The following is a 57,671-nucleotide window of genomic DNA, read 5'->3' on the forward strand; positions in this document are numbered from 1 at the left end:
CGGTTGAGCGACACGGTCCGCCATGTACAAACCCACAACTTCAACTTCCGCGATATCGCCCGCGGCGACGGCATCCTGCCGGGCGACATCGTGGTCAACCCACCCAAGCCGTGGGACACCGGTGCGATCAGCGCCCACGCCAATGCCGAGGAGGTCGTCGACTTCCTGTTCCAAGAGCTGCACCGCAACGGCCTGGACAATCTCGGTAGCCCAGTGGTGTCCAGCATCAACTGCACCTTCCGAAACGCGAACCCGGCCAACAAGGAATGGCGGAACGCGGCCTGGATCGGCACCCAGATGGTTTACGGCCAACGCATGGTCAACGGCAAGCTCCGCTCCTATGCCGTGGCAAAGGACGTGGTCGCGCACGAGATCATCCACGGGCTCACCGACCACACAGCCCGACTGGAGTACCGGCGCGAGTCTGGGGCCCTGAACGAGTCGTACTCTGACATCCTCGGAATCATCATCTCCAACCGACACCTGCCCGACATCGGCGACTGGAACTGGGAGTTGGGTGAGGATCTCGACGGGACCGGTGTGCCCATTCGCGATCTAAGCGATCCCACCCTGCATGGCCAACCAGCGCACATGGACGACTTCCGCCAGCTGAATCCTGGCGAGGTGCCCAGCGACGCCAACGACCATGGCTTCGTCCACGTCAACAGCGGCATCCACAACAAGGCCGCGCACAACCTCATCACTTCGAAGGCGTCCACCGGGAAGTTTCTCTTCACACCGCACGAGGTGGCGGCGTTGTTCTACCTCGCCTTGTCCCAGCGCCTGACTCGCACTTCGGGTTTCAGCGCGAGCCGCCGGGGTGTTGTCCTGTCCGCCCTGACGCTGTTTCGCAATGATCCGCAGGCGACCAGGACCAAGAAACTCGCCGCCATCGCCAAGGCCTTCGACGACGTAGGAATCACCGCCTAGCACGGCTGGGAGCCCGTTGCCGGACGCACGGGAGAAGCGCGAAGGCGCCCCTGGAGACCCACGCCGCGGGCAACTACAACCGGACGGCCACGGGCCTGCTCCAAGCCGTCCCGGGCACCAGCTCCGCGGGCCACATGACGTTCGGGCCGAACCACACCTTCGCTCCCGGTTCGTACAACGTGGAGTTCGTGATGCGGTCGAACAACGGTCACCGGATCCAGTGTGAGGTCGATGTCCGGCAGGTGCGCGTCGTACTGCTTTTGCACGCCCTGGGCATCGCGCACTTGAGGTTGACACTGTGACAAGGTCTTCACTGGGTGCAGGAGGTGGTCCCCATCAGCTCGACCCACAGGAATTCACAGGTCACGCGCTTGCTCGACGCGTTGGGCGCCGGAAACCCGTCGACGCGGCTCCAGGCGGCCCTGGCGGCTGGTAGGCACGCCGACCCTGGTCTCGTTGGTGAGCTTGTGGCGCGGTGCGCGATCGAGCCCGACTTCTTCGTGCGGGACATGCTTACCTGGGCGTTGACCCGCCTCCCGTCGGAGGTCACGGTGCCCAGGCTCCGCACGGAGCTTGGCTCCGAGTGCGCTCAGGCCCGAAGCCAGGCGTTGCATACGCTGTCAAAGATCGGCGATGGCGAGGCGTGGCCCGCGATCACGCGGTCGTTGTTGCACGACGCCGACGACGAGGTCGCGCGGAGCGCATGGCGTGCTGCCGTCGTCCTCGTGCCCGCTGGCGAAGAGAAGGGACTGGCTGAGGAGCTAGCCGCACAACTCAGTCGCGGCGACCGGAAGGTGCAACTGAGTCTCAGCCGAGCACTCGTCGCACTCGGAGACGTGATCGAGCCGGTCCTGCAGACCGCACTGGCCGGTGACGACCCGGCAGTGCGTGCGCATGCCCGCGCCACCCAGCGGCTCCTGCTCGACCCGGATGCCGGGTTCGACTCATCCGTCGACGAGGCGAAACGGATCGTCGCGCTCGGTCCGGAACGCATCGAGGGTGCCGCGTGCTGATCGGCGAGGTGGCACGCCGCTCGGGCGTGAGTACCCGGATGCTCAGGCACTACGACTCCCTCGGGCTGGTGCGACCGACAGGCCGCACGGTGGGTGGCTACCGCGAGTACTCCGCCGAGGACATTCGCCGGATTTTCCATGTAGAGAGTCTGCGGTCGCTGGGATTGTCGCTGCGACAAATCGCGCGCGCTCTGGCCGATCCCGCCTTCGCACCGTCGGCACTGGTCGGTGACCTCATCCGACGAACCGAAGACCGACTGAAGCGGGAGCAGGAGTTACTCGAGCGACTCCGTACTGTCGATGCCTTGGCGCCCTGCGGCTGGCAGGACGTCCTGCACATCGTCGAGCTCCTGCAGGGGCTCAACTCGCCCAGTGCCGCGCGCCGGCAGCAAAGCGTCCTGGCCTCGGCCGAGGACGTGCCGGTTCCCGCCGAGTTGCTGGCTGGGGCGGTCCTCGCCGAATCCGATCCGAACGTCGCCGGCGCGCTGCGGTGGGCCCTCGCGCGAGCGGGCGGTGACGGGTTGGCGAGCGTGGCATCCGGCCTGTATTCAGAGAACGTCGACATCCGGCGGCGCGCGGTCCTGGCGATCGCCGAGATGCCCGGTGACGAGGCGACCGCGGTGCTCGCGGACGCACTCGAAGACTCGGACACCACGGTTCGCAGGCACGCTGCTCTGGCATTGGGTACGCGTGGCGCGACCGCGGCCGTGGCGACACTCGTCGCCATGGTGGTCGAGGGCACGAACGACGTCGAGGCGGCCGAGGTCCTGGGCGCATTGTCACTGGACCCAGGGTGCGCGGACCCGATCATGAGTGCACTGGTCGACGAGCTCGCCGCACACCCCGCAGACCCCGCGGTGCGGATACGCCTTGCCCAGGCATTCGCCGAGATGCCGGCGACCCTCGCGCAGGGCGTCCTGCGGCAACTGGCCCACGACGAGGATCGGGCGGTCGCCCTCATCGCCTCGACCCTCGTGGGAATGCTCGAAGAACGGTCCAACGGCTGAACCCCTGGCGGATTGTCTCAGCCCGTCCCGGTGGCTGCAGTCGTTTCCCGCGTACTCGCCACGATGGATCGCGCCGTGTTCACCATCGAGGCTATGAGCGATACGACGCGTTTGGCGGCACCCGCCGGACAGCATCGCGTGTCCAGTTGCGGTCGCCACAGAAGGTTTCATGGGTTCTTGGTGGGCCGGCGGCCGCGTCCGGTGTTGGTGGTCGGCCTCACCGTCGCGGTCGCGGTGGCGGTGGGAGCTACGGGCTTTGGCCCGGTGCCAGTGCGGTCGGTGCTTGCCTCCGGCGCGGTTGTCATGCCCACGGCGGATGGGTCCAACGCGCCCGCTTCCGGCACCATCCAGGAAGCGGTTGCCGCGCTCGCGGTTGCGGCGGAGGTGAATGAGGGCTATGACCGGGACCTGTTCCATTATGGCCTCGACGAGGACGGGAACGGCTGTGACACCCGCCGTGAGGTCCTTCTCGCGGAGGCGACCGTTACGCCAATCGTCACCGGTGACTGCGACATCGCCGGCGGCCAGTGGTACTCCTACTACGAGAACGAGACCTACGAGGACGCGAGTCTTGTCGAGGTCGATCATCTGGTGCCGCTGGCTGAGGCGTGGGGGTCCGGTGCATACCGATGGGCACCCGCGACGCGGCAGGCGTTCGCCAACGATCTCGGCGACCCCCGCACCCTGGCGGCGGTCGGTACGGCTGTCAACCAAGACAAGGGCGCGCAAGACGTCGCCGGTTGGCTGCCGCCGTTCGCCGATGCCCAGTGCCGCTACCTGCATGACTGGGTGGCGGTGAAGACGCGCTGGCGGTTGAGCGTCGACGAGGCGGAGAAGACCTCACTGCAGACCCTCGCCGCCCGCTGCGCCGACACACCATTTGCCGCCGTGGCCGTGGCCAACACTGGCAGCCCGGCGGGATCCGCTTCACAGCCGCTGGCGTTCGAGATGTTCGTTGGGGAGTGGGACGTCCACGGGAACGCGGTCGAGATCAGGTCGGACAAGACCGGAACCAGCATCTGGAACGCCGGACCGTGCCACCTCAACCTCGACCCGGCCGCGCCTGAGCCGTTGTGCATGGGCACCGCCACCTTCACGCTGACCGAACAAGCAACCGGTTTGATGGGTACCTACGACTCCGTTGTCTACACCGATCCGGACGGCGCGGTCGTCGCCGATTACGACGACCTCGGCGAAGGCCCCCGAGTCGGGCAGACCTTCACCGTCGAACAGGTCACCGATGGCGTCCTGTACCGCACCCACGACCCAGACATCGTGCTGGGAAACCCGTACCTGTGCGGCCCGACGGCGAGCGCCGAATGGCGTGCAAGGTGTTGACCAACCCGCACTGGACCACTCGCGAGAGCGCCGACACAGGCGGACTTGCTCTGCCAGGGACTACACGAGCGCGCCGCGCTGTGGACGTGCGGCGGGAAGTGAGCGACTTACGCGAGACCGATCAGCGGGGGCAGCGGGCATCGCAGCAGGGCGCAGATGGTTCGCAGCAGTTCGGCCTCGACTACGGTCGTCCGCCGGTCGTGGGCGATGACGTCCACGATCGCGGCGACCAACCGTTCCTTCGCGGGGAGCGAGAGCCCGTCGAGTACCGGCCAGCCGGACTCCAGCGCGAGCGGGCCGGCCGGTGTCGGCGCATACGGCACACGCTCGCCGGGCAGCAGCCGCTGGATGCCCGCGTCGAACGCCCGCTCGGCCGCGGCCGGGTCCGGGTTGCCGGCGTGCGCGAGCGTCGCCAGCAGCGTGGCGACCGCTGGTCCGATGGCCGGTGGCGGTGCCAGCCTGCCGCGCCCCTGTACGGAGGGCGCGAGGTCGGCGAGCAGGAGCCGGGACAGGCAGTATTCGAACATGGTGATCCGGTTGTCCGCATGGACCAGGGTGGTCACCGCGTCCACGAACACCGTCCGTTGTGGCTCGGACTGCTGGCGCAGCGCGGGCAGTGCGAGCTGAGCCACCGGCAGGCGGGAGAGCGGGTGCAGTGCGGCGAGCCGGCCGGCCTCCCGCACCGCCGCGTCTGCAAGGGCTGATCCGTGCCGCTGCGCCAGGAGCGCGTGCTGGTGCCCGCGGGCCGGCGGGTCGCCGGCCAGGAGCAGGCCGAGGACGGTCGCCGGTGCGGTGGCCGGATCTCGCAGGTTGGCCAGCACATCGTCCGGGATATCGGCGACCACGCTCGCCGCGTACCGGTGCGCCGCCTCGGTTGGCGCACCCAGGCTGGCCAGGACCTGCTTGGCGGTGGCGGCGACGGTACTCCCCGCATCGGGCAATGGTTGCGCCGTCCCACCCAGGCCGAGCGTGGCGTCCTCCCGCAGGCCGTCCGGTGGGGCGGCGGTCCACCGCCGGGCCAGCGTGTCCAGCTGCGCCTGGTCGAACGAGGGGTCGAGGACCCGGATACGGTCGGCCAATGGCGGGTGCGTGGCGAACCAGGAGACGACCCGGTTGCCGGTACCGAACAGCATGTGGCCCACCTCCTCCCGCTTCGCGCTGTCCAGATTCGACCCGTCGGGCAGCCCGCCGATCTTCTTCAGCGCGCCGGCGATCCCCGCGGTCTGCCGGGTGTACTGGACGGCTGAGGCGTCCGCGAGGTACTCCCGTTGCCGGGATACCGCCGCCTGGATGAGCCGACCGGCGAGGACGCCGACGTATCCGGCGACCACCAGCGCGATGCCGATCAGCAGCAGAGGATTGGCCGACCGACCGCGCCTTCGCCCTCCCGATACGAGGCCGAGCCGCAGCAGCGAACGCCCGGCGACGGCGAGGAACAGCAGGCCGAACAGCAGTCCGATGAGCCGGATGTTCAGCCGCATGTCGCCGTTGACCACGTGGCTGAACTCGTGCGCGATAACGCCCTGCAGCTCGTCGCGGTTGAGCCGTTCCAACGCGCCGCGGGTGACCGCGATCGCGGCGTCCGATGTGGACCAGCCGGCGGCGAAGGCGTTGATACCCACTTCGTCGGGCAGCAGGTACACCGCGGGGACCGGAGCGCCGGAAGCGATCGCCATCTCCTCGACCACATTGCGCAGCCGGCGCAGCTGGGGGTCGGTGGTGTCCGGCGGCACCGGTACACCGCCGAGGTCACGGGCGACCCGGCCACCGCCCGCCCTGCGCAGTCCAAGCGTGCGCAGCAGGGCTGCGCCGCCGATCGACACGACCGTTGCTCCGGTGGCGAGCCCGAGCAGCGCGGCAAGGTCGAGTGGCGCCATCGAGAGCCCGTCGAACGCGAGCACGGCGGCGAAGTCCACCACGACCACGATGCCGACCACGGCGATGGCGAAAAGGATCACGAGGCGGACCGACATCCGCCGGACCAGGCGCTGGCGCTGGAAGAAATCCATTTGAGTCTGTACCCGCGTCAGAACTGAATCTTCGGTGTCGTGCGCTCCTGCGGGTCCTCGGTGGCGAACATCGCGGCCGGCGCGAAGGAGAACGTGTTGGCCAGCACGATCGCCGGGAACGTGCTCCGCCGGTTGTTGTAGCCCATGACCGCGTCGTTGTACGCCTGACGGGAGAAGGCGATGCGGTTCTCCGTCGAGGTCAGCTCCTCGGACAGCTGCATCATGGTCTGGTTGGCCTTGAGGTCCGGGTACGCCTCGGCGAGCGCGAACAGCCGGCCCAACGACCGGCCGAGGCTCGCCTCGGCACCGGCGAGCTGCTGCATCGAGGCAGGGTCACCGGGGGCTGCCGACGCGGTGGCCTGCGCGGTGGCCGCCGAGCTGCGCGCGGCGACTACCGCTTCGAGCGTCTCCCGCTCGTGCTTCATGTACTCCTTGGCGACCTGGACCAGATTGGGCACCAGGTCGTGCCGCCGCTTGAGCTGGACGTCGATCTGCGCGAACGCGTTCTGCCAAGCGTTGCGCGCCCGAACCAGGCCGTTGTACAGCACAACGCCGTACCCGCCGACCACCAGGGCCAGCAGGACCGCACAGACCAACCCGATCACGAGCTCCATGACACTCCCCAGTCCGACGCCGCTTCCGTGCATCAGATCATGTCCACCGCTCGATGCGAAAAGCCGCGTGCCCTCAACGGGAAGCGCCCCAGCGTGGTATCGCCACCCGACGCCTGTTCAGATGGTGCCCAGCCGCCGCGCCGCGGGGATGGTGCGGGCCGGCGTGACCACCGACCCGACCGGCGATCAGCGCACCGGCTCGTGTGTCGAAGTGGCGAAGCCGTGATCAGGGCCATCTCCGGGTGATTCCCCCTACCGACTCGGGCCGTTGCTGGCCGACGCTCTGACAAGTCGACCGAAGGGAACACTATGACCCACCGCATCGCCGTCCGATGCCTGGCCGCCGCTACCACCGTCGCCGCCGCCGTCGCCGTATTTGCGCTCGCTCCTTCGGCATCCGGTACTGGTGGGCCAAGACCGACGCTTGCATGGACGGCGTGTCCGGACGATATACCCGACCTACCGGTCGCCCCTGACGACCCGGTGAAGTGCGCGACGCTGCGCCTGCCGGTCGACTGGGCGAAGCCGCGCGGTGCGACGTTTGAATTGTGGGTGGCGCGTCGTCCGGCCCGTAACGCCGATCAGCGCGTCGGCACACTCGTGTTCGGCCCTGGTGGTCCAGGTGATTCCGGCGTGGAGCGGATCCGCCGCGGCAACCGGTTCAGCGGCGAAATTCTCGACAAGTTCGACACGGTGAGCTTTGACCCGCGCGGGGTGGCCCGCAGCGGCGGCCCGCGCTGCTCCCCGGATCCGACGGTGCCCAAACCGCCGATGCTGCTGACCGGTCAAGGCGACTTCGACGCGACCATCGCCTACAACCGGGCTTTGTGGGACGCCTGCCGTCACACCAGCCCGGTCTTCGATCACGCCGACACGCTCAGCACTGTGCGTGACCTCGACGCGTTGCGCCGAGCCCTCGGCGAGTCGAAGCTGACCTTCCACGGCAGCTCGTATGGGACGCTGCTCGGCGTACAGTACGCCGAGCGGTACCCGGGCCGGGTCCGGGCCATCGTGCTGGAGAGCGTGTTCGATCACAGCCTCGATTTACGGACATTCGTCCGCGCCCAGGCGATCACGCTGCAGGATTCGTTCGACGAGTTCGTCGCCTGGTGCGACCGAAGCACCGACTGTGTGCTGCACGGCCAGAACGTCCGCGGGGTCTGGGCTGACGTGTTGGCCCGCGCGGACCGCGGCGAGTACGCGCCGTACACCAGCTTCGACGTCGCCGCTATCCCGATCGGAGTCCTGGCCCGCCCCGATTGGCCCAGATACGCCCGGGCCATCCAGTCGCTGTCCAACGGCACTGCGGTCCCGGCTGCCATTCCACCGTTGACCACTGCCGTCTTCTGCAACGACTGGCCGGTGCCCCTGCGCAGCTACGAGGAATACGCCGAACTCGTCGATACGGCCGCGGCCGTGGCACCCGACGTGCGCTATGGCGGGGGCCTGGTAGCCGTGGTGTCATGCCTCGGCTGGCCGGCGCCGGTGCGCAACCCGATCCGCGTCCCACGGGTCCGCACAAACACCCCGCTGCTGCTACTCAACGCCCTGCACGACCCGCGCACCGGCTACGAGTGGGCCACCCACGTCGCCGCTCAGCTGGGCAAACACGGTCGGCTGGTCACCTACGAGGGCTGGGGCCACGGAGCGTACGGATCCACGCCCTGCACCACGGCCGCCGTCGATCGGTACCTGATCAACCTCGCGATACCGGCCCCAGGCACCCGCTGCCCCGCACCCTGAAAGATCGCAGGAGACGGCAAGCCGCCCCTTCGTGGAGCCGCTGACGCCCGACCGGGCGCCTGAGAGCGACGTCGCGGCCCTTGATCAACGGGGGAAGGTCCGTCATGATCTATACCCGCTCAGCGTCTCTCAACAGGGTGAGTGCAAATGAGACTCCAGTTCGGACGGTCCGCCCGCAGGTTGTTGACGCTCGCCGCCGCGAGCATCGGCACGGTCCTGTTGCTGTCCAACCCGGCGTTCGCGTCGTACAACGACGGCTTCGCCGCGACCACTACCAACTCGTGCGGGTCGGCCATCTTTGTCGACTACGGTGAGGGGGCTGCTGGCGGCGGCAAGAACGACGACTACGTCCTGATCCGCGACAACTGTTCCGACAGCCACGGGGTCCGGGCCTGGGCCTGGGTCACCGAGCACACCTCGGCCGGCGACCTGACCTACAGCCTCGGGTCGAAGTACAACGGCAACGGGGTTGCGGGCGCGGACGTCGTCTGGGATCCGTTCATCGAGGGCAACGTGCGGCCGGGCGACACGGTGAAGCTGAGGGTCTGCTTGGTCGATGGCAGCGGCGACACCACCGGCTCGTACTGCGGCTCGGCCAGCCACACCAGCGTGGACGGCTGACCACCCGCACCAACACCTCGAACCGGCGGTGCGCCAGAGACCGCGTACCGGGCATATGGTGGGTCCAGCCGGCTAGGACGATGGGAGCTGCGCGCCGATGGACAAGCTGGGCCGGTTGGGTGAGGAGTACTTCCGCCTGCATTTTGCCGGCGATCCGTTCCAAGCCGGCGTGTTCGGCGTGCCCGGGTATGAGGCGGAGGTGCCCGACCCGAGCCGTGCCGCCGCCGCGCGGCGGCACGGCGAGCTGGCCCGACTCGCCGCGGAGCTCGCCACGGTCGACCGCGGCGCCCTCGACCAAGAGAACCAGATCAGCCACGCGATCCTGAGCCGGCTGCTGCGCGACGAGCAGCGGGCCCTGCGCGGCGGTGTCACCGATGTCGCTGTCACCGCCAGCATCGCCGGGCCGCTCGCACAGGTGGTGTCGACCGTGCCGGCGGGGACCGGTTCCGACGAAGCGTACTTGGCCCGGCTAGAGAAGCTGGGCGGCTTCTTCGATCGGCACGTGGAGCGGTACCGGCAGGCGGCCGCCGACGGGCGGTTCCCCACCGAGCTCGGCGTGCGCCAGGCGATAGCCCAGGTCGACGCGTACCTCGCCACGCCTATCGAACGCGACCCGCTGCTGCGACCGGATGCGCGTGTCGCCGACATCGTCGCTTCTGGGGTACGCCCGGCGCTGGTGCGTTTCCGGATGGCGCTCGCCGAGCATCTGTTGCCCGCCGGCCGGACCGGTGAGCGCGTCGGGCTGTGCCACGTGCCCGGCGGTACCGACGCATACCTCGACCTGGTCCGTGCCTACACCACGACCGAGCTCGGGCCCGAGGAGATTCACCAGATCGGGTTGGACGTGGTGGCGGGGTTGCGTGCGGAGTTCGCCGAGCGCGGCGGTCGGACGCTGGGGACCAGCGACGTCGACGAGGTTCTCGTGCGGCTCCGCGAGGATCCCGGGCTTCGGTTCGGCACCGCACAGGAGATCGTCGACACGGTCACGGGCGCCTTGCGGCGGGCCGAGGACGCGGTGCCAGACTGGTTCAACAGCTATGACATCGCGCCGTGTGTGGTGCGCGAGATGGACCCGGCCGAGGCGGAAAACTCGGTGCTCGGCTACTACATCGCTCCCACCGTGGACGGCTCGCGGCCCGGCGCGCACGTGGTGAACACCCACCGACCCGACCTGCGGCCGCGATTCGAGTACGAGGTGCTGGCATTCCACGAAAGCGTTCCCGGGCATCACCTGCAGATCGCGGTCGCCCAGTCGCGCGATGACCTGCCGCTGTTCCGGCGCTTCGCGTTCTTCGACGCGCACGGCGAGGGCTGGGGGCTGTACACCGAGCGGCTGAGCGACGAGATGGGTCTGTTCACCAGCGACCTGAGCCGGCTCGGCATGGTGTCGTTCGACGCCTGGCGGGCGTGCCGCCTGGTAGTCGACACCGGCATGCACCACCTTGGCTGGTCCCGCGAACGGGCCATCGCCTACATGCGGGCCAACACCGCACTGTCGGAGACCAACATCGCCAACGAGGTCGACCGGTACATCGCGATGCCAGGGCAGGCGCTGGCGTACATGATCGGGCGGCTGCGCATCCAGCAGCTACGTGATCGCGCACGCGTAGCGCGTGGCCCGGCGTTCGACATCCGCGCGTTCCACCACGAGGTGCTCGCCCACGGGCCACTGCCACTGGACACGCTGGAGGAGCTGATCGCCGCCCGCCGTACCTGCGCCAGGAACGTCGCACGCCGGCCGGCGTAGGTGAAACCGTGGCCCACAGCGCTTCCAGCGCCGCCTGCAGCGGATCTGGTTCGGTCGCGGCCGTCAGCGCCGGCAGCGCCATCGCGACCGGGTCCACCGGAGCGTCGAGGGCTGTGCGGAGCGCGTCAGCCTGACCCCGGCCCGCCGGGCGCAGCGAGACGATCGAGAACGTGACGGTCTCCTGACCCACGATCCGCGCCCGCAGCGCCATCAGGTCGGTGAACTCGGCGGGCAGTGGCTCGCCCCGCTCCAGCGCCGCCCACGCCGGTACTCCTCCTCGCGGCGCTCCTTCTCCAGCCGCATCAGCATCTCGGCTTCGACCTGCTCCCACAGCGTCGGTGGCGGCGGCAGTGTGGCGGCCCAATCGTGCAAATAGGCGATGCCTGCGGCGCAGTACCGCACCCGATAGACCGGCAACCGGCCGGCGTCCTGCCCCTCGGGAGTCAGCGGCAGCCGCGCGAGCGTCCCGTCACCCCACGGGACCAACCCGACCACCGCATCCCTGGGCAGGAACGACACCTCCACGATCTCCTCCCACTCCTGCACAGCGGTCGCCGGCTCATCGTCATGCAGCTCGATCGTGAAGTGAACCCGCCCGGAGTGGGTGCCGGTCATCAGGAACAGCGCACCCGGCTCACCGGCCCCGCAAAGGCCGTTCGCCTGCCCGGCGAACGCCCTGCTCATATCCGGCAGCTCGCGACTGGTCACATAGGTCTGGCCGTAGGCGACCGGTACCACACCATCGAAGAGGACCCGCACGGGTTCATCCTGCCACCGACCCACAGGCGTGCGCCGACCATGCAACGAGGCACGAGCGGACGTCGGCCCACCCGATCAATGCCCATCGTCCGCGGGCACCATGCTCTCGACTCATCCGAAAACGCTTGAGATCCAAAGCCCCGCCAACCGAACACCCGATGGAAATACAGCTAATTTCGAATGGCACAGCCTGCCTTAAGAAAATCACAAACTTAGGTCTACCGATCATTGGTAACGCTCCCATAGGCTGCCGACTGACGCTCAACGCAGACGATCACGGGGGTTTTCAAATGCGGCATTCGCGTCGGTTCATGCTGCTCTGCGCTGCCTTGGCGGTCCTGCTTACCGCCACTCTCCTCATCGCGATACCGGCCCGACCGGTCAGTGCGGCACCGCGAACACCGGTAGCGCCCGCGGGCGCCGGACCGGTCGAGCGGCCGTTGCCGGCCGCTGCCCTGCCCAACCATGGCCTGCCCAAGGGGCAGCGTTCGCCGGTCGTGCCGCCGGCAGCCAAGGCCGAGGGCGCAGCCCGTAAGCCGACCGCCGCGGACCGGGCACGGACGGCCGCCGCCCGGGCCGCCGCGGCCGACCCGGCGGCCACGGTGGCGCGCGATGTGCTGCTACGACCGGGATTCCTGCTCGGCGACACGTCGCTGGTGGTGTACTTCAACGGCGAGGTCGTCGAGGGCGATCCCACGTCGTTCGCGCAGTGGTGGGCGACCGTGACCGACGTGGAGTCGGGCGCTGAGCAGCGCTCGGTGACACTCGGCCAGAGCGACCTCAGCAAGTGCCAGGTGCCGCGCACGCTGTGCCGCAGCTTCGGCACCGCCGACGGCTGGACGCTCGACCCGGCGCGCCGCTACACCGCGACCATCACGGTGGTGCAGCCAGACGGTTCCGAGGCGATCTCGGTGCCGTCCGCGGCGGCCCAACCGCGCAAGACCGCGACGCCGCCGTCGTTGCCCGCGGCGCAGGCCGCGGGCTGCGGCTGTCCGACCGTGCTTGGTCCGACCACCTCGCCGCAGGGCATCCGCGGCGCCCAGGTCAACACGGCCACCGGCGCGTTCATCCGCACCGAACGCGACTTCGTCATGCCCTCGTACGGCATTCCGTTCCAGGCCACCCGGTTCTACTCCTCCGCCAACCCAACTGGTGGCATGTTCGGTCCAGGGTGGACCTGGACATATGACGCCAGGGTCGTCGCCGCCGAGGGCGGCGCGGTGCGGGTTCGCGCCGAGGACGGTTCGGAGGCGGTCTACACGCGGGCCGGAGACGGAAGCTACACCCGTCCGCCCGGCATCCGGTCCAAGCTCTCCGCGGTCGCGGACGGCTGGCGGCTCGTGACGCCGGACCAGCGCACGCTGCGTTTCAACGCCGAGGGTCAGCTGCTGTCGGTGGCGAACGCCCGCGGCCACGGCGTGACGCTGCGGTACACGTCGGGGCTGCTGACGTCGGTGATCGACGCGTCCGGCCGGGTGGTCCGCATCGAAAACCGCACCGACCTGCGGATGATCACGAAGATCACGTTGCCGGACGGGCGGTCGACCCAGTTCGACTACCAGGACGGCCGGCTGCTGAAGGTACAGGATCCGCGCGGCTACACCCACAGCTACGCGTACAACGCCGCGGGCCGCCTGACGCAGGTGACCGACGCGCGCGGCAATGCCCACGTCCGCAACACCTACGACGCGAACGGCCGCGTTGCCGAGCAGCGCGATCCACACGACGCGCTGACCAGATTCGAGTGGTTCGCGGACCGGCAAGAGGCCAAGACCACCGACCCGGACGGGGTCGTGGTCTACGACGGCTACCGCGACAACGTGCTGATCTACAGCCAGAACGGCAACAACGACGTCGTCAACCACCGGTATGACGAGCGGCTCCACAAGGGCCTGGTGGTCGATCCCAAGGGCAACCAGGAAGAAACCCATCACGACGGCGAGGGCAATCCGGTCTCGCGCAAGGCACCCGAGCCGTTCTCCTTCACCGAGGTCAACGTCTTCGACCCACGCAACAACCTCACCTCCCACCGGGACGGGCGAGGCAACACGTGGTCGTACACGTTCAACGAGAACAACGAGATGACCGGTCAGGCGAATCCCGCGCATGACCAGGGCTACCAATACGAGTACGACAACCGCGGGCTCGTCACGCGGCGCATCGACCCCCGCGACAAGGCCACCACCTACGAGTACGACACGCACGGCAACCGCGTCGCGGAGATCGCGCCGACGGGGCGGCGCACCGAGTTCACGTACGACGGCACCGGCCGGATGACATCGGTCGTCGACCCGCGCGGCACGGTGCCCGGCGGCAACAAGGACGCCTTCCGCACCCGGGTGGTCTACGACCAGGCCGGCAACGTCATCGAGCAGTGGCAGCCCGGCAAGCCCGCGCCGTTCCGCATCACCTACGACGAGCTGGGCAACCAGGTCGTGCAGACCGACCCGCTCAGCAATTCGGTGCGCTTCACGTTCGACAAGGCCAGCCGCCTGGTCGAGACGAAGAGCCCGCGCGGAGACGTCACCGCTACCACGTACACGGCAGGTGGGCGGCGCGCCTCGGTCACCGACGGCGAGGGCAACAAGACGACCTTCACGTACGACGCGGCCGGCCGGGTCGCCACCGAAACCTCGCCGCGCGGCAACGCCGATCCCGACCGCGCGGCCGAGTTCACCACGACGTACCACTACGACTTCAACGGCAACCTGGTCCGGATGGACCGGCCCTACGGGCCGGGCGGCGCCAGGGTCCAGGTCGACTCCGCCTTCGACGAGCTCGACCGGCCCGAGGTGCAGACCGACCAGCTCGGCAAGACCACCAGCGTGGAGTACGACAACGCCGGCAACGTCGTCGGGATGACCAACGAGAACGGCGAGAAGCTCGGCTACACGTACGACGCCGCCAACCGCCGCACCGACGGCACGAGCCCCGACGCGGCGCCGGGCGCCGAGATCGAGTACGACCAGGCCGGCAACCCGACGCGGCAGGTCACACCGACCGGCGGCGTGGTCACCTGGCAGTACGACGACGACGGCCGGCCGGTCGCCGTCACCGAGCCGCGCGGCAACGTGGCCGGCGCCACCCCGGACGACTTCACCACCCGGTACGCGTACGACCCGGCGGGCAACCTGGCGACGGTCACCGACCCGCTCGGCAGCGTCACCCGCTTCACGTACGACGCCAGCAACCGGCTGACCGCGAAGACCGACGCCAACGGTCACACCACGCGTTACACCTTCGACGACGCCGACCGGCTGACCTCGGTGGTGGGCCCGGACGCGCCCAACAATCAGGCGCTCACCTACACCTACGACGCGGACGGGCGGGTCATCAAGGCCACCGACCCGCTCAGCCACACCACGTCGATGGAGTACGACCGTGCCGGCCGGCTCACCGTCCACACCGACCCGATCGGTCGCCGCCGGGAATACGTGTACGACCCGGACGGCAACCTGACCCAACTGGTGACCGCCCGGATCGTCGAGGGTGACCCACGCGTCGACCCCAACCGGCCAGCACGCACCATCTTCTACGAGTACGACAACGTCGACCGCCTGATCCGCAAGCAATTCGGCGCCGGCGGGCAGGTCGACACCTTCGGGTATGACGCCAAGAACCGGCTGGCCAGCGCGGCCGACCCCGGCGGTGTCCAGATCCGCACGTACGACGACACCGACCGCCTGACCACGGTCACCCGTGGCGACGAGACGTTCCGCTACGAGTACGACAGCGACGACAACGTGACCGCGCGGATCTATCCGAACGGCACCCGCGTCGACGCCACCTACGACGCGGGCGATCGGGTCACCAGCCTGACCGCGTCCCGTGGCGGCTCGTCCGCCCGCTACGGGTTCGACTACGACGTCGCCGACCAGCTGATCCGCACGACGTACCCGGCCAGCACGGGTGTGGTCGAGGAGCGCTCGTACGACCGCGCCGCCCGCATGACCTCCGTGTCCGGCAAGCGCGGCGACCAGGTCCTGTCGCAGTTCGACCTGACGCTCGACCCGGTCGGCAACCCCACCAGGATCACGTCCACGCGTGGGGCGCCCGGCGAGGCGACGGTGGTCGAGGCGACGGCGTACCGCTACGACGCCGCCGACCGGCTCACCTCGGTGTGTTTCGGCGCGCAGAGCTGCGACGGCGCGGTCGCCGAGCGCACCGACTACACCTACGACCTGGTGGGCAACCGCACCACGCAGAAGGTGGTCGCACCCGGGCAGAACAAGATCACCACCTACACGTACGACGGCGCCGACCAGCTCATGCGGGAGACGACCACCGGGTCGGTGTCCAACGAGCGCACCTTCGAGTACGACCTGGAGGGCAACCAGACCCGCGCCGGCTCGGACCGGTTCACGTACCGGCTCGACCACACCCTGCTGTCCGCCACTGTGGACGGCCAGCAGACCACGTACTCGTACGATGCCACCGGGATGCGCGTCGGCTCGACGACGGGTACGGGTGACGCGGCGGTCCGCCGGCAGTGGTCGTGGGACGTCAACTCCGCGCTGCCGCTGCTCGCCGCCGAGAGCGAGACGGGTCCGCGGGGCACCGCCGAGCGCGGCTACCTGTACGGCGGCGACGGGCGTCCGCTGGCTCTGCTCGCACCGAACGGCGAAGGACTGGCCGCACACTCGTACCTGCACGACTGGCTCAATGGTGTGTCCGATGTGGTCGATCCGACCGGGACGCCCGAGTGGGCCTACGAGTACGACCCGTTCGGCGTCGCGCGCGGTGACAACCTCACCGACGGCGGCCGCAAGCTGACCGACGACGCGCCTGCTAACCCGTTGCAGTACGCCGGTGGCTACCGCGACAGCAGCCAGAGCGACCGCTATCACCTGCGGGCGCGCAATTACGACCCGAGCACCGGCCGGTTCGACGCCAGCGATCCAGGCCCGACCGACTCGACGGCACCGGCCATCTCCACGTACGCGTACGCCAACAATCGGCCGACCGTGCTGACCGACCCATCCGGCATGGACCCGGACGGCGCCAACGGCATGGGCGAGGCGTACGCCGCGTACTACACCTGCATGGCCGACGCGGCGTGCCGGGCGCAGTACGAGGCCGACATGGGCGCCGCCACGGCCTCCGCGACCGGCGGCGACGGTTACGTGGAGAACCCCGACTATGCCTCGGCGAAGAAGGTGGTCGACGAGGCCGACGGGCTGATCAGCCGCATCGGCGACGAGATCGTCAATCTGATCCTCGATCTGGTCGGCTTCAACGACGCCAAGAAGTGCGTCACGGAGGGCGACATCGTCGCCTGCATATCGACCGCGTTGCAGGCGGTGCCGTGGGGCAAGATGTTCAAGGCCGCCAAGGTCATGATCAAGGCCATCGGCGTCGGTGCGCGCCTGGTCGAGGCGTACGGCAAGTTGCGCGCCGCCCGCAAGGCACTCGAAGGCATACCGCGGTTCGTCAAGGCGGCGGGCAAGACCGCCGACGAGGCGGCGGCCAGCAAGAAGTACGCCTCGAACGTGCGCAACGCCGTCGACGAGGCCAAGGACGCCGGGGGCAAGGCTAAACAGACAACGAAGAAAGCCACCAACGCCAAGCGCAAGAAGACCAAGTGCGAGAACTCCTTCGCTGCCGGCACCTTGGTGGTGATGGCCGACGGCAGCACCAAGGCGATCGAGAAGGTGCAGCCGGGCGACACCGTCCTGGCGACCGACCCGCAAACCGGTGAGACCCGGCCCGAAGAGGTCACCGCCGCCATCACCAACACGGGTGACAAGGAACTGGTCGACCTCACTCTGGTGGGTGCCGGCGCCGGAGGCGGCGGCCCGCCGTCCGTGGCCAACACCGTCACAGCGACCGATGGCCATCCATTCTGGACGGTCGAGCGGGGTTGGGTGGACGCCGGCGACGTCCGGACAGGCGAGCACCTGCGCGACGTCGACGGGTCGGCGGTCCTGGTGGCCGCCACCGCACACCGCACCGAGCACACCACCGTGCACAACCTGACCGTCGACGACCTGCACACGTACTACGTACAGACGCAGAGCGGCACCGGCGCGCTCGACCACAACAGCTCCTGCGGCGAATACGTCGAATACGGCTCAACCGACATCAGCAAGAAGGCGGCCGAGTTCCGCCTCAAGGGCAAGAACCCGGACGGCACCACCATCAAGGGCGGCCAGACAGTCGTCACCGTCAAGTACCGCGTCGGCAAGACCGCGACTGGAGAGGACATCTTCGACTACAAGTCCTTCGCCAACACACCGCGCAAGCAGGGCGACGTCCACGCCGAGGTCCACATGGACAACTGGCTCACCAGCAAGGGAATCCAGCCGGACGACGTGGCGGCCATCTACTCCGACCGGGCTGTCTGCGCGAAATGCAATCCGGTCCTCGCCAAGTGGGGTCACGAGAAGGTGACCTGGACCCACCCGTCCGGCACCAACATCTCCAAAGCCATGGCCCGGCAGGCGCTCGGCATGTTGACATGACCAGAATGGTGGTTGATGTCCGCGAACCTCGATGACGTGCCGTGGCGGAGCCTGGAGTCGACCTCCGGCTCCGCCACGGTGGTCCATGACCTGCTCCGTGATGCCCGCGTCGCCGACGACGAGGAACTCGACGAGATCGCCGACAACCTGTCGTACGAGCTGGGCAACGACGGCGTACCGCTGCCGGCCGCACCGGCCGCCGTTGCCTTCCTGGTGGACCTCGTCGTCGCCAGGCCGGTGGCGAACCTCGTGCGGGTCCTGGCCGACCTGGTGCCGCCAGAGCTCGACGACCGGCTCGCCCGCCCGATCGGACACGAGTACGCCAACCTGCCAGAGGTGACGGATCCGGCGCGCGACGCGGTACAGCGGGCGCTCGGTGATCGCCTGCCCGACCTGCTGCCGCTGCTCGACGCGGACACGGCCGAGGTACGGCTCTGGGCGGCCCGGCTGCTCGGCGGGCTGCCGAGGCACGCGGAGGAGACGCTGCCGGCGCTGCGCGCCGCCGCCGGACGTGAGCCCGACCCGCTCGCACGCGCCAGCGCGGTGCTCGCGGTGGGCGCCCTGGCCGCCGACACCGGGCGCGCGGGCGAGGTCCTGCCGTGGTTGCGTCGGGTGCTCGCCGACGACCCGGCACCGCCGGCACGAACGGCCGCCGCCGTAGCGGCCGGCTGGGCCACCACCGCCCAGTCCTCGGGGAGCGCACCACTCGGGCCGGCGGAGAGGCAGGCAATCCTGGCCGCCGCGGCAGACCCGCCCGCCGGCGTCGACGACGAGTTCGCGTGGTCGCGCGGCGACCTGTACCCGTTCCTGCGCTCTGCCTCGCCCGACGACCGCGCCTTCGCGGTCGAACTGGCCGCGCGTGGACGCGGCGCGCCGGCGTCCTGGCGGCGGGTCGACGCGATCGGCACCGCCTGGTACGTGATGGCCCGTTGGCGCTCCGCCCCGCCCGAGGTCGTGCCGGTCCTCGCCACCTTCACCGGCGACGCCGCGCCGCTGGTACGGCAGGAGGCCGCCCATGTGCTCGCGTGGGCCGGCCAGGCGACCGCGCTGGTCGTTGACCCGCTAGTCGCCCTCCTCGCCGACGCCACGCCCGACGTGGTGGACGGCGGCGCCGACAGCGCTCCGCCGGTGGCGTGGAGCGCACTGCTCGGGCTGGCCCGCGTCGACAGCGGCCGGGTCGCCGCCGACGTGGCGCGCCTCATCGCCGACCCGCGGGCCTTCCCGGCGCACCCCAACCAGCCGTCGCTGGTTGCGGACGTCCTGGCGGCGATGGCCGACCGGGCGGCCGACCTGCTGCCCGCGGTGCGCGACTACCTGGCCGGCGATCCGATGGCCGGCGACCGGTGGCACCTGCACCAGGTACTCGCCGGCATCCGCGCCTGGCCGGGACTGGCCGACGGCGTGGGCTCCGAGCTGCTGGCGCTCGCCGGGCACGCGGAGTGGCCAAAACCGCTGGTCACGCTGCTCGGTGAGCTCGGCCCGGCGGTCACGCCCGCGAGCGACCACCTTCGGCAGCTTCTCCGGTCGGCGGACGCGCGCACCAGCACGCCGGCGGCTGTGGCGCTCTGGCGGATCGGCGGCGATCCGGGGGAGGCGCTGGCTGTCCTCGGCGCGTGGTTGCGCGGCGACGACCAGTACGGTGCGCGGCTGGCCACGCAGGCGGCCGAGCGTATCGGCCGGGACGCCCGCGATCTGGCCGGTGACGTGGCGCCACTGCTGCGCAGCGAGGTGCGCGAGGTGCGGGTGGCGGCCGGCCGTGCACTGTGGCGGATGACCGGCGACACCGAGGCGGTACTCGAAACCCTGCTGGAGGAGGCCGAGCCAGACCGGATCGGGATGGACGCGATCGAGCTGCTCGCCGAGATCGGCCCGCCGGCCGGCGCGGCGTTGCCCGACCTGACCCGCATGGCGGGTAGCGAGGGCCGCATCCCCCTGCAAGGGGTACGGCTTCGCGGCGGCCGCCGCGTGATCATCTACAACCAGGGTCGTGACTACATCGTGCTGGACGAGGCATGCCGCGACCTCGCCCGGCACGCCATCGCTCGCATCGCGAGGTGAACAGGCGAAGGTTGGCCGCGCTGGTCCGGGACACGCCGCCGCGGTCGTCGACGACTTGCGCGGAGCCCTGGCCGCCGCCGCTCCCGGCTCCGAGGTCGTCCCGCACCAACTGGCCCGGTCACTCGGGCACTTGACCTACGCCCGCCGGTTCCTGCACGAAGCCCCCGGCCACTACGAGGAAGCCGCCAGGCGGGCGCTCGCCCCGCGGGAGGCGGCACGGGACCTGCGCAGTGCCTCCGACAGCGCGCATGCCTTCATCGACACTGGTCGGGCCTTCGACCTGCTACTCGCCTCGGCCGAGCAGGCGCGGCTGGCCGGGGACGCCAACGCCGAGGCGATCACGCTCGCCTTCGCCGTCACCACGGCAAACCGGCACCCGGCCGGGTTCACCGACGAGGTGTCCCACGAGCGGCTGCGTGGCCTGCTCGACCGGGCCATGGCCATCGGTGACCACCAGGATCGGTTCGTGGCCGCCCATCTCGCCGCGGCGAACGCGTGGAACGCCCACGGGGCGAAGGTCGCTCCCGACCCCGGCCTGATGACGGCTGCGGTGGCTGCCGCCCGCGCGACCGGCGACCCGGTGCTGATCAGCGCGGGCCTTGACGGGATCGGCATCGCGGCCCTCGCCGCCGGCCGGTTCCGCGAAGCGCACCGGATCGCCACCGAGCGGATGGCCCTGCTCGACGATATGTCCCGCGACGACCCGTACCCGGCACCCGAGATCACCGACACGTACCACATGGCCGCCACCTGCGCGGTCACCGTCGGCGACCCGTCCACCGCGCTGTCCGTGGCAAGGCTGGCAGTGGCCGACGACCTCGTCGGCGGGCAGTCGGCCGTCGCCTTGAGCGCGGTGCTGCCAGCGCGGGTACTGCTGGGCGACCTCGACGGAACCGTACGCGACGGTCTGGCCCTCTGGGACGTCTGCGAGCGGGCCAGAAGCCCGCTCGCGTGGCTCTCACCGGCGGTCGCGTCGGTCGCGCTGGCCCACGGTCTCCTCGGCGACGACGATGCGTTCCAGCTGTGGCGGACCAGGGCCAAGCAGGTCGCAGGCAACGCCCGGTTCCGGTACCTGGACGCGTACGCCGCGTTCGTCGACGCCCGGGTGGCCCTCCACACCGGACGGATGGACCACGCCGGCGTACTGGTGGAGCGCACCTTTGCCGACTTCCCGCTCCAGGACTGGCACCGTGCGTTCGCCCACGCCGCCGGAGCGGAGCTGGCTGTCGCGAGTGGACTGCCCGACGCCGCAGACCGACTCGCGGCAGCGTCGGCCACGGCCACGGAGAACGACTGGGCGACCACCTGCCTCACCAGAGCCCGCGGCCGGTTCGACCACGACGCGGACGCACTCACCACATCCCTCGCTGGGTGGGACCGCATCGGCGCAGGCTTCGAACACGCCTACACCTTGCGGCTGATCCAGGACCTGTGACCGGCGGACGCCGTGAACCGCGGTCAGAACGTGGCGATCGGGTTGACCGGGCTGCCGGACGTACCGGCGAAGCGGACTGGCGCGACTGCGAGGTGGAAGTCCCACTGGTCGAGCTCGGCAGCCGTCGTCGCGCACATCTCCAGGTCGCAGTTGTCGAGCATCCACAGACCCATCGCGACGAGACTCACGGCGTGAACCGGCATCAACACGTCTTCGTACCCCGACGGCTGAACGTCCTGGGGGGTGTCAGCGCCGATCAGCGCGACCTCCCGTTCATGCAGCCACGGCAGGCAGGACGCGTGCCAGCCGGCCTGCGTGAAACCGCTGGCCTCACCGGCCTCGTGCCGGACCCGGCCATAGCCGGTCCGCAGGAGTACCGCGTCGCCGGATCGCACCCGCACACCCTGGCGACGCTCGGCCTTCTCGAGATCGTCGGGAAACACACCCTGCCCCGGTTCCAACCACGGCACATCGCGGACCCTCGCAATGTCCAGCAATACACCACGCGTGATGATCCCGTTCGCCGCCGCCGTGACGGCCGCCCACGCCGATCCCGTTTCGGCGTCGACCAACGAGTGCGACCGCCCGTTGTACATCGTGCCGTCCCAGAAGATGTGGCACGGCGAGTCGACGTGGGTGAGGGTGTTGCCGTGGAACGTGATGCCGAGCCGCTCGGACGAAAAGCCCCAGCGCCGGTCGGCGTGGAAGCCGGGCACCGGCATGTTCTCGGCACCCGGCATGTCGGCGGCGCACGGGCACGTCGTCGTCGACCGCTCCATGTCTTCCGGTACGGCAACCTCCCACGCGCACGACACGCTCCTGCCGTGGCGCACGGCCCGCGCCGCCGCCAGCCGGACGTCGTCGGTGATGTGGTTCAGGGTCCCGAGCTCGTCGTCGTCGCCCCACCGTCCCCAGTTCGACAGCGTGTTGAAGTATCCGAGCACGTCGTCCTGTGTGGGCATCGGTCGCCCCGCCGTCATCCCAGCATCGACTCCTCCGGTCACGCGGTTCGAGTCATCGCGGGCAGGGTATCCCGCCCTCTGCTTTGGCATGCCAAGGCCCGCTGATGAACTGGCCTGACACTAGATCAGCGGGCCAGCAGTCGACCGGTCAGGGGGCGTGCGGCTCAAGATTGTGGATCTTGGTCCTGTCGGTGTTGTTGAGCTACGGCTCTCTGGGCGGGCCGTCAACGGTCTGGACCCGCCTCCAGCAGGCTGCGCCGCAGGGCATGGTGGAGGTCGAGGGGGCGCCGTCCCAGGGCGCGGTGTTCGTCGAGGAGGGGTGGGCGCCCCGCGGAGAAGGTGGATGTCTTGGTCCTGCCGGCCTGTCTGCTGCTGACCATGAAGTGTCCGTTGCCTGCCGCCGGATATGCCTGATCCCAGGGAAGACTAGCTGGCGGGGCCGCACAGGCGGGCCGCCTGTGCGGCACAGCGCCGGGAGTACGCACACGCGCCGGGCAGATGTGGCCTCCTAGCTCACATCGAGTCGATCTACTCGAATCCGCACATCGAGTACCTCAATCCCGCCGTGAGCGTCACCTCGTCCCCTTCATGCAAGGAGCCGAACATCATGAATGGCAAGAAACTGCAGCAGATGGCCGCCGAGTGCGCCGAGGGCCTGCCCGGCACCGTACTGGAGCATCCCTTCGGCCCCGAGTGGGACGTGCACAAGGTGCGCGGCAAGGTCTTCATGCTGATCACCGACGTGACCGGGGAGCCGATGGTGATCCTCAAGGCCGCCCCCGACGAGGCCGCGGCTCTGCGTAAGCAGCACGCCGAGATCACTCCCGGCTACCACATGAACAAAAGACACTGGATCACCCTTCAAGGCGGCGACTCCCTCGACCGCGGACTCGTCGAGGAGTTGGTGACCGACTCCTACATGCTGGTGGTCGCCAAGCTCCCAACAGCGCAACAGCCGTTGGCCCCGGCGGCGGTCGCCAGGCGCAACCAGGCCCCGCGATGACCCTCACTGGGATACGGCTCCAGCAGGCGGCCCGCCGCGCGGCCGATGCGCTGCCCGGCTCCGGCAGCGGGCGCCCTTTCACCGAGAAGCTGGATGTCTACAAGGTCGCCGGGAAGGTCTTCCTGATCGTGACGGATGATCCCCGCGAGCGGATCATCACGGTCAAGGTGGAGCCGGAACACGGGCGGCGACTGCGGGATGAGTATCCGTCGATCACCGCTGGTCGCTACCTCGACAAGACGCACTGGATCTCCGTGGGCGCCGGCCGGGGCGTCACCGCCGCCCTGGTCGAGGACCTGGTCACCGACTCCTACGACCTGGTACTCGGCTCGCCAGCTGGATGACGCATCACTTGACACGTCATGCATCTCGTGCGTAAAGTACATGACGCGTCAGATGACGCGACATGCAGTCGAGGGGAGACAGAACCATGGCCGAGAAGAAAGTGATCGCGGTGGTTGGTGCGACCGGTGCCCAGGGCGGCGGGTTGGCCAGGGCGATCCTGGCCGATGTCGGTGGTGAGTTCGCGGTACGTGCGCTGACTCGTAACGCCGGCTCTGACGCGGCGCGCCAGCTGGCCGCTGAGGGTGCCGAGGTGGTCGAGGCGGATATCAGCGACCAGTGGAGCGCGACGAAGGCGTTCGACGGGGCGTACGGGGCGTTCCTGGTGACCAATTTCTGGGAGCACATGTCTCCGGAGAAGGAGAAGCAGGACGTGGCGACCATGGCTCGAGCGGCCAAGACCGCCGGCCTGTCCCATGTGGTCTGGTCGACGCTGGACGACACCCGCGAGCACATCCCGCTGCACGACGAGCGGATGCCGACGTTGCTGGGTAGCTACAAGGTGCCGCACTTCGACGCCAAGGCGGAGGCCGACCAGGTCTTCACCGACGCCGGGGTGCCGACCACGTTCCTGCGGACCACGTTCTACTGGGAGAACCTGCTGGGCCCCCTCGCACCCCGGCGCGGCGAGGACGGACGGCTCGTGCTGGCCCTGGCTATGGGCGACAGTCCGCTTGCCGGCATCGCGTCGGAGGACATCGGCCGGACCGCGTACGGCATCTTCAAGCGCGGCGCTGGTCTGGTGGGGCAGACCGTGTCGATCGCCGGTGAGCACCTGACCGGTACGCAGATGGCCGATCAGCTCGGCGCGGGCCTGGGCGAAGACGTGGTCTACGCGCCGGTGCCGTTCGACGCGCTCCGGGCACAGCCGTTCCCCGGTGCGGTGGAGATGGGCAACATGTTCCAGTTCTACGCGCAGGTGCCGCAGTTCAACGCCGTCCGCGACCTGGACGCTGTCCGTGAGCTGAACCCCCAACTGCAAACGTTCCAGCAGTGGGTGAACGCGCACAAGGACTCCTTCGCCGCCTGACGCCGATTGGTGACCCTCATGAACATCGTTTTGTGGATTGTGGCGGCGCTCCTGGCCGTGCTCTTTCTGGGCGCCGGCGGCGCGAAGCTGGCCCAGTCGAAGGAGAAGCTGGCCGCCTCGCCGAAGATGGCGTGGACCGAGGACTTCTCCCCGGGCATCATCAAGATGATCGGCGCCTTGGAGGTGCTGGCCGCGATCGGGTTGATCCTGCCCGCCGCGCTGGACATCGTCCCCATCCTGGTGCCGCTGGCCGCCCTCGGCCTGGTGGCGCTCATGGTTGGCGCGGCGCTCACCCATGCCCGCCGCAGGGAAAACCAGGCGATCGTGATGAACCTCGTGCTGATCGTGCTGGCCGGCGTCGTGACGTGGGGCCGCTTCGGCCCGTACTCCTTCGGCTGACAGGGGAGACCCACCATGCCAGCCATCGCCGTCGACAACGTCCTCGTCCTGCCCCGCCTGCCCATACTGGACCCCGCGGCGACGCGGTACCGGCCGGTGCGCCGGCTGGTCACCGCGACCCGTGGCTACGAGGGTGAGGGCTTCCCTGTGCGTCGCGGCTTCGCGGGCGTGGCACTGTCCGAACTGGATCCGTTCGTTCACTTCGATCACATCGGCGAGGTCGACCTCGGCCCCGGTGAGCCGATGGGCACCCCGTGGCATCCGCACCGCGGTTTCGAGACCGTCACGTACGTCATCGACGGGATCGTGGACCATCAGGACTCCAACGGCGGCGGTGGGCGGATCACCAACGGCGACACCCAGTGGATGACCGCCGGCGCCGGCATCCTGCACATCGAGACGCCGCCGGAGAGCCTGGTGGTCAGCGGCGGCGTGATCCACGGCACCCAGCTGTGGGTCAACCTGCCGCGGGCCAAGAAGATGACGCCGCCGCGGTACCAGGACATCCGTGGCAACCAAGCCGCGCTGGTGACCACACCGGACGGTGGCGCGCTGATCCGCGTCATCGCCGGTGACATCGCCGGGCACGCCGGTCCCGGTGTCACGCACACACCGATCACCTTGGCGCACATCAGCGTCGAGCCCGGCGCTCAGGTCGACCTGCCCTGGCATCCCGGCTACAACGCGCTGGTGTACGCCCTGGCCGGCGCCGGCACGGTTGGTGCCGACCGCAGGCCCATCGGGCTCGGTCAGCTGGCCGTGTTCGGCGGCGGCGACGCGCTCCGCGTCGCCGCGAATCCGCGCCAGGACTCGCACACCCCGAAGCTGGAGCTGTACGTCATGGGTGGCCTGCCGATCCGTGAACCGGTCGCCCACTATGGACCGTTCGTCATGAACACACGCGACGAGCTAGCCCAGGCGTTCGAGGACTATCAGGCCGGCCGGCTCGGCGTCATCCCGGCTACGCGGGTGCCGCACACCGGATAGCCGCTTGCTCGTCCTCGGTCCGCTTTCACGGCGTCGCGCTGTCCAGGGTGGGGTGCGGCGGCTTCGATGCTCTTGCGGCCGCAGGCGGTGATGACGGCTCGGTGGGCAGCCCCGCACCGCTCGGACGAGCCTTCCGTGCGCTTCCTGTGAGCGGCCCCTGAGGCAACCGTGATGTGGTCTCCGAACCTGGACCTCGTCACCGCCGCTGGACAGCGGCGGGTGTTGAGGGAGGGGACAAACCAATGCGGGTACAGACAGGAAGCCGCCGCCGAGGGCTCGTCGGAGCGGTGCTGGCCTTGGGCGTGGGCCTGGTCAGTGTGCTCATCGGTCCGGCGACGCCGGCTCAGGCGATTCCGGCCCCGGTGGGCGTCTCGGCGACCAGCGCGGTCAACGCCGCTTCGCCCAAGTTCGCCGTCGTGGCCTGCCCCGCCGGTCTGGCCGTCTACGGGGCGGGCGGGACGGTCAACGGCGGCGCGGGCAACGTGGTGATGTCCGACGTGATCCCGACCTTGGGCACCGTGACCGTCTGGGGCATCGAGGTGGCGGCGTTCGCGGCCAACTGGTCGGTGACGGCGTACGCGATCTGCGGCCCGCCCACCGGCAACGTCGTCATCGCGAACAGCACCGCCGCCAACGCGGCCAGCCCGAAGACCGTGACCGCGGCCTGCCCGGCCGGCATGCGCCTGTACGGCACCGGATACGAGCTACAGGGGGCGAACGGGCAGGTGTTCCCGAGCCTCGTGCAGCCGAACGCGGCGCTGACAAACGTCACGGTGGGAGCAGTCGCCCACGGTGGTTTCGCCGGTGCCTGGAGCCTGACCGCGTACGGCATCTGCGCGGCACCGGCAGGGTTCATGCAGCTCGTGACGGCCTCGTCGCCGGCGAACGCGGCCGCGCCGAAGGGTATCGTCACGCCTGCCTGCCCGGGTGCGACCAATGTGCACGGCGTCGGCGCGGCGATCTCCGGCGGGCTCGGCGACGTGCTGCTGGAGACGATGGCGCCATCGACCGGTGCCCTGATCGCGGGTGAGGCGGAAGCCGACGAGTACGCGCCGGTCGGGGCGAACTGGGCCGTCACGTCCTACGCGATCTGCTCCTCTTGACGCGTGGGGGTAGGCCGGTCCTGGTCCCAGGTGGACCCGGACCGGCCGTCCGGCGCGGAAACCATGAGCGAACCCTGAGGAAACCGTGACGTGGCCGCCGAACCTGGACGTCACGGCCGCGCCCGACAGCGCGGGGTTCGAGGAGGAGAAGCAATGCGGGTACAGAGAATACTCGGCACCGCGGCGGTGGCCCTGGGCGTGGCCCTGAGCAGCGTGCTGTTCGGTCCGGCGGCGCCGGCGCGGGCGGTTCCGGTCCCGGTCGGCAACTCGACGACGAGCACGTACAACTCCGTCTCGCCCAAGTTCGACACGGCGAGCTGCACCGGGGGCCAAGTCGTCCTGAGTGGAGGCGGGAACATCGCGGGCGGGGCCGGTCACATCGTGTTGTCCGAAGTGATGGTGCAGCGGACCACCGTTACGGTCCTGGCCCACGAGGCAACGGCGTACTCGGGTAACTGGTCGGTGACGGCGTACGCCATCTGCGGCCCGGACGACGAGGATGTCGTTATCACGTGGGCCAACGGCGACGGGACGACCACCGCGAAGTCCGCGACCGCGTTCTGCCCGGCCGGCAAGCGACTGTACGGCACCGGGTACAAGCTACTGGGTACGAACGGGCAGGTCTTCCCGAGCGCGGTGCGGCCGGACGAGGCGCTGTCGAAGGTCATGGTGAGAGCCGACGCACATGGCGGGTTCACCGGTGACTGGAATCTGATCGCGTACGCCGTCTGCGCGAACCCCGCCGCGCACATGCGACTGCTGACCGCGCGGTCGGCGCCGGGCACGGCCGCGTCAAAGGCGGTGACCACCGAAGCCTGTCCGGGCGATGCCAATGTGCACGGCGTCGGTGCGGAGATATCTGGGGGACTGGGTGACGTGATGCTGGCGACGATGGCGCCGTCGAACCTCTCGTTGACCGCGGGTCAGGCAGCCGCCCACGAGCACGCACGGACGGCGGCGGACTGGACCGTCACGTCCTACGCGATCTGCTCCTCCTGAGCCGGAGGAGCAGATCCGGCCCCGGTGGTCAGGGAAGCAGGATCGCGGGGTCCGGCCCGGGCACCGCTATGTCGCGCATGCTGGCGGCATAGCGGTGGTAGGCGCGCCTCGCCTCGCCGTGCCGGCCCTCCGCCACCAGCGTCTCCACCAGTTCCCGGTGTGCCCGCTCGTCGTACTGGTCCAGATCGAGCAGGCGTAGCAGGTGGCAGATGGCCTGCTCGGCGTCGCCGGCGTCACGGCTCCACCGGGCCAGTGCCCGCACGGCACGCAGGTACGCGGCACGCGATTCCTCGCGCAGCGGTCCGCACCACTCCGCGTACGGATCGTCCTCGAACGGATCGCCCCCGTAGGAACGAACCGCGGCGGTGAGGATCGCATGGGCTTCGGCTGCCGCGCCCTGCTCACGCAGGCGCATGGCGTGGGCCACGTCGTCGAGGAAGTCGTAGACGTCGACCCGGAGCTGCCGGCGGTCGAGCGCCACACAACCCTGATCGGCCACGATGATCTGGTCGGCGGGCGCTGGAGCACGGCGCGGATTCAACACCGTGCGGACGATGGAGAGCAGGACCGAGAGGCGATGTCCGGTGCGGTCCGGGTCGTCGTCCGGCCAGAGCAGTTCGGCAAGCTCGGCCCTGGGCACCGGCCGCCCGTACCGGGCCACCAGGATACGGAGCAGGTCGCGGGCCTTACGCGACTGCCATGCCGAGCTGGGAATGGCCTGCCCGTCGAGGTAGACCTCGAAGCGTCCCAGCGCACGAACCAGTACGGCCTGCGCCGATGCGGGCAGCGGCAGCGACGCACCGACGCGGCAGCGACTCAGGCGTTCGGCGGCGAGTGTCGCATGGAGACGGTCGACGGTGCCGGCGTCAGGCAGCTGGCCCATGGCCAGCAGTACCCGATCGGCGTCACAGGTCGCGTGGCCGGCGCGCCAGATCTCGTACGCCTCGGTAAGCGCCGCGCGACGGCGAGCCGCGTCGGATGGGTCGCTGGCCGCCTGAAGCTCCAGCGTCTCGGCGAGGAGGGCACGTTCCCGGCGGGACCGCGCGGTCTGCGCCGCCGTTTGCGCGCAGGCCATGGCGCCCGCCAGATCCCCGCGCGCGACCGCCACCCAGCCCTTGGCCAGGAGCGCCTGAATCGTCACGGCTGGCGGTGCCTGCCGCACCGCCTGCTCGGCGTACTCGGCCGCGGCGGCCGGATCGTCACCGGCCAGGACCCGGGCGATGCCGGCCAGTGCCGGGATCAGTGCTTGCCAATCGCCTTCCGCCTGAGCGGTCCGCTGGGCCTCTTCGTAGCAGGCGAGAGCCTGCTGGCGGGCGCCGCGCACGCGGTGCACCTCAGCCAGGCCGACCAGGGCCAGCGCGACCCGTCGGGAGCCCATTCGCCGGTACCACGAGACCAGGTGCTCGTAACGCTCGATGCTCTCGTCGTGCCGGCCGAGCCGGGCCAGCGCCTCGGCCTCGTTGTGCTGTGCGCCGACGAGCGCGCCGGCATGCCCGGCGGCTTCGGCCGTGCGGACAGCCCGCCGAGCGGTGTCCAGCGCGGCGGGATAGCGCGCCTGGGCCAGCAAGGTGTGTGTCTGGTTGAGCAGGACGCGGGCGACCTGGCCGGTGTCGCCCACCTGCTGTGCACAGTGGAGTGCCTGGGCGAAGTGTTCGTCGCAGCCGGCCGGATCACCAGCACGGAGGCAGCAGAGGGCGCTCGCCACATGAGCGGTCGCGAGCGCTCTGGCATCAGCGGCGTCGGCCGCCAGCGCTCTGGCCCGCTTGGCGTGCGTCAGGCCGTTCTCCACCTCACCGAGTGCGATGTACGCGTTCGCGGTCCAGGCCGACCGGAGCGCTTCGTCACCCGCCGCGCTCCCGGCTCCCGGCCCGTCGTCGGTGTCGCGCGTCAACACGGCCAGCGCCTTCCGCGACTCGCCGCGCAGATGATGCGCCTGGCCGAGCCGCCAGGCCAGAGCCGGATCCAACAGTTCGCCCCGGGAATCGGCCTCGTCGGCCAGCGTCTGGTAGACGGCGACCGCACCGGTGAGATCTCCGGAGTGGAACAGTGACTCGCCCAGGAGCAGCCGCAGGGCCGGATCGCGCTCACCGTGCGGGAACGACCGGATCAGCTCTGCCGCGGCAGGCGCCTCACCCGAGGCCAGAATGTCGCGTCCACGCGTCACCAGCTCCCTCGCGCACGCCTCGTCGTCGCCCGCGAGGTTGAACGCTCGTGCGGCGGCCAGTGGCGGCCCGTGCCGCTGGTACCAGATCGCCGCGACACGAGCGGATTCGCGGCGGGGCGTGGCATTTCCGCCCGCCACGACGCCCACCACCGGGACGATCCCGGAGCGGTCCGGCTGGAGCACACCGATCTGCGCCAAGAGGGTCAGCATCCGTTCCGCGGCCGGATGACCGAGTTGCTCGCACAGCCCCGCCGTAACGGGCGCGAAGCCAACGGCGTCACCCACCAGTCGCGTCACCTCCGGCGGAAGCGGGCTCAGCACCTCCTCGACGATGTACGCCCCGAGCGGCGTATCCGGCGCGGCGATGACGTCCGTCAGCGCCCCGTTGTGCGCGGTGGGACGGTCGAGCGACTCGCCAGCCAGGCGTACCAGCACCGGCCAGCCCGCCGTGGCCTGGAACACCCGGGCGGAGAGTGCGGGATCATCGATCTCATACTCCTTGGCCAACATCTGCCTGACCTGCTCCTCGGAGAGGGCGAGATCCCGCGGGCCCAGCGTGGTGAGGTCTCCACGCGCGCGCCAGCGCGCCGTCGGTGCCGTCACCGGCCAGCGCGACGTCAGTGCGACGCTCACCGTCTCGGGCAGGGTGGCCACGGCGGTCAGCAACGCGCCCGCGAGGTCGGCCGGCATCGGTGGCAGGTCCTCCAGGACCAGCCAGCCTGAGCCCTGCTGCCGAGCCAGCTCTTCGAGCCCGCCCTGGGCCAGCGCGGAAACGTCTGTAGGTGCGAGCCACGGGGCCGTCGCACCGGACAGTCTGTCACGCAGCGCGGTGGACTTGCCGTACCCGGCGGCCGCCACCACGATCATGCAACGCACTCCCACACACAGAAGAGTCGCTGACACCACCCGCGCATGCATCACCATGTATCCGATTCCCGACCTACGACGTGTAGGTGAGACGCATCATGTCGGTGTGGCCGGACCAGGAGAGGGTCAGGTGCCAGCAGCCGGCCTCGGGCAGGTCGATGATCGACGGACCCGGACCGCCGGTGACCTTGCGGCTGACCGGCTCGCCGGTACCGTCCAACCGGGCCTGGATCTCCAGCGGGCTGCCGGACTCCAGCGGCGCGCGGGAAACCCACAGGATCTTGTTGCTCCGGTCCGGCAGCGGGGGCTGGTGCAGCGGATAGCCGAAGATGATCGCCGCGATGTCGCCGCGGTCGCCGAGGACGTGCGGCATGCGCGGCGTGGCCTCGCTGAACCCGGCCCGCGCCCACTCCGGCAGTACCCGGGCCGGCACGTCGGCCGCACAGGTGGGGAGGGAGCTGGCCACCGCCGGAGCGGGCGCGGTGGTCTGTGTCGCGGGTTTCCCGGCGTCGCAGGCTGCCAGGAGCAGGACCGCGGCCGCTGCCATGATGCGTCTCACGCCTGATCCGAGTCTTGCTTCCCGCCCACGGTTCCCACGCACCACGGAACCGGTCCCGCCCGCAGTCACCCCCGGAGCCTTGGGTGGGCGGCGAAGAACTCCCAGATCAGATCCGTGGCGGCAACGCCGGCATCCGCGTCGGCGAGCTGGCCCTGTTGGGCGCCCGGCCAGCTGTGCCCCATCTTCGGCAGGCGATAGACGACCACTTCGCTGCCGTCCTCGCACGGCGCCACGGTCCGCGTGGCCATGGCCGGGCCGGGGACCGCGGCCGGGGCGGATGGCGTGCAGCCCGCCCGCTGCTGCCACGCTTGGATGCCGCTGTCGAACTGGCTGGCGTACCGGTCCTGCCCGCCGATGAACGTCAGCACCGATACCGGGCTCTTCGGCGCGTAGCTGGCCTCCGACGCCTTCGTACCGATGAAGCCGCCGCTGACGGGCGCGATCGCCGCGAACGTGTCGGGCAGTTCTACCGCCAGCTTGAGGCTCATGTCGCCGCCGTTGGAAATGCCGGTCAGGTAGATCCGGTCCGGATCGGCCTTCCAAACGCTCTTCAGCTCGTCGACCAGTGCCTTGACGAACGCCACGTCGTCCTGCTGGCCACAGCACACGAGCGCGTTGAATGCGCCGTTCACCCCGTCGGGGTAAACGGTGAGGAAACCGGCCTTGTCGGCGTGCGCGTCCAACCCGATCATCTCCTGCATGCCTTGCCCGTCGCCGGGGTAGAAGTGCAGGCCGATCACGACCGGAACGGGCTTGCTCCCGTCGTACCCGGCCGGCGCGTGCACTCGGTACCTGCGCTCACTCCCGCCCGAGGACAGCGTCAACTCGTGGTCGCCGGCCTGCGGGGTGAAGGAGGGCCTGGTCGGAGCCGTGGCCGAGGGAGATGAAGAAGTACAGGCGGTCAGCAAAAGGACCATCAGCAAAAGCACACCCGTGTCATCGAGCGACCATGGCACGCCCCGGGAACGTCACACAACGCCCGGTCAGGATGTCGATGCGCAGTCGAGACCTGACCGGGGGAGCCGCGCCCGCCGGCGCGCTGTGGAGTACGCCCGGGGCCCGCGCCGAGATCGCATGGGGTTCGCCTGTCGACCATGGAGGATGGTCCGGCCACACTGACCGCCATGCGGATGTTGCTCGAGATCGCCCCGTTGGGTGAAGGTGGTCGCGTGGATGAACAGGACGAGTGGCCGCTGGCGGGTGGGGCTCAGACCGAAGGGCTTGTACGCGTTGGACACACGACGCGGCGGCCAGCGCATCACCGCTCGCTGTACGTCGACGCGCTCCTGCTGCATCTGGCTGAGGTCGGCTTCGCCGGTGCTCCCCGCCCGCTCGGCTATGACCACCGTGGACGGCAGATCCTGACGTTCGTCGACGGTGAGGTGCCACATGCCGCGCCCTACCGGCTGTCCGACGCTCGGATCCTCAGCGCCACGACGCTCATCAGAGGTTTCCACGACGCGACAACCGGCTCACCGCTATGCGCAGGTCAGGAGGTGGTCTGTCACGGCGACCTTGGACCGTACAACACCGTTTTCCGTGGTGAGGAGGCGATCGCGCTCATTGACTTCGACGCGGATGTGGGCCCCGGACGGCGTCTGGACGACTTCGCGCACGCGGTCTGGTGCTTCGCGGACCTGACCGAGGCAGATGTCGCAGTGGCCGAGCAGGCCCGCAAGGCACGGCTGATGTGCGACGCATACGAAGACGTGACACCAGCAGACGTCGTGGAGGCCCTTACCGCGCGGTTCCACCGAGCCCGCGGTCAGCATCTCGCTGCCGGCCGATCGGGCGGGGTGCGGGCATTCGACGACCTGCTGCAATGGATGAAGCAGTTCGGCGGACGCGTCGCAGCGGCATGACCCGTCCGTACGCGCGGACTTTGGGTACGACGCTGCTGGACCTCGCTGAGCGCACGGCCACCGGCGAGGGCTACGGCAGATCCGCGATCACGACCATGCGATTGTGATCAATACTGAGCGGCTGGCCGTCCTCGCCGTAGCCGGTCACGTCGGTGAATCCCGCCGCAGTACACCAGTCCCGCAGTTCAGGAAAGGCGAACAACCGTTTGACGAAAGTGAGCCTGCGGGCGCGGCCGTCGCGGACCACCGTGCGTTCCACTTCGAAGCGCCCGGTTAGGGGATCAAGGTGGTGACGGTCCACGAGCATGTCGCCGTTGTCGCGGGTCGCGGTGATCCTCGACGGGTTGTACGACGTGAGGAACTTCGCCAGATTGTCGAGGTCCATGGCCAACCGCCCACCGGACCGCAGGACCCGGGCGATCTCGGCGAGTACAGCTCGGTTGGTGGGATCGTCGAAGTATCCGAACGCAGTTGTCCAGTTGGCCACTCGATCGAACCGGCTTGACCACGGCAGATCTCGCATGTCGCCGAAGACGTATTCGACGTCGACGGCCATGGCCGCCGCGTCGGCGCGAGCGCGCTCCAGGAACACCGCCGACGAGTCCAGGCCGGTGACTTGGCAACCTCGCGCGGCCAAGGCGTTTGCCAGCGCGCCGTGGCCACAGGCCAGATCTAGCACCGTCATGCCGGGTTCCAGATCCAGCAGCCGCCAGACGAGGTCGGCGGCGGCCGACCAACCGGGGTGCGCCGTACCCACGACGGGGCGATGCTTCGACGCGTCGGCCCCCGACTCGGCGAAGAAATGCAGGTAGTCCTCGTCGTACATCGCCGTCGCATCGAACAGATCCGCCGTCACGGCGCCAACCGTAGGACAGGCATTCGTACAGGGCAAGGGAATTGACAGACGCTATGCGTCGTGTCCGACGAACACAGCAAGCATGGACACCGTCTATGCCCGCTCTTGGGCAACTGGCAGCGCAGGTTGTGTGCCATGTGGTGGTCAGGTGTGTGGGCTTGGTGGTGACGCGCCGATCCCGAAGCTGGTGAAGCGGCGCAGGCGATCCTCGCGCCGAAGGTCCGGTCCTGCTGGATCGAAATGCTGCCGGTTGTCGTGTAACTCACTCATGACGGCCGTCCGCCGAACGCCCAGGTGTGCACCTCGGTCTCGGCGTACCGGTTCGGTGCCAGGACGGCCCGCGCCTGGTTCGGGTCTGACGCTCGCAGCAACACCGCCGTACCGATCCAGATGGTCCCATCGTCGGACAGCAGCGGCCCATACGCGATTAGCTCGTCGCTATTGGGTGGGATGGCGAGTTCGGTGGCTTGTTCCGCGCCGAGGCCGAGCACCAGGTAGCGGTTGCCACCGTCTCGGCCTCCAGGAAAGTCCCACATGGTACGACCGAGTAGGTTGCGCCAGCGGCGGAGCTGTACGTCCCGGTACGCACCAGCCTGGTAGTTGGGCTCGTCGAAGGCGAACGTGCGCGCCGCAGCGGCATCGGGCAGGTCGACGATGTGCACACTGCCGGTGGGTGTCTGGCCATGGTCGGCGAAGGTCGGGCCGCGGGCAATCATCCCCGCCGCGTACCGATCCATGTAGGACCAGTGCTCCTGCAGCAGCTCATTGCGCAGTGCCGAAGAACCGCGCCGGTCCCGGTGGTAGCAGAAGAACTCCATGCCCCGATTCTGGACCTTGATCCCGGACGGCGATGCGATGGTCGCACTCTTCCGTGTGTCTTCGGGCCGCCAGGATCGGGTGCATGGATCTGCCGCAACGCGGTCGCGCTATGCGGTAAGTACCGCTCAGGTCGATCAAGGTGCGGCCGACGTGGTGGCCAGCCGCACCCGGTCCTGATCAGCAGACTGGTTCGTCCATGAAGCTCATCAACCCCCGTCGACCACCACGCAGAACAGGTTGCCCTCTGGGTCGAGGAGCACCACGTGGTCGGCGCCATCGGCATAGTCCCACGCAACACGGCGAGCGCCCAGGGAGACGAGCCGCTCGACCTCGGCCTGCTGCTCCGCCCGATCGGCGACTGACAGGTCCAGGTGAGTCCGGTCGTCGGTATCCAGCACGATCGCCGGAGCGGCACCATCCTTCGCGATCAGAGCCGGTGATTCGTCACCGACCTCGCCGCTGCGCAACTCGTAGCCGAGCGCAGCCGTCCAGAATCCAGCCGCTCGGTGCAGGTCCTCGACATGCAAGTTCACTGACTTGATACGCACCATCGTCCCAGTATCGGCCACCGAACACAGTGAACGCTGCTCCGAGGGCGTGGCCGAGTAGGCCGCCAGAAGTCAGCGCGATCGTGATGATGCCGGCGTGGATCATCGTTCGAGTAAGCGGTACTGGCGGTATGCCAGCGGTGGAAGATCACAGTGAGCACCGTGGGCCACAATGCGGCAAGCAGCACCGAGTGATCCGCGGCCCAGGTCTGCGTCTCCCATGTGGGATTGCCGAACAGGTCCCTGATGGCCATGGCGGTTGCCGACAGCGGGTTCCAGGTGGCGATACCGCCCAGCCAGGCGGGCATCGTCTGCGGGGAGACGAACGCGCTGGAGAGAAACCGATAGGCCACACCAGCACCTGTACGGCCACGGCGGACTCTGGTGTCTTCAGCAGGAGCCCGAGGTAGATGCCGACCCAGGTGAAGGCGAATCGCAGCCACAGCAACAAACCCAGCGCCGCGAGGGTGGGCGCGAGACCGTGCTGGGGTCGCCATCCCACGGCCAGGCCGGTCATCACCATGACCAGGAGGCCGGCTACTGCGTTGAGCATGTCGGCCCAGCTACGGCCGGTCAGCACCGCTACGCCGCTGACCGGCATCGCCCGGATCCGCTCGGTGACGCCTTTGGCGGCGTCGGTGGTGACGGCCACGACCATGGATTCCAGACCGAACAGCATGGTCATGGCGAGCATGCCGGGGATGAGATAGGCGGTGTACGTGCCGTCGGGGGCGGCCATCGCGCCGCCGAGCCTGGGCGCGGTGGCATGGCTGCGGTTTGCTGCGTTCGGCCTGGCTGACGGGGGACTGGCATCGCGCCGCGCGACGCCACCATGGCCCCGACAACGCCCCGGACTTCGACGACCCGGGGTGTTGTGCGTCGGCGACGCGTGATTTCTGTTATCCGTAACCATGCCGGCCCGCCTCCTAAACGCGTAGGTTGCGGACGGAGCGGCGAGAAGGACTCGATGAAACAGGTTTTCGTGTATGCCGGGCTCGTTCTGACGATCGCGGCGTGTGGCACCCCGGCAAGCACGCCGGTCAGCACCCAGGCGGGCGGGCAGCCGACGCCAACCGTCTCCGCACCAGCCGCTGTCGCCGAGATGGGGCCCGCGCCCGCGCCCACCACCGCCCGGAAGGTCAATCCCTACGCCCGGAACGCCAAGGTGGAGGCGCATGTCGACCCGGGCGTCGACCCGATCTTCACCACCGATCCGGTGCTGCGCCAGCGGGCGACCTACACCTACCGGCACACCAAGCCGGGCGACCACGCGCTGCCCGAGGGCACGGTCACCATCCGCTACGACGTGTCCACGGCCGGTACCTCACCGCTGAAGGACCGGCTGGCCGCGGTACGCGACGCCCTCGCCCGGGCCAGCGGCGTGGCCGTCTATCTCGACGGTGGCGCCGCGCTGAACGATCCCGACCTCACAGCGATCCAGTCGCTGCACCGGCCGGCGGCGCAGGGCGGGCTAGGGTTGACCACGCTCACCCGGCTGTACATCTACAACCTCAAGGCGCTGCGGGGCGGGCAGGAGTGCACGCCCACCTCCGGCCTGGCCTGCGCGGGGCAGACGGCACGCGGCGGCCGGTCGCCGTACCTGTGGTTCAACGGCTGGTGGGACTCGTGGGTCCGGCACCTCACCCTGGACGACCTCGTCGAGGTGAAGGCGGGCGCCTTCAGCAACACCCCGCTCGAATCGGTCAGCCTCCGGGCGGCGCGTTCCATCGGGACCATGGGATTCGGGCACCGACCGTACGCCAAGCTGAGCGTTCTCTACCTGCCCAGCGCGACGTTCATCGGCAGGGACGCGTTCCGCCGCAACCAGTACCTGGCCAAGGTGAACCTGCCCAAGGTCACCAAGATCGACGACTTCGCGTTCGATGACACGTCGCGCCTGGAGTACCTCAACGCCCCGCGGCTGGTGTCCATCGGCCGCAACGCGCTCAACGACACCCACGCGCTGAAGTCGGTGAACTTGCCGGCGCTGGAATACATCGGCATCAACTGCTTCGACCTCAACGGCGACGCCCGAACGGGTACCGGGGTCAGGGTGCTGCGGCTACCGAAGTTGACTGTCCTGGACAAGAACGGCCTGACCGGGTTCGGCGCGTTGCGGCACGTCTACGCGCCGCGGCTGACGACCGCCTGGCACGACGCGGTGACGAACAACCCCAGCCTGGCGGCGGTGTACGCGCCGAACCTCAGCCGGCTCGGCCCGCGCGCCTTCCGTGGCAACCCCAACCTGCGCGCGGTTTACCTCGGCGAACAACCACCGACTCAGGAAGCCGACGTGTTCGTCGGAGCCGACCCGGGGAAGTTGACGATCTACCACCCGGGCGACGCCGCGGCATGGGCCAGGTTCGTGCCCGCGGGCAACCCGCGCGTCCCGGTCCGCCAGCAGGACGATCGTCGTCGCGGCCCCGGTGGGTGAAACCGTGAACCGGTTCGCGTACTGACCGGTCAGCGGCCCAATCGGGCCGCGAGACCGTCGAGCACGCATTCCAGGCCGAACGCGAACTCGACCTCGGGGTCGAGCTCTTCGGCTTCGAGGACGCGGCGGGCGAGCATGGGGTGCTCGCCCGCCGCGAGGACTTCGTTGATGTAGGGGCCGACGCTGCGCTGCCACTGCTCCTCGGTCAGGCCGGTGCGCTGCTCGGCGCGTCGAGCGGCCTGCTGGGTGGCCACCGAGCCCAGCACGTACGCGTGCACGGCGCCGAGCGCCTGCGAGGCCAGGGTGATGTCGGGCGTGAGCGCGACGGCGGCGCGCAGCGCGTATTCGGACCGCCGCAACGAGTTGGGGCCGAGCGAGGGCCTGCCCGCCAGTTCGCCCGCCAACCATGGGTGCCGCAGCAGGGTCGCGCGCAGCGCGTGCGCGACCGCGGCCAGGTCGGCGCGCCAGTCCTGCGCCGGCTCGGGGAGCGAGTCCTCGCCCTGCGCCGCGTCGACCATCAGGTCCACCAGTTCGTCGCGGTTGGTGATGTAGCGGTAGAGGGTGGCCGTCCCGGAACCGAGGTCGCCCGCGACGCGGCGCATCGACACCGCGGCCAAGCCCTCCGCGTCGGCGATGGCCAGCGCGGCGGCCACGTACTGGTCCACCCCCGGCGCGCGCCGGCGCGGTTCGGGGCGCGGCCTGGTCCACACCGACGAGGGAGCGGGTTCGGTCATCGGAGGGTTCCTTTCCTCGTTGACCGGCATCCTACCTTCTGGATACGGTGTAGCCATGACGGAAACGGTGTATCCAGAAGTGTCGGTGCTCGTGGTCGGAGGCGGCAGCGTCGGGCTGCTCACCGCGGCGCTGCTCGCCCACCATGGCGTCCCCGCGGTGCTCGTCGAACGCCGGTCCGGGCCGTCGGTCCATCCGCGCGCCACCGGCATCGGGCCGCGTACCGTCGAGGTCCTCCGCGAGCTCGGGCTCGACACCGCAGTCGACGCCGTCGCGGTCGACCTGCGGGGCGCCACGGGCAAGGCGGTGGCGCGGACCGTCGTCGAGATGGGCGCGGGCGACGTCGTGACCGTGCCCATGCCTACCCCGTCCGCCGCTGAACTGGACACGACGCCGTTCAGGCTGCGCGGTGTCTGCGCGCAGGATCGCCTCGACGCCGTGGTGGCGGCCGACCTGGCGCGCCGCGCAGCGGATCTGCGCTGGTCGACCCGTCTGGTCGGCATCGCGCAGGACGCCGACGGGGTCGACGTCGAACTGGAGGGGCCCGACGGCCGCTACTCGCTGCGTTGCGCGCGCGTGGTGGCCGCGGACGGCACGCACAGCGCCGTGCGGACCGCGCTCGGCGTGGGCACCTCCGGAGCGGGCGACCTGGGCAAGTCGATGATCAACATCCTGTTCCGCGCCGACCTCCGACCCCACCTGCGGGGGATGTCCTTCGCCACCTGCACGATCACCACGCCGGAGGCGCCCGGCCTGCTGGCGACCGTGGACGGCGAGACGAACTGGGTCTTCCACATCGCTTGCGACGTCGACGGGGGCGAGCGCCCCGAGGACTTCACACACGAGCGCTGTGTCGCGGTCGTCCGCGCGGCGGTCGGCGACCCCGACCTCGACGTCGAGGTGCGCAGCGTGCTCCCATGGCGGCCCCGGAGCTCCCTGGCCGACCGCTTCGCCGTCGGCCGCGTGTTCCTCGTTGGCGACGCCGCGCACACGGTGTCACCCCTGGGCGCGTTCGGCCTCAACACCGGCGTCGCCGACGCCCACAACCTGGCGTGGAAACTGGCGGCCGTCCACCGCGGCGAGGCAGGCGCTGGCCTGCTCGACACCTACGCGCAGGAGCGCGGGCCGGTCGCCGCGGCGACGCTGGACCAGGCGATGCGCAGGCTCGCCGACCCGCAGCTGCACTGGGGGCGTGGACCCGAGGCCGACGCCGCCAGGGCGGCGTCGGGGGTGTGGGCGGCGCCGGTCGTGCACCTGGGCCAGCGGTACGACTCGGCCGCCGTCGTCGACCCGCGTCCGGAACTCCCGTCCACGGTGGACCTGGCCGTGGCGCTGGACGGGTCGCCGGGTTCACGGGTGCCCCACGCGTGGGTCGACGGGGTCTCCACGCTCGACCTGGTCGCGTCCCGGTGGACCCTGCTGGTGGGCGCCACGGGTGACCGGTGGCTCGCCGCCGCGGCGGACGTCGGCCTACCGGCGCACCGGGTCTTCGCACCGTGGCTGGCCGACGACGGGGCCCTGCTCGTGCGACCGGACGCGATCGTCGCGATGCGGGTCACGGCACCGGTCCCGGACCCGGCGCGGTTCCTCGCCGACGTCCTGGACCAGGTACTTGCCAGGCCGGTCGCGGTGGCGAGCACCTGATCGGGCGCCTCGACGGAGGCGCCCCCATGCCGGCTACCCCGCGGGGTAGCCGGTTCCCTATCAGCGGTCTGCCAACGCCGCCGACCGGAGTTCACCCAGGCGTCGATGCCCTCTGACTACGTCAACGTTCGTCGATTGACAGTAATCTGACCGGCGGGGAGACTATCTGTTGCATGCCAGGCCGAGACGGGGGAGCGCTCACCAGCGCGGTTAGAAGGGATGTTGTCGATCTTGGCCTTTCAGCCATTGGTGACGTTCTCAGCGCTCACGGGCCGACGGCGCGTGCTCGACTTCCCGCGTTGCCTGCTTCCACTGGGTCGCCGTCGACTGTGCGGCAAGTGCCTTGACATTCCGAGCAGCCCGCAGCACGGCGTGAGCTTGATCCATTGACGTCTGCCCCAGTGCCTCCTAGGGCAGACGCTAGACCGCTTCGGACCGCGAAGCCGTCGATCTGAAGTGGTCCAGATCGATGGCATCGTCATGGCACCTGTGACAATGGGCAACCGCAAGGAGAGGATAGTCATGAACAGACCATTCAGGGACAGAGGAAGACGTACGCCGTTAGCTGTGGTGTGGGTACTCTTGGCCACCGCCATAGTCTTCAACATCACCGGTGCGCAACCCGCCAACGCGGCCGACGTCCCGGCGAATCCGTTGGATAAGGCTGGTTGGATTCTTGACCGGAACGACGAGTTCAACGGAAGCCTCGATACGAGCCTGTGGATCACCAACTACCTTGAATCACGAACGCCGGAATGGCGATCCAGAGCGCGATACGGATTCAGGGACAACGCCCTCGTCTTGCGGATCGACAACGACCAGCCAACCTATTACTCCAACGATCCGATGAAGGTTTCAAGCATCCAGACGGGGCAGAGGACTGGCCTGCACAAGGACTCGCCCTATGATCATTCGATTCCCACCATCATGAACTACGCTCCTAGGTACGGCTACTTCGAAATCCGCGCGAAGACTTCTGCGCGAAGCGGCGTTCACGCTGCCTTCTGGACGGTCGGTAGGCAAGACACGACAACCCAGCGGGCGGAGATCGACATCATGGAACACCCGGGCCGGACCCCGCGGAACTTCAACTTCAGTCTGCATAAGTGGTCGGATCCGAACGTCCCGGAAGTGAACCACTCCGTCTCGGTGGGGTTCGACGTCGCGAGCGAGATGCATATCTATGCGCTCGAGTGGACGCCGACCGAGATCAAGCTGTATGTCGACAACGTGCTGAAGGATACGATATCCGCGTCTCCGGCCTACCCGTCGCTGTTTCTGCTCGGCATCTATGAGAACGCCGGGTGGACCGGTTCCGTCGATCCCAACGATCCCCGGCCCAAGGAATTCGTCGTAGATTATTTCCGCGCCTACCGGAAAGCCGACACTGGTCCTATCGTCAGCGGCGCAACCTACAAGATCAGGAACGTGGCGACGGGCCGGTATCTGGACTCGGAACTCAACGGCGGGCTGACCCTCACCAACTCCAGCACGTATGACGATCAGCAGTGGGTTGCCACACAGCAAGCCTCCGGCGCATGGACCTTGAGGAACGTGAGGACCGGGCGGTACTACCTGGATACCGAAACCACGAACAACGCCGTCATCTGGAACACCGGCCAGGTCATCGCCGACTCGTTATGGAACGTCGAGTCGACCACCGGAGGCATCCGCCTCAGGAACACCTATCCGGGCAGGTCCTACATGTACGGAACATCGGCCGGCGAGGTGAAGTGGAACACCGGATCGACCGACAGCAACACGGTCTGGGCCTTCGAACGCCAGTAGCCAAGTGCCGAGACAAGGCGCCACCTAGGGCGTTCGCCGGTCCCGACCGGCGAGCTGAAACCCCTGGACGACATGAGACGGGCCCGGCGGTCTTCCGCCGGGCCCGTCGGCTTCTACGAGGTCGTGACTTCTACGAGGTCGTGACTTCGAGGTGGTCGATGTTGGGCAGGCCGTTGGCCGTCGTGGGGTTGAACCGGATGGTGTTGCTACCCGCGTTCAGCGTGGCGGTCAAGGTCTTGGTGACCCACGTGGCCCATGCTCCGGTGCCTTCGAACGTCGGCGTCTGCACCGTCGAGCCGTTGACGATCAGTGAAGCCGGCCGCACGGTCGCGACTCCGTTGGCGAACCGGACCCGCAGCGTCGCCGTGCCCGCTGTGCTCGCGTTGACCGTGAACTGAGCGTAGGCACCCACCGCGTTGTTGCCGTTGCAGAATCCGGCACCTGAGTAGCCCGACCAGTTGGAGTCGATGGTGCCGGTGCACACCGCCGGCGACGTTTCCGCCTCGTAGCGGGTTGTCGACCCAGTGCCACCACCGACGGCGGCCATGATGGCATCGATAATGCCTTGTTGGGTCACCGTAGCGGAGCTTCGGTTGAACAGCCCGAACCCATACTGGCCGTTTACGCCGTTGTCCCAGTAGGCGGTGGCTGCTCCGTATTTCTTGGCAGAGGCGACCAGGGTGCGCGCGAAGTCCGCACGATACCTGTTGTTCGACGAATCAAACGATGTCTTGTCGATCGAGCCGTATTCGCCGACGAATACCGGATATCCTCGCACGACGAAGGTGTCGTACATCTTCTTCAGTTGCGCGTCCATGTAGTCTTGCTGTCCCCAGGTCGACTTCCTTGACGGATTGGTCGCGGCGGGCCCCCATTGCGTGATGGTGCTGTTTTCCTCGCCAGTGAAGTCCCACGGGTCGTAGTAATGAACGGAGATCATGATCCGCTGTTCATTGCTGGGGATGGAGGGAGACCGATTTTGGTCGGTCGGAAGCACGAAGCCGTAGTTTCCCGTGGTGTAGTCGATGTTTGTATTCCAGCCGGGGATGAGCAGCCACCGTGAACTGTTGTTTCCGCCGGTTCTCCTTACGGTGTCCACGAAGATCTGGTTGTAGGCGTTGATGTTTGAGTAGCATGGCTGGGTCGGACGACCGTATTGCCCGTCGAAGTTTTCGTTCATGGATTCGAAGATCAGGTGCTCGTTGTAGCTTTGGAACCTGGTCGCGATCTGTTGCCAGACCTTCTGGTATTTGTCCCTGATCGTTGTTTGAGAGGATGAATCGCAGATCAGCCAGGAGCCGGAGACAGTCTTGTAGCCGTCTCCATGCATGTTGATCAGTACGTACATGTCTCGGTTGTAGGCGTAGTTGACAACTTCTTGGATTCTGTTCAGCCAGGAAGAATTAATCGTGTAATTCGGACCCGAACCTATGTGTCCCAGATAGGAGACCGGTATGCGGATCGTTTTGAACCCCGCTGCCTTCACCCTGTCGATAAAGGCTTGTGTTACGGTCGGGTTGCCCCATGACGTTTCGCTGGGGATTCCGTTGATGTTGGCTTCCAGTGAGTTTCCCAGGTTCCAGCCCGCGCCCATGTCGGCGACAAGCTGCGAGGCGTTCGCCTGAGTTACGACGTCGGCTGATGCCCGGATCGTCATGCCGGACACGGATACGGCGATCGCCAACATAACGGCAAAGAAAAGGGCCCTGATCTTCCTTGCTTTTGAAACCATAGGTATTTCCTCTCTTCCAGACTTGACGGTCCAAAACCAATTTCATCCAGTCAAGACGAAGCGCTCTCGTTGGCTGGCGTGGCGGGTGGGAGATCGAGGCCGATGTCGCTGGACGTCACCGGCGATGTCGCGATGAGGGCGGGTACCAACATCGCCGCGTGCTGTTTCGACGCGAGTTCGACTCCTCGGTGTCGAACTCGCGTCGAAGCGCTTCGACCCTATTTCGACATCGTGGGCATATCCGCTGCGGTACGCCCACGATAGGAGTTGAGAAACATAAATGCAACAGTTGGCCGTCTGACCGTAACATCAACTGATGCGCGAGCCAGATCGGGCCACGTCTGCCACCCATCGCATGCGTCGGCCTGGAGACCGGCACCCGGGCACCGCATGAAGGTTCTGCTGCGCCTTGGACAGCATGGACGCCGGCAAGCTGATCGCCGGGCCGCCGGACGGCGTGCTCAACGTGGTGTCACGCGGGGGCCCTCCGCCGGCTGCGCCCTCGGTACACACTCGGACGTGGATGGGGCGCCTTCACCAACGTGCGGAGGCGTCCAGGGTGAGGATGGTCAGTGCTGGGTCTTCTGACCGGTCGTTCGCGCGGCCGGAACGGGACGCCGCGGTGACCTGTGGCCGCGGCGCAGTGCCTCGGCGACGACGCGTGAGCCGACCATGCCGGTGGCGCCGACAATCAGGCTCTTCAGGTGTGTTCACCATTGGTTGGGTTGGGGATGGTCTCCTGCACTGGTCCGCGGGTGGAGTGCGTCAGCAATTTCGTCACCAGCTCTCGCAGGATCAGCCGTTCGACCGGGGTGAGCCGGTCGAACAGGTCCTGGTTGATCTGTGGCACGTGGGCTTGCAGGGCTTGTCGCAGCTGCTGCCGGCCGCGGGGAGTGGGTTCCAGCAGCGTCGCCCGGCGATCGTGGGGGTGAGGATGCCGGACCAGCAGTTTCGCATCCTCCATGCGGGCGATCAGGCGTGTCAGGCCGCCGGAGCTGAAGGAGAGGTCGTCGGCGAGGCGGGCGCTGGTGGTGCGTCCCTCGGGATGGCGGGCCAGGCGCAGCAGCACCTCGAACTCGGAACCGCCGAGCCCCGATGCGTGGCGGATGACCCGTTCGGCGTGCCCGCCGATGGTGTCGGTCAGACGAAGGATGTCGCCGTACAGGACGACCGCCTCGTCGTTCACCAGCTCCACTGACGTGGGCTCATCCTCGCGCATAAACCTGACTCTACAGTGAAACTGTTTAGGTGACGATGGTCGGCGGAGGGGGACGTTTGCGGCGTTACTGGGCGGCTATATCGGACAAAATGCGCTGGCTACAACCTTGAGGTTAGCTGTATCAGCAGCTAACCTTCGGCTTGGCATGATCCGCACGAGCTATCCCATAGGAGTCACCATGCGTTTCCGCCCGCTCCACGCAGTCACCGCTCTCGCTGGCGTCACGGCTGCTGTCGTGGGAGGCGCCCTCGCGATCGCTCCCGCGCAGGGTGCTCCGAATTCGGCGATCTCCCGGTACCCGCGCACGATCACCATCACGGTCGTGGAGAAGGGCACCTCGATCAACCTCGTTGACGTTGCCCCCAGCGACTCGGCCCTTGGTGATCAGTTGATCGGTACCGGCGATCTCGTCGGCGCCGACGGCCGCAAGATTGGCACGAGCAGCTTCCAGGGCATCTCCACCAACGCCGCGCCGCGTACGTCCGAGCTGTTGACCTTCGTGTACGAGCTGGCCGACGGGAAGATCACCACTGCGGGCACGGCCAGGCTCTCCGCCTCGGGTCCGGTCTTCGACGAGCAGTTCGCGATCACCGGTGGCACCGGCAAGTACCAGAACGCGAGCGGCCAGGTACGGGTCGTCCAGGAAACTGTCGAGCAGGCGAAGGTCACCTTCCGCATCCAGCTCTGACCCTGGGCCTCACGTGGAAGCCAGTCCGGAGGAGCAACAACGTGGCGACGTCATCACACAACCCATCTCGGGTGCTGCACAGCGGCCCAGCCGGCGCGGCGGAGCTGAGCAACCAGCTGAGCATCGCGGTCACCGAAATGACCAGCTGGATGGCTGAGTACGGCGGGTTCACCCCACATCCGTCATTGGACATCGAGGTGGACGCGTTGGAACGGGCCGGCGAACAGCTGCGGTCGCGGCTGCGGGACAACTATCCGTTCTTCCATCCGCGCTACGTCGGGCAGATGCTCAAGCCGCCGCACCCAGCTGCGGTGATCGGCTACCTCACCGCAATGCTGGTCAACCCCAACAACCATGCTCTGGATGGTGGTCCAGCGACCGCGCGGATGGAGAAGGAGGTGGTAGGGCAGCTGGCGGCCATGTTCGGCTTCGGCGAGCACCTGGGACATCTGACCAGCAGCGGCACCATCGCCAACCTGGAGGCGCTGTTCGTCGCCCGACAGAACCATCCGGGCAAGGTGATCGCCTACAGCGCGGACGCGCACTACACCCATTCCCGGATGTGTCACGTGCTGGGCATCGATGGCATGGCGGTCCCAACGGCGGCTGATGGCGCGATGGACCCGCAGGCTTTAGAGGAACTGCTGCGTACCGGAGTCGTCGGCACCGTGGTGGCCACCGCCGGGACCACCGGGCTGGGTGCCGTCGACCCCGTCCACCACATCGTCGCACTGTGCCGTCGCTACGGCGCCCGGGTGCACGTCGATGCGGCCTACGGCGGCTTCTTCAGCCTCATCGCCGACGACAGCCCAGACGGCGTGGCCGCCGCCCCGTTCGCCGCGATTGCCGACTGTGACTCGGTGGTGATCGACCCGCACAAGCACGGCCTGCAGCCGTACGGGTGCGGCGCGGTGCTGTTCAAAGATCCGGCAGTGGCGAGTCACTACCTGCACGACTCGCCGTACACCTACTTCACCTCGGACGAACTGCACCTGGGGGAGATCTCCCTGGAGTGCTCGCGTGCTGGCGCGGCAGCCGCCGCGCTGTGGCTGACACTGCGGCTGCTGCCGCTAACACCCGACGGCCTCGGGGCCGCGCTGCGCCCCGGCCGGCGTGCCGCACTGGCTTGGGCGGAGCACATCAAGGCCAGCGAACAGCTAACCCTGTATCAGCAGCCGCAGTTGGACATCCTCACCTACTATCCGACCCATCGGCGCCTGTCAGAGGTGGATCAGGCCAGCGCCGGCGTTCTCAGTCGCGGAATGCGGCGGCCCCCAGCACAGTCGCTGTTCGTAGCCACCTACACCGTGGACGCGAACGCGTTGGCCGTGCGCGGACATCAGCTGGTCGCAGACGTGGCACAGGGTCGCATCCTGCGCAGCGTCCTGATGAAACCCGAGACCGAGCAACACGTCACGTCCCTGCATCAGCAAGTCCTGGACCTGCTCTCCGACGGCCAGGAGTAGCGGTTCAGGCGCGTCTTGCCCGACGGTCATCCGGCAGGCGCCCGGCCTTCGGGCCGACGGCGGCGGGGACGCAGCCCGCGTCGCATGGGTGGCGACTGGTTCGAGTGCGGCTCCGCGCCGGGATGCGCGCCCGCCGCGTCTGCCGTGTTCAGCCGCGATCCGACGCACCTGGCATGAGCAGGGTGTTGAGCCGTCCGTAGTCCGCCGCGCCGGCCAGCTCGCCGTAGCCGCCGCCGCCCAGCGCTGTCGCCGCTGCCCGGGCGACCAGCCCGTACGCGGCCTGGGCGACGGACGAGCCGAGGCTGATCCGGGCCACGCCCAGCGCGGCCAATTCGGCGATGTCCGGCGCGCCGGGGCCGGCCATCACGTTCACCGGAGCGTCGATGCGGTCGACCAGGGCGGCGACGGTAGCCGGATCGGTCACCCCCAGGCACGAAGACGCCGTCGGCTCCCGCCGCCAGGTATGCCGTGGCTCGGTCGACGGTCTCGTCGAGGCCGCCCACGCCGGCCAGGTAGGTGTCGATGCGGGCGTTGAGGAACAGCCCGGGTGCGGCGGGCGGCCCGGGCAGCGGCGATCCGGGCGGGCTCGGCGGTGGCGCCGTCCTCGATGTTGACGCCCGCGACGCCCGCCGCTGAGCGTCTTCGCCGGGGATGTGCCGCAGTTGGCTTATCCGGCCCGGGGTGTCGCCACGCTGTGGGAGCCGCGCCGGGAGAACACGGACGCCCTCGGCGCGGTGCTCGGCCGGGGCCGCATCCGGCTACTGGTGGAGCTGGACACGCCCAGCTCCACCACCGAGCTGGCAGGGCGTACCGGCATGACCGCCGGTGGGGTCTCCCCAGCACCTGACCGCATTGCGGGCAGCCGGACTCGTCGCCGCGCACCGGCACGGCCGCAGCGTTCTCAATGTGCGCACGGCGTTGGCGGAGGCGCTGCTCAGCTCACGTTCTGACCCAGCGGTGGTAGGCGTCCGGATCGACGTTGCTGCCGCAGATGATGGTGACCACGTGACGGCCGGCGAAGCGGTCACGATCTTCGAGGATGGCGGCGATGCCGAGGGCCGCTGAGGGTTCGACGACCAGGCCCGCGCGCTCCAGAAGCATCCGCATGCCCGTGACGATGGAAGCCTCCTGGACCAGGACGGCGTCGTCAGCCACCTCCAGCAGGTCGTCCAAGACCGCGGGGATGGGGTACCGGCCGGCGACGCCGTCGGCGATGGTGTCGTACGAGTCCGTGGTGATGACCCGACGCTCGTGCCAGGAGCGGGTCATCGCGGGCGCGCCGAGTGGCTGCACGCAGATCACCTCGACGTCTGGCGAAAGGGTCTTCAGGACGTAGCCCACGCCGGTGGCCATCGCGCCGCCGCCAAGGGCGATCAGGACAGCGTCGAAGGAGGACGCCCCGCTTGCCAGTTCCAGGCCGATGGTCGCCGCGCCCTCGCAGGTCTCGATGTCCCGGCTGTCCTCGACCAGCCGGACGCCGCGCCGCTGCGCGATATCCACGGCCCGTTCGCGGGCCATCTCGAAGTCGCCGTCGACCAACTCCAGCTCCGCACCCAGCGCGCGGATCCGATCGAGCTTGGCGGCGGGTGCCCCGCGTGGCGCCACCACCGTCACGTCGAGGCCACGGCGGTGACCGGACCAACCCAGCGCCTGGCCGAGGTTGCCGGCGCTGGCGCACACCGTGGCCGTGCGGCTCTGGTCGGTCAGCGACTTGGCGACGAGCTCGGTGCCCCGGGCCTTGAAGCTGCGCACCGGGTTCGCCGTTTCCAGCTTGATACTGACCGTGCAGCCAAGCTCGCGTCCCAACGCGTCGCACTGGTACAGCGGAGTATCCAGAAAGATCGGGTCGATCACCCGGCGGGCCGCGCGAATCCGATCAAGATCGAGGCGCGTCGTGAGCATGATCAGCAATGTATCGCACCGCGGGCGTCCCACGTGGAGCTGGCCGATGTCCAGTTTGGACTGATCGGGGTGCGGCACCATGGACGGGTCGCACAGGTGGCTCCTTCCGCGCGTACTCGTAACTGAAGTAGGCGCTGACAAGCGGGCGGGCTGTGGGGGACAGGTCGCGGGCGTGGGGCTGTGCAGACACGTCGGTGTGTTACGGCGTAGGCGTGGTCGCGGTCTCGGCCGTCGGGTTGGATGTGATCCGCAGGCCGTCGGCGTTGGCGCCGAGCATGTTGACGTACCCGGCGATGCGCCGGTGGATTCGGGTGTAGTCCGCGGCTCGCGGGCCGGCGGCGGCCATGGCGGTTGCCAGGTCAACGAGCCGCGCCTGCGGGTGGTAGTCCATGAAGACGGGTCGGACCTCGACCGCGCTGACACGCCATGTCCGGGGTGCCGCCTCGGTGAAGGTGAATGTGGGTATCACGGAGTCGGCGGTGTTCTCCGGGGAGCCGTCCTGGAAGCGTACGAGGAGGTTGCCCAGCCCGTAGGCGACCCACTTGTCGCCGATCTTCTCGAATGGCTGCACGACGTGGGCGTGCATGCCGATGATCAGGTCGATGTCGGGGCTGGCGAGGAGTTGTCTGGCCAGCGCCGTCTGGCCTTCGTCGGCCGTGTTCTGGTACTCGGAGCCCCAGTGCAGGGACGCGATGACAATCTCGGCGCCGTCGTTCTTGGCTCGGCGCGCCTCGGCCAGGATGGCGTTGAGGTCGATGAGGTTGGCGATCCACGGCTGACTGGGCGGCCGTTCGATACCGTTGAAGCTGAACGTGTACGACAGCTGCGCGACCTTGACGTCGCCTACCTCCAGGATGTTCGGCGTCGCCGCCTCCCGCGCTGAGCGGGCCGAGCCGGTGTGGCGCAGGCCGACCCGGTCGAGGTTGTCGAGGGTACGGGTGACGCCCTCGGCTCCGTAGTCGAGGGTGTGGTTGGAGGCGGTCGAGCACGTGTCGAAGCCAGCCGCCCTCGCGTCGTCGGCGAGTTCCACGGGTGAGTTGAAGATCGGAAAGCCGGTGAACGGGCCCTGCGGCGGACCGAGAGGCTGCTCGATGTGGCACACGGCGAGATCCGCAGACTCGAGGGTCGGCACGACGGCCGCCATGATCTGGCTGAAGTCGTATCCGTTGCCGCCCGCTGCCTGCGCGTCGGACCGGGCCTGGGCGACCAGCGCTGGTTGGACGAACAGGTCCCCTGCGGCCGCGACGGTAATCGTCGTGGGCCGCGCTGGCGACGGCGACGGGCTAGCCGGTGCCGCCGAGGGTGCCGCATCCCCTCCGGCGCTGCCGCTTTGGCCGCTGCACCCGCCGAGCAGCGCAGCTAGCATGACGCACGCGGCTGTTCTCCGCTTACCTCGCATACCTGGCATTCTTGCCGTCCGCCTCGCCGGTATGAGACAAGATCGACGAACAGGCAACTGATGCCAGCGTCCGTACTGACCCAGCTAGGACGCCGACGTCTCACGAGGCGGGAGCCCGACGAGGTCGTGGACCAGCAGCTCCCGTCCGCCGACCGAGGCTCGGAACCTGGCCCGCCGGCTGCCGTGGTTCGGGTAGCCACCGGTCGTCGAGACGCTCACCCTTTTCCAGGGCTCCGGTCTGGCGCGCCCACACGTAGACGTCCTCGCTCTGGTTGGTGTCGCCGGGGACCAGTGGTTGGGCGGTCACGTAGGCGACGTGCCGGCCGTCGGCACTGATGTCCTGCGAGTGCTCATCCTGTCCACCTGACCACCGCCGGAGCTCAGGCTGACCCGGCTCGTCGTAAGCACCCGCGTATCCCGAACAACACGTCGAACGAACCGTTGGTATCCCCCGGCACCAGGTTCGACGCCCCAGAGGTGAACGCGACGTAGGGCTGCGAAGGCCGCCATCACAAGATTGCACGATCCTGCGTGCGCGCGTCGAGGGGGAGTTCGAAGTGGACGGTCTCCAGCGTGGCGGCTGTCGACCATTCCCTGGGTTCGGCGGCGCCAACGCGGTCTTCCGGTCATCGAGATTCCGAAAGCCACAACGGCCGGGTCACATCTTTTCGCCCGGGAGCTTGCTGGCCTGCTTGATCCAGGATCGGATTTGGTGTTCGTCCAGTTCATCGTTCTCGTGGATGTCGAGGTAGCGCACCTCGTCGTGCTTGGACGGCTTAGGCGGCATGGGATCGAGCGATGTCCCTCTGAGGAACTGCAGCTGCACGTAGTTCGTGTAGCAACGGAACGACAGGAACCAGCCCTCGTCCTTGCCATAGAATGGTTGGTTCCATTTGACGGCTTTGCGTACATCGGAGACCGTGCGCACGATGAGATCATCGAGGCGTTGCCCGACGTCTCGTTTCCAGCCGGGCATGGCGGCGATGTAGTCCTGCACCGGGCCGTTCCCCTCAGCCTTGGGGATCTGCGGGTTGCCGCCCGAGAGGAGCTTCGGTCTCGCGTCGTCTTTCTTGCGATTGGTCATGGGATTACGTCCCGGATGCGGTCGATGACAGTCGGAGAGATACCTTGCGAATGCGCCGACGTGACAATGGTAGCCCCACTTGACGCAGGAGGCCTTTACTTGGCCGAGTCCCGTGTCGTCCTCGCATGGCGCGGCGGGCTGATGGCGCTGCCGTGCCGCCCCGACATACGGCGTGTCTCAAATGGACGGATGATGGTCTGGGGCATGATCTCTGTTCCGTGAGCGATGTCGAGACATGATCCGCACGTGTTCTCGGCAGGGAAACACCGGCAAGGAAGGGCAGGGAGCCTTTCGCTGTCTTGCGGCTCGAACGACCGCTGTCGTAGCCTTTTCGCACCGGCGTCGATACGCATCGACAGTCCCCAAGGGAGGTAGGGTTGGCGGCGTTTACCAGCAAGGACGTCGCGCGTATCGCTGGTGTCTCGCAGAGCACCGTGTCCTACGTGATGACCGGCAAGCGACCCATCTCCGAGCGCACCCGGCGCCGGGTCCTGGACGCGATGGAACAGCTCACCTACGAGCCGCACTCGGGCGCCCGGGCTCTCGCGGGACGTCGCACCCAGGTCGTCGGCTTGGTCGTGCCCTTCGGGCCCGGGGGCCAGACCTTCGGGTTGCTGCCGTTCATCGAGGCCATCGCCAACTCGGCCCGCGCCCACGATCATGATGTTCTGCTCGTGACCGCGGACGAGGGTTCCGCGGGGCTGCGGCGGCTCGCCGGACGGGCCCTGTGCGACGCGATCATCATGATGGGCATCGAGGAGCACGACGACCGGGTTCCGGTGGCTGCCTCGCTGTCCGTTCCGGTGGTTCTCATTGGTGTGCCGGCCGACCCGGCCGGGCTGCACTGCGTCGACCTCGACTTCGAGGCGGCGGCCCGGATGGCCGTCGACGAGCTGGCCGATACGGGGCACGATGAGGTCGTCGTGGTGGGTTATGCGGCTTCGGCGATGGAGCGTGGTTTGAACTTCGCCGGCCGCGTACTGCGATCGGTGCGGCGGCAGGCGCAGGTGCGGGACCTGCCGCTGACGGTGATCGAACCGGTCGAGCGTGGGCAGGAGACCGCCGCGACGGCGGCCGATCAGGTCCTCGCCCGGCGCGCCGGCGGGCGTCTCGGAGTGGTGGTGCCGCACAACGATGCGATCGCGCCGCTGGTGCATGCGCTGCGGAAGCGAGACGTCGTGCCCGGCCGCGACATTTCCCTTATCGGATTCAGTCCTGACCGTGAGGCTGAGCAGTCCGACCTGCCGTACACGAATATCTCCGGGGAGCCGCGTGACGTTTCGCGGCGGGCGATGGAGACGCTGTTCTGGCTGCTCGATCCGAGTTTCGGGGTGGCGCCTCCCGCAATCGACCTGGTCGCGCCACGACTCACCCGTCGTACGACGGTGATGCCGGCTTCCTCCAACTGATCATCGGTGGCCCGGTCCAAGATTCACGGCGTCGATGCGTCGCCGCAGTCGATACGCATCGACACGATCCTCAGCAGCCCAGCAGAAAGGCTCGACATGGCAAACGGAACGACCGGCCCGCTGCGCGTGACGGTGTGGGGGGAGAACCGCCATGAGCGGATCGAGGCGCACGTGGCGAAGATCTATCCGAAGGGCATGCACACGACGATCGCGGAGGGCATCGAGGAGAACCTCGGCGACGGCTGCGCCGTCCGTACCGCCACCCTCGACGAGCCGCAGCACGGATTGACCGAGGAGGTGCTGGCCAACACCGACGTGCTCACCTGGTGGGGACACGCAGCACACGACGAGGTCACCGACGAGGTCGTCGAGCGCGTCCACCGCCACGTCCTGTCCGGGATGGGACTCGTCGTACTGCACTCCGGCCACTGGTCGAAGATCTTCACCAAACTGATGGGGACGAGTTGCACCCTGCGCTGGCGGGACGAGCACGACCGCGAGCTCATCTGGACGGTCGACCCCACGCACCCCATCGCCAAGGGCGTGCCGCACCCGCTGATCATCGACGAGGACGAGATGTACGGGGAGTTCTTCGACATTCCGGCACCGGACGAACTCGTGTTCGTCAGCTCGTTCAGCGGCGGGGAGGTGTTCCGCAGCGGCTGCACGTTCCGCCGCGGCCACGGCAAGATCTTCTACTTCCGGCCCGGAGACCAGGCGTACCCCACGTACCACCACGAGGACGTGCGTCGGGTCATCGCCAACGGCGTCGCTTGGGCCCGCACCGACCGGCCGGAACGGAGCCATCCCGTGCTCCTGCGGTACGCGACCGGGGAGTTCTTCAACGGCCAGGGCTACACGGGACCACTCCAGTGAGGTTCCGGACGATCCCCGCGAGCCCGGCGGATCCGCTTCGGGTCGTCATCGTCGGCGCCGGCGGTATGGGCCGGGCCTGGCTCGCCACCGTCGCGGACTCGCCCGAGGTCACGCTCACCGGCATCGCCGACCTGGATGCGGCGCTGGCACGGGACGTCGCCGACTCGGCTGGCCTGCCGGACCTCCCGGTCGGCACCGACGCCGCCGCCCTCGCCCGGCAGACCGGCGCCCAGGCGCTGATCAATGCGACCACGCCCGAGGCGCACCACCCTGTGACCACTGCGGCGTTGTTCGCCGGCCTGCCGGTGCTCGGCGAGAAACCGGTCGCAGAGAACGTGAGCCGGGCGCTGTCGATGGCTGCCGCGGCCGAGGTCACCGGTGAACTGTTCATGGTCAGCCAGTCCCGCCGCTGGAACCCGTACCTCGCCACGCTGCGAGGGATGATCACACGCCTCGGCACGATCGGGACGATGACCACGTCGTTCTTCCGATCCGAGCGGTTCGGCGGATTCCGCGACCTGATGGCGTATCCGCTGCTGATCGACATGGCGATCCACGCCTTCGACTCGGCACGTTACCTGCTCGATGCCGAGCCCGTGACGGCGTACTGCCAGTCGTACAACCCGCCGTGGAGCTGGTACGCGGGGGACGCCAACGCGACCGTGGTGTTCGAGATGGACGGCGGCACCCGGTACGTCTACAACGGCAGCTGGTGCAGTCCCGGCGAGGTCACCTCGTGGAACGGGACCTGGCGGGTTAGCGGCGAGAAGGGCACCGCGACCTGGGACGGCGACCACGAGCCGGTCCTTGACGCCGAGTTGGACGCCGGCGAACCGGCCGACTCGCCGAACTTCGGGATCGCCGGCGCCTTGCAGGCATTCGTGCGGGCGCTGCGGACCGGGCAGCCGCCGTCCGGCGAGGTGCACGAGAACGTGATGAGCCTGGCGATGGTGGAGGCGGCGGTGCAGTCCGCGACGAGCGGCCGGCTCGAGCGCTTGGACGACGTGCTCGAGCGGGCCCACGCACAGGCACTACGGGAGGAGACCCGGGCGGACGTACGGAACGCCCTCGCTGGATGGTCCTCGGTACGGGACATACTGGCCGGCACGGAGCGGATGGAGACGCGATGACCGAGCTGCGCGTCGCGGTGGGGGTACACGACCAGGCGATCAACGGCGTTGGCGCGGGCGGCACGGCGTGGGCTATTGCCTTCACTGAGCCTGACGGACCAGCACTGGAGACCGATCTCGTGCCTATCCAGCCTCTGCCAGCCGGGCCACGTGGTGAATGCGAGGCTGTGCCGGTGCCGCGCGGACCGATCAGGCAACCCGATCCGCCAGGTCCACCACGGCGCTGACTAGTTGTTCGCCCGACAGTAGAGCCATGTCGTTGTGGTCGGCGCCGTCGACTGCGACGACCCGTGCCAGCACCGGGGCATGGTCGGCGACGGCTCGGCTCTGCGCCGGCGGCACGATCGAGTCGGCGGTGCCGTACACGACGACGGTCGGCACTCGCACCCGGGGCAGCAGATCCATCACCGGGAAACGGTCTCGGGCCAGCAACCGCACCGGAAGTAGCGGATAGTGCTCCTGGCCTACGGACGGCAGATCGGTGAAGGGCGAACGCAGCACCAGGCCGGCGGGCGGGTGTTCGGTAGCCAGCGCGGTTGCCACAGCGGCGCCGAGGCTTTCGCCGTAGTAGAGCAGCCGTTGGTCCGGAATCCCGGCGTGTTCGATCAGGTACGTCCGTGCCGCGCGTACGTCGTATGCCAGGCCCTGCTCACTCGGGCTGCCCGGGTTGCCGCCGTAGCCGCGGTAGTCGACGAGCAGCACGGTCAGGCCCTCGTTGGCCAGGGCCTCGGCGAGTGGGGCCCGAGCGAGCCGGTTGCCCGCGTTGCCGGGCGCCACCAGCACGGCCGCGCGTCGGTCCGGCGATCCAGACGGTGGCGGGATGAGCCACGCACTCAGACGCAGCCCGTCGGCGGTCGGCAGTGTGACGTCCCGTCCGCCGGGGATCACCTGGGCGGCCGGTGGCGGTGCCGACCGATCCGGGAAGTAGATCAATCGCCGCTGCAGCACCCAGATCACGGCGATCACAAGCACTAGTACCAGGAGCACGACCAGCCCCACCCGCGCGAGAGCCGGCAGCTTTACCACGACTCCATTGTCCGCCCGACAAGCTGGGTCGCGGTCGCCTACGTCCGGGACGGGTGGCTTGCGCCCGTCCCGGACAGGCGGTGCTCAGGAGGCGGTGCAGACCGGAGTCAGGCCGGTGGCCGTCCCGGTGCCCTGGAAGCCGAACTGGGTGGACTGGCCGGTATTTACCCGGCCGTTGTAGCTGAGATTGCTGAACTGCACGGCGCCACTGTTGCCGCCGCGGGTGGCGTTCCAGCTGTTGGTCACCGTAGAACCGGACGGCAGGGTGAGCAGGACGTTCCACCCGTTGATCGGCGCGGTGCCGGCGGTGACCGTCACGGTGGCCACGAAGCCGCCGGTCCAGGAGTCCAGTGAGACTGTGGCCGTGCAGCCAGTGCTCGGGGTAGGCGACACCGTCGGCGATACCGTCGGCGACACCGACGGGCTCGACGGGGTGTTCGGCGAGGTCGGGTTGATCGGGACACGGCCCTTGTTCAGCTCGTCGAGGACCGCGGTGTAGGCAGCCTTCTTCTGGTAGTTGCCGTTGCTGCCGGTGAACAGCAGGCCCCTCTCCGAGGAACGCCACGACTCGCTGTCGGAGATGCCCCAGACGGTAATGCCGGTGCATTTCGCGACGTTCAGGCAGGCCCGGACGACCTTGCGGTAGTTCTCCGCCTGGCCTGCGCCGATGTCGTTGTTGCTCAGGTCGTCGTCAATGTCCAGCTCGGTGATGTGCACCTCGACGCCGAGGTCGGCGAAGCGCTGGATGTTGGCCTGCAGGTCGTTGGTGATGATGCTGTTCGGGTTGTCGTTGAAGTGCGCCTGGAACCCGACGCAGTCGATGTACTGCCGGTAGTTGCGGACGATGTCGTACAGCGCGTTGGCCTTGCGGTTCTGGGTGCCGCCCTGGACCGTCAGGCCCTCGACG

At 68.7% G+C, this 57,671-nt stretch carries 47 protein-coding genes (2 of these 47 cut by a window edge); 27 read left to right on the plus strand and 20 right to left on the minus strand.

Annotated features, from left to right (window positions below; genetic code table 11):
* From V6V89_RS06730 to V6V89_RS06745, 4 genes are all read left to right on the plus strand, one after another.
* A protein-coding gene (locus tag V6V89_RS06730; RefSeq protein ID WP_334618093.1) for a M4 family metallopeptidase crosses the window boundary here: on the plus strand, window positions 1-930 show its 3' portion. The gene continues 762 nt to the left of window position 1, outside the view; the window shows 930 of its 1,692 coding nt (coding positions 763-1,692); its start codon lies off the left edge, out of view; it ends in the stop codon at window positions 928-930.
* A 371-nt stretch (window positions 931-1,301) separates the two neighbouring features.
* Window positions 1,302-1,943, plus strand: a complete 642-nt coding sequence (locus tag V6V89_RS06735; protein WP_334618094.1) for a HEAT repeat domain-containing protein — start codon at window positions 1,302-1,304, stop codon at window positions 1,941-1,943.
* Window positions 1,937-2,950: a MerR family transcriptional regulator gene (locus tag V6V89_RS06740; RefSeq protein ID WP_334618095.1), complete on the plus strand. Its 1,014-nt coding sequence runs from the start codon at window positions 1,937-1,939 to the stop codon at window positions 2,948-2,950. The genes V6V89_RS06735 and V6V89_RS06740 overlap by 7 nt, the downstream gene beginning before the upstream one ends.
* A 75-nt stretch (window positions 2,951-3,025) precedes the next feature.
* A complete protein-coding gene (locus V6V89_RS06745; RefSeq protein WP_334618096.1) occupies window positions 3,026-4,288 on the plus strand; it encodes an HNH endonuclease family protein in 1,263 nt (420 codons plus the stop codon).
* A gap of 107 nt (window positions 4,289-4,395) precedes the next feature.
* Here V6V89_RS06745 and V6V89_RS06750 read toward each other — a convergent pair whose 3' ends face one another.
* Together V6V89_RS06750 and V6V89_RS06755 are read right to left on the minus strand one after the other, a co-directional pair.
* A complete protein-coding gene (locus V6V89_RS06750; protein ID WP_334618097.1) occupies window positions 4,396-6,297 on the minus strand; it encodes a M48 family metalloprotease in 1,902 nt (633 codons plus the stop codon).
* Window positions 6,298-6,314: 17 nt separating this feature from the next.
* Window positions 6,315-6,911, minus strand: coding sequence for a LemA family protein (locus V6V89_RS06755; protein ID WP_334618098.1), 597 nt, complete (start codon window positions 6,909-6,911; stop codon window positions 6,315-6,317).
* 309 nt (window positions 6,912-7,220) lie between these two features.
* Here V6V89_RS06755 and V6V89_RS06760 point away from each other — a divergent pair, with 309 nt between their 5' ends.
* The 3 genes from V6V89_RS06760 to V6V89_RS06770 all read left to right on the plus strand — a co-directional run bounded on the left by V6V89_RS06760 (window position 7,221) and on the right by V6V89_RS06770 (window position 11,022).
* Window positions 7,221-8,654 (plus strand): alpha/beta hydrolase, encoded by a 1,434-nt coding sequence (locus V6V89_RS06760; RefSeq protein ID WP_334618099.1) that lies wholly within the window; start codon window positions 7,221-7,223, stop codon window positions 8,652-8,654.
* Between the two features lie 147 nt (window positions 8,655-8,801).
* Window positions 8,802-9,275 (plus strand): hypothetical protein, encoded by a 474-nt coding sequence (locus tag V6V89_RS06765; RefSeq protein WP_334618100.1) that lies wholly within the window; start codon window positions 8,802-8,804, stop codon window positions 9,273-9,275.
* Window positions 9,276-9,372: 97 nt separating this feature from the next.
* Window positions 9,373-11,022, plus strand: coding sequence for a DUF885 domain-containing protein (locus tag V6V89_RS06770; RefSeq protein WP_334618101.1), 1,650 nt, complete (start codon window positions 9,373-9,375; stop codon window positions 11,020-11,022).
* 210 nt (window positions 11,023-11,232) lie between these two features.
* Here the strand turns inward: V6V89_RS06770 and V6V89_RS06775 are convergent, their stop codons facing one another.
* Window positions 11,233-11,781, minus strand: coding sequence for a hypothetical protein (locus V6V89_RS06775; RefSeq protein WP_334618102.1), 549 nt, complete (start codon window positions 11,779-11,781; stop codon window positions 11,233-11,235).
* 290 nt (window positions 11,782-12,071) lie between these two features.
* Between V6V89_RS06775 and V6V89_RS06780 the strand changes: the two genes are divergently transcribed.
* The 3 genes from V6V89_RS06780 to V6V89_RS06790 are packed head-to-tail and all read left to right on the plus strand — an operon-like array spanning window position 12,072 to window position 21,735.
* Entirely contained in the window at window positions 12,072-18,242 is a 6,171-nt protein-coding gene (locus V6V89_RS06780; protein WP_334618103.1) for a polymorphic toxin-type HINT domain-containing protein, read from the plus strand.
* A gap of 15 nt (window positions 18,243-18,257) precedes the next feature.
* Window positions 18,258-20,300 (plus strand): HEAT repeat domain-containing protein, encoded by a 2,043-nt coding sequence (locus V6V89_RS06785; RefSeq protein ID WP_334618104.1) that lies wholly within the window; start codon window positions 18,258-18,260, stop codon window positions 20,298-20,300.
* 55 nt (window positions 20,301-20,355) lie between these two features.
* Window positions 20,356-21,735 (plus strand): hypothetical protein, encoded by a 1,380-nt coding sequence (locus tag V6V89_RS06790; RefSeq protein WP_334618105.1) that lies wholly within the window; start codon window positions 20,356-20,358, stop codon window positions 21,733-21,735.
* 23 nt (window positions 21,736-21,758) lie between these two features.
* Here V6V89_RS06790 and V6V89_RS06795 read toward each other — a convergent pair whose 3' ends face one another.
* Window positions 21,759-22,697 carry a cyclase family protein gene (locus V6V89_RS06795; protein ID WP_334618106.1) on the minus strand — a complete coding sequence of 313 codons (939 nt, stop codon included), beginning with the start codon at window positions 22,695-22,697 and terminating at the stop codon, window positions 21,759-21,761.
* A gap of 607 nt (window positions 22,698-23,304) precedes the next feature.
* Between V6V89_RS06795 and V6V89_RS06800 the strand changes: the two genes are divergently transcribed.
* From V6V89_RS06800 to V6V89_RS06830, 7 genes are all read left to right on the plus strand, one after another.
* Window positions 23,305-23,700 (plus strand): MmcQ/YjbR family DNA-binding protein, encoded by a 396-nt coding sequence (locus V6V89_RS06800; RefSeq protein ID WP_334618107.1) that lies wholly within the window; start codon window positions 23,305-23,307, stop codon window positions 23,698-23,700.
* Window positions 23,697-24,044: an MmcQ/YjbR family DNA-binding protein gene (locus tag V6V89_RS06805; RefSeq protein WP_334618108.1), complete on the plus strand. Its 348-nt coding sequence runs from the start codon at window positions 23,697-23,699 to the stop codon at window positions 24,042-24,044. The genes V6V89_RS06800 and V6V89_RS06805 overlap by 4 nt, the downstream gene beginning before the upstream one ends.
* An 86-nt stretch (window positions 24,045-24,130) precedes the next feature.
* Window positions 24,131-25,072, plus strand: coding sequence for an NmrA/HSCARG family protein (locus V6V89_RS06810; RefSeq protein ID WP_334618109.1), 942 nt, complete (start codon window positions 24,131-24,133; stop codon window positions 25,070-25,072).
* A gap of 18 nt (window positions 25,073-25,090) precedes the next feature.
* Window positions 25,091-25,471, plus strand: coding sequence for a DoxX family protein (locus V6V89_RS06815; protein WP_334618110.1), 381 nt, complete (start codon window positions 25,091-25,093; stop codon window positions 25,469-25,471).
* A gap of 15 nt (window positions 25,472-25,486) precedes the next feature.
* Window positions 25,487-26,458, plus strand: a complete 972-nt coding sequence (locus V6V89_RS06820; protein ID WP_334618111.1) for a pirin family protein — start codon at window positions 25,487-25,489, stop codon at window positions 26,456-26,458.
* Between the two features lie 242 nt (window positions 26,459-26,700).
* Window positions 26,701-27,561 (plus strand): hypothetical protein, encoded by an 861-nt coding sequence (locus tag V6V89_RS06825; RefSeq protein WP_334618112.1) that lies wholly within the window; start codon window positions 26,701-26,703, stop codon window positions 27,559-27,561.
* Between the two features lie 153 nt (window positions 27,562-27,714).
* Window positions 27,715-28,560, plus strand: coding sequence for a hypothetical protein (locus tag V6V89_RS06830; protein ID WP_334618113.1), 846 nt, complete (start codon window positions 27,715-27,717; stop codon window positions 28,558-28,560).
* A 28-nt stretch (window positions 28,561-28,588) separates the two neighbouring features.
* On the opposite strand, the gene V6V89_RS06835 is transcribed toward V6V89_RS06830, so the two are convergent.
* The 3 genes from V6V89_RS06835 to V6V89_RS06845 all read right to left on the minus strand — a co-directional run bounded on the left by V6V89_RS06835 (window position 28,589) and on the right by V6V89_RS06845 (window position 33,067).
* A complete protein-coding gene (locus V6V89_RS06835) occupies window positions 28,589-31,591 on the minus strand; it encodes a BTAD domain-containing putative transcriptional regulator (RefSeq protein ID WP_334618114.1) in 3,003 nt (1,000 codons plus the stop codon).
* 73 nt (window positions 31,592-31,664) lie between these two features.
* On the minus strand, window positions 31,665-32,150 hold the full coding sequence (locus V6V89_RS06840) for a hypothetical protein (RefSeq protein ID WP_334618115.1): 486 nt from the start codon (window positions 32,148-32,150) through the stop codon (window positions 31,665-31,667).
* A 65-nt stretch (window positions 32,151-32,215) separates the two neighbouring features.
* Complete coding sequence (locus V6V89_RS06845; RefSeq protein WP_334618117.1) at window positions 32,216-33,067, minus strand: extracellular catalytic domain type 1 short-chain-length polyhydroxyalkanoate depolymerase; 852 nt, start codon at window positions 33,065-33,067, stop codon at window positions 32,216-32,218.
* A gap of 252 nt (window positions 33,068-33,319) precedes the next feature.
* Here V6V89_RS06845 and V6V89_RS06850 point away from each other — a divergent pair, with 252 nt between their 5' ends.
* Complete coding sequence (locus tag V6V89_RS06850; RefSeq protein WP_334618118.1) at window positions 33,320-34,012, plus strand: phosphotransferase; 693 nt, start codon at window positions 33,320-33,322, stop codon at window positions 34,010-34,012.
* Window positions 34,013-34,082: 70 nt separating this feature from the next.
* Here the strand turns inward: V6V89_RS06850 and V6V89_RS06855 are convergent, their stop codons facing one another.
* The 4 genes from V6V89_RS06855 to V6V89_RS41625 all read right to left on the minus strand — a co-directional run bounded on the left by V6V89_RS06855 (window position 34,083) and on the right by V6V89_RS41625 (window position 37,148).
* Window positions 34,083-34,868 carry a class I SAM-dependent methyltransferase gene (locus V6V89_RS06855; RefSeq protein WP_334618119.1) on the minus strand — a complete coding sequence of 262 codons (786 nt, stop codon included), beginning with the start codon at window positions 34,866-34,868 and terminating at the stop codon, window positions 34,083-34,085.
* 266 nt (window positions 34,869-35,134) lie between these two features.
* The gene (locus V6V89_RS06860; RefSeq protein WP_334618120.1) at window positions 35,135-35,686 is read right to left on the minus strand and encodes a YciI family protein; all 552 of its coding nucleotides are present in this window, start codon (window positions 35,684-35,686) and stop codon (window positions 35,135-35,137) included.
* 207 nt (window positions 35,687-35,893) lie between these two features.
* On the minus strand, window positions 35,894-36,220 hold the full coding sequence (locus V6V89_RS06865) for a VOC family protein (RefSeq protein ID WP_334618121.1): 327 nt from the start codon (window positions 36,218-36,220) through the stop codon (window positions 35,894-35,896).
* A gap of 163 nt (window positions 36,221-36,383) precedes the next feature.
* Window positions 36,384-37,148, minus strand: coding sequence for an ABC transporter permease (locus tag V6V89_RS41625; protein ID WP_442935081.1), 765 nt, complete (start codon window positions 37,146-37,148; stop codon window positions 36,384-36,386).
* A 54-nt stretch (window positions 37,149-37,202) separates the two neighbouring features.
* Here V6V89_RS41625 and V6V89_RS06870 point away from each other — a divergent pair, with 54 nt between their 5' ends.
* A complete protein-coding gene (locus tag V6V89_RS06870) occupies window positions 37,203-38,669 on the plus strand; it encodes a leucine-rich repeat protein (protein ID WP_334618122.1) in 1,467 nt (488 codons plus the stop codon).
* Between the two features lie 29 nt (window positions 38,670-38,698).
* Here V6V89_RS06870 and V6V89_RS06875 read toward each other — a convergent pair whose 3' ends face one another.
* Window positions 38,699-39,403: a TetR/AcrR family transcriptional regulator C-terminal domain-containing protein gene (locus tag V6V89_RS06875; RefSeq protein WP_334618123.1), complete on the minus strand. Its 705-nt coding sequence runs from the start codon at window positions 39,401-39,403 to the stop codon at window positions 38,699-38,701.
* 55 nt (window positions 39,404-39,458) lie between these two features.
* On the opposite strand from V6V89_RS06875, the gene V6V89_RS06880 reads away from it, so the two are divergent.
* Window positions 39,459-41,045, plus strand: coding sequence for an FAD-dependent monooxygenase (locus tag V6V89_RS06880; RefSeq protein ID WP_334618124.1), 1,587 nt, complete (start codon window positions 39,459-39,461; stop codon window positions 41,043-41,045).
* A gap of 456 nt (window positions 41,046-41,501) precedes the next feature.
* Window positions 41,502-42,833, plus strand: coding sequence for a family 16 glycosylhydrolase (locus tag V6V89_RS06885; RefSeq protein WP_334618125.1), 1,332 nt, complete (start codon window positions 41,502-41,504; stop codon window positions 42,831-42,833).
* A gap of 130 nt (window positions 42,834-42,963) precedes the next feature.
* On the opposite strand, the gene V6V89_RS06890 is transcribed toward V6V89_RS06885, so the two are convergent.
* Together V6V89_RS06890 and V6V89_RS06895 are read right to left on the minus strand one after the other, a co-directional pair.
* A complete protein-coding gene (locus V6V89_RS06890; RefSeq protein ID WP_334618127.1) occupies window positions 42,964-44,565 on the minus strand; it encodes a cellulase family glycosylhydrolase in 1,602 nt (533 codons plus the stop codon).
* Between the two features lie 700 nt (window positions 44,566-45,265).
* Window positions 45,266-45,760, minus strand: coding sequence for a MarR family winged helix-turn-helix transcriptional regulator (locus V6V89_RS06895; protein ID WP_334618128.1), 495 nt, complete (start codon window positions 45,758-45,760; stop codon window positions 45,266-45,268).
* 202 nt (window positions 45,761-45,962) lie between these two features.
* On the opposite strand from V6V89_RS06895, the gene V6V89_RS06900 reads away from it, so the two are divergent.
* Window positions 45,963-46,472 carry an allene oxide cyclase barrel-like domain-containing protein gene (locus V6V89_RS06900; protein WP_334618129.1) on the plus strand — a complete coding sequence of 170 codons (510 nt, stop codon included), beginning with the start codon at window positions 45,963-45,965 and terminating at the stop codon, window positions 46,470-46,472.
* A gap of 41 nt (window positions 46,473-46,513) precedes the next feature.
* Window positions 46,514-47,938: a pyridoxal phosphate-dependent decarboxylase family protein gene (locus V6V89_RS06905; RefSeq protein WP_334618130.1), complete on the plus strand. Its 1,425-nt coding sequence runs from the start codon at window positions 46,514-46,516 to the stop codon at window positions 47,936-47,938.
* 148 nt (window positions 47,939-48,086) lie between these two features.
* Here V6V89_RS06905 and V6V89_RS06910 read toward each other — a convergent pair whose 3' ends face one another.
* Window positions 48,087-48,362, minus strand: coding sequence for an isocitrate lyase/phosphoenolpyruvate mutase family protein (locus V6V89_RS06910; RefSeq protein WP_334618131.1), 276 nt, complete (start codon window positions 48,360-48,362; stop codon window positions 48,087-48,089).
* 238 nt (window positions 48,363-48,600) lie between these two features.
* On the opposite strand from V6V89_RS06910, the gene V6V89_RS06915 reads away from it, so the two are divergent.
* Complete coding sequence (locus V6V89_RS06915) at window positions 48,601-48,888, plus strand: hypothetical protein (RefSeq protein ID WP_334618132.1); 288 nt, start codon at window positions 48,601-48,603, stop codon at window positions 48,886-48,888.
* Here the strand turns inward: V6V89_RS06915 and V6V89_RS06920 are convergent.
* The 3 genes from V6V89_RS06920 to V6V89_RS06930 all read right to left on the minus strand — a co-directional run bounded on the left by V6V89_RS06920 (window position 48,878) and on the right by V6V89_RS06930 (window position 52,323).
* On the minus strand, window positions 48,878-49,840 hold the full coding sequence (locus V6V89_RS06920; RefSeq protein WP_334618133.1) for a threonine ammonia-lyase: 963 nt from the start codon (window positions 49,838-49,840) through the stop codon (window positions 48,878-48,880). The two genes, V6V89_RS06915 and V6V89_RS06920, sit on opposite strands and share 11 nt — an antisense overlap.
* 199 nt (window positions 49,841-50,039) lie before the next feature.
* Window positions 50,040-51,206 (minus strand): CapA family protein, encoded by a 1,167-nt coding sequence (locus V6V89_RS06925; RefSeq protein WP_334618134.1) that lies wholly within the window; start codon window positions 51,204-51,206, stop codon window positions 50,040-50,042.
* Between the two features lie 691 nt (window positions 51,207-51,897).
* Window positions 51,898-52,323: a DUF1801 domain-containing protein gene (locus tag V6V89_RS06930; RefSeq protein ID WP_334618135.1), complete on the minus strand. Its 426-nt coding sequence runs from the start codon at window positions 52,321-52,323 to the stop codon at window positions 51,898-51,900.
* 377 nt (window positions 52,324-52,700) lie between these two features.
* Between V6V89_RS06930 and V6V89_RS06935 the strand changes: the two genes are divergently transcribed.
* The 3 genes from V6V89_RS06935 (at window position 52,701) to V6V89_RS06945 (ending at window position 55,738) form a co-directional block, all read left to right on the plus strand.
* Entirely contained in the window at window positions 52,701-53,732 is a 1,032-nt protein-coding gene (locus V6V89_RS06935; RefSeq protein WP_334618136.1) for a LacI family DNA-binding transcriptional regulator, read from the plus strand.
* A 96-nt stretch (window positions 53,733-53,828) separates the two neighbouring features.
* Window positions 53,829-54,608, plus strand: coding sequence for a ThuA domain-containing protein (locus V6V89_RS06940; protein WP_334618137.1), 780 nt, complete (start codon window positions 53,829-53,831; stop codon window positions 54,606-54,608).
* Window positions 54,605-55,738: a Gfo/Idh/MocA family protein gene (locus V6V89_RS06945; RefSeq protein WP_334618138.1), complete on the plus strand. Its 1,134-nt coding sequence runs from the start codon at window positions 54,605-54,607 to the stop codon at window positions 55,736-55,738. The genes V6V89_RS06940 and V6V89_RS06945 overlap by 4 nt, the downstream gene beginning before the upstream one ends.
* 189 nt (window positions 55,739-55,927) lie before the next feature.
* Here V6V89_RS06945 and V6V89_RS06950 read toward each other — a convergent pair whose 3' ends face one another.
* Both V6V89_RS06950 and V6V89_RS06955 read right to left on the minus strand, forming a co-directional pair.
* Window positions 55,928-56,764, minus strand: coding sequence for an alpha/beta hydrolase (locus tag V6V89_RS06950; RefSeq protein ID WP_334618139.1), 837 nt, complete (start codon window positions 56,762-56,764; stop codon window positions 55,928-55,930).
* A gap of 84 nt (window positions 56,765-56,848) precedes the next feature.
* Window positions 56,849-57,671, minus strand: the 3' portion of a protein-coding gene (locus V6V89_RS06955) for an endo-1,4-beta-xylanase (protein WP_334618140.1). 629 nt of this gene lie beyond the right edge of the window; only the last 823 of its 1,452 coding nucleotides appear in the window; its start codon lies off the right edge, out of view; the stop codon is at window positions 56,849-56,851.

It is taken from the genome of Micromonospora sp. CPCC 206061 (genome assembly GCF_036906915.1).
Lineage (GTDB): Bacteria > Actinomycetota > Actinomycetes > Mycobacteriales > Micromonosporaceae > Phytohabitans.

Coding starts and splice junctions, on each gene's coding strand:
- V6V89_RS06825 (WP_334618112.1), top strand. CDS start 26,701: ATGCGGGTACAGACAGGAAGCCGCCGCCGAGGGCTCGTCGGAGCGGTG.
- V6V89_RS06785 (WP_334618104.1), top strand. CDS start 18,258: ATGTCCGCGAACCTCGATGACGTGCCGTGGCGGAGCCTGGAGTCGACC.
- V6V89_RS06870 (WP_334618122.1), top strand. CDS start 37,203: ATGAAACAGGTTTTCGTGTATGCCGGGCTCGTTCTGACGATCGCGGCG.
- V6V89_RS06900 (WP_334618129.1), top strand. CDS start 45,963: ATGCGTTTCCGCCCGCTCCACGCAGTCACCGCTCTCGCTGGCGTCACG.
- V6V89_RS41625 (WP_442935081.1), bottom strand. CDS start 37,148: ATGGTTACGGATAACAGAAATCACGCGTCGCCGACGCACAACACCCCG.
- V6V89_RS06760 (WP_334618099.1), top strand. CDS start 7,221: ATGACCCACCGCATCGCCGTCCGATGCCTGGCCGCCGCTACCACCGTC.
- V6V89_RS06755 (WP_334618098.1), bottom strand. CDS start 6,911: ATGGAGCTCGTGATCGGGTTGGTCTGTGCGGTCCTGCTGGCCCTGGTG.
- V6V89_RS06810 (WP_334618109.1), top strand. CDS start 24,131: ATGGCCGAGAAGAAAGTGATCGCGGTGGTTGGTGCGACCGGTGCCCAG.
- V6V89_RS06930 (WP_334618135.1), bottom strand. CDS start 52,323: ATGACCAATCGCAAGAAAGACGACGCGAGACCGAAGCTCCTCTCGGGC.
- V6V89_RS06835 (WP_334618114.1), bottom strand. CDS start 31,591: ATGATCGTGGTGGCGGCCGCCGGGTACGGCAAGTCCACCGCGCTGCGT.
- V6V89_RS06920 (WP_334618133.1), bottom strand. CDS start 49,840: ATGCTCACGACGCGCCTCGATCTTGATCGGATTCGCGCGGCCCGCCGG.
- V6V89_RS06800 (WP_334618107.1), top strand. CDS start 23,305: ATGAATGGCAAGAAACTGCAGCAGATGGCCGCCGAGTGCGCCGAGGGC.
- V6V89_RS06925 (WP_334618134.1), bottom strand. CDS start 51,206: ATGCTAGCTGCGCTGCTCGGCGGGTGCAGCGGCCAAAGCGGCAGCGCC.
- V6V89_RS06770 (WP_334618101.1), top strand. CDS start 9,373: ATGGACAAGCTGGGCCGGTTGGGTGAGGAGTACTTCCGCCTGCATTTT.
- V6V89_RS06780 (WP_334618103.1), top strand. CDS start 12,072: ATGCGGCATTCGCGTCGGTTCATGCTGCTCTGCGCTGCCTTGGCGGTC.
- V6V89_RS06880 (WP_334618124.1), top strand. CDS start 39,459: ATGACGGAAACGGTGTATCCAGAAGTGTCGGTGCTCGTGGTCGGAGGC.
- V6V89_RS06830 (WP_334618113.1), top strand. CDS start 27,715: ATGCGGGTACAGAGAATACTCGGCACCGCGGCGGTGGCCCTGGGCGTG.
- V6V89_RS06940 (WP_334618137.1), top strand. CDS start 53,829: ATGGCAAACGGAACGACCGGCCCGCTGCGCGTGACGGTGTGGGGGGAG.
- V6V89_RS06815 (WP_334618110.1), top strand. CDS start 25,091: ATGAACATCGTTTTGTGGATTGTGGCGGCGCTCCTGGCCGTGCTCTTT.
- V6V89_RS06845 (WP_334618117.1), bottom strand. CDS start 33,067: ATGGTCCTTTTGCTGACCGCCTGTACTTCTTCATCTCCCTCGGCCACG.
- V6V89_RS06795 (WP_334618106.1), bottom strand. CDS start 22,697: ATGCCCACACAGGACGACGTGCTCGGATACTTCAACACGCTGTCGAAC.
- V6V89_RS06890 (WP_334618127.1), bottom strand. CDS start 44,565: ATGGTTTCAAAAGCAAGGAAGATCAGGGCCCTTTTCTTTGCCGTTATG.
- V6V89_RS06805 (WP_334618108.1), top strand. CDS start 23,697: ATGACCCTCACTGGGATACGGCTCCAGCAGGCGGCCCGCCGCGCGGCC.
- V6V89_RS06750 (WP_334618097.1), bottom strand. CDS start 6,297: ATGGATTTCTTCCAGCGCCAGCGCCTGGTCCGGCGGATGTCGGTCCGC.
- V6V89_RS06860 (WP_334618120.1), bottom strand. CDS start 35,686: ATGGAGTTCTTCTGCTACCACCGGGACCGGCGCGGTTCTTCGGCACTG.
- V6V89_RS06765 (WP_334618100.1), top strand. CDS start 8,802: ATGAGACTCCAGTTCGGACGGTCCGCCCGCAGGTTGTTGACGCTCGCC.
- V6V89_RS06875 (WP_334618123.1), bottom strand. CDS start 39,403: ATGACCGAACCCGCTCCCTCGTCGGTGTGGACCAGGCCGCGCCCCGAA.
- V6V89_RS06820 (WP_334618111.1), top strand. CDS start 25,487: ATGCCAGCCATCGCCGTCGACAACGTCCTCGTCCTGCCCCGCCTGCCC.